The organism is Marinitoga sp. 1138, assembly GCF_013363265.1.
Classification (GTDB): domain Bacteria; phylum Thermotogota; class Thermotogae; order Petrotogales; family Petrotogaceae; genus Marinitoga; species Marinitoga piezophila.
The window spans coordinates 1-57,671 of sequence record NZ_LBFA01000026.1 but is presented as its reverse complement, the minus strand read 5'-3'; the positions used below and the strand labels follow the sequence as shown (position 1 = coordinate 57,671).

Genomic DNA, 57,671 nt, shown 5'->3' with positions numbered 1-57,671 from the left:
TACTCCAAAATCTCGCCATGGCTGTTATTGTTATTGACAGAAAAGGTAAAATATTAGAATGGAATAAAAAGGCAGAAGTTTTTTTTGATAAGCCTCGCGAGCATGTAATAGGAGAGACAACTGATATTTTATATGAAAAACTTGGAGCAGATGTTGTTAATTCAATTGAAAGCATTTTTTTCACCCGTGAAGAAATGAAAATGCCAAAATATATAATCTCCACAGGCGATGAAGAAAAAGTTTTCGATATTCAACTTTCACCTTTATGGAACAGAGATTTAGATGTAATCGAAGGAGTTATTGTTACTTTTGATGATGTTACTGAAAATTATAAAATGGAAAAGGAAATTGCAAGAAGAGAAAAATTAGCGGCAATTGGTGAAATGACAGCAAGAGTGGCTCATGAAATAAAAAATCCTTTGACTATTATAGGCGGTTTTGTAAATAGGATGATGAAAAAACTGGATAACCCTGAAAAAATAAAACAGTATTCAAATATTATAAAAGATGAGTTAGAGCGTCTTGAAAGCATTGTTTCTGAAATTTTAGAATTTAGTAGAGGTAGTAGAATACCGACATTTGAAATTGTTGATATGAATGAAATGATAGATGAAATAATAATAATGTACCATGATTTTTTAAGTCAAAAAAATTTAGATTTGAAATTTGAGAAAATGTTTGATAAAATAGAGGTAAAATGTGATAGAAGCAGAGTAAAACAGGTACTTATTAATTTAATAAAAAATGCCATAGAGGCCACTAATGATGGTGATTATATTAAAATAAAAACAGGATATGAAAACAATTACGCATTTTTTGAAATTGAAAATAATGGTGATCCAATACCAGAAGATGTACAACAAAAGATATTCTCTCCGTTTTTTACCACAAAAGTTCAGGGAACAGGTTTAGGATTGCCTATATGTAAAAAGATAATAGAAGAAGAACATAAAGGTAAACTTTATTTAGTAAAATCAGATGAACAATCTACTGTATTTAGATTTGAAATTCCTTTAAATTAAAAGGGAGGGGTTAAAATGGCAAGAATTTTAATCGTTGACGACGAAGATAATATAAGATTATTATTAAAGGAAGAATTGGAAGATTCCGGTTTTGAAGTTGTAGAGGCAAATGGCGCAAAAAAAGCTCTTGAAATTCTTTCAAATGATCAGAATTTCGATGTTATATCTCTTGATATTGAAATGCCAGAAATGAATGGCCTTGAACTTGCAAGCGAAATTAGAAAAAAATACCCGGATAAAAAGATCGTTTTAATGACAGCTTATAGTCATTACAAAAGCGATATGGCTTCATGGGCTGCAGATGCATATGTTGTAAAATCACTTGATCTTACTGAATTTAAAGAAACAATAAATAGACTTTTAAATATGTGATGGAGGTGTGTTAAATTGGATTATAAGGATACTTTGAACTTACCAAAAACGCCTTTTAGTATGAAGGCAAACTTAAAAAAGAAAGAACCAGAAACATTAAAAAAATGGGAAGAAATGGATCTCGAACATTATGTAAGAAAAGAAAGAGAAAAGGCTCCTGTGTATATTTTGCACGATGGACCTCCATATGCAAATGGTCATATTCATATTGGACACGTATTAAATAAGATTTTAAAGGATATAATTATTAAATATAAAACTATGCAGGGGTTTAAAGCTCCTTATGTCCCTGGTTGGGATACTCATGGATTACCAATAGAACATAAAGTTACAACAGAACTTGGCGACAAAGCAAAACAAATGTCAAAATTAGAAATAAGAAAATTATGTGAAAAATACGCTCTTGATTTCGTAAAAATTCAAAAAGAAGAATTTAAAAGATTGGGAGTTAGAGGAGATTGGGAACACCCTTATGTAACTCTTGAACCTGCTTATGAAGCAAAAGTACTTGGAATAGTAAAAAAACTTACTGAAGACGGAAATATTTTTAGAAGCAAAAAACCTATATATTGGTGTCCAAGTTGTGAAACAGCATTAGCCGAAGCAGAAATAGAATATCATGACCATACATCCCCATCAATATATGTAAAGTTTGAAATGGAAGATGAACCAGGTACATATATTGTAATCTGGACAACAACACCATGGACATTACCTGCTAATGTTGCAATTGCCCTTCACCCTGAATATGATTATGTAAAAATCTCTGTTGGTGAAGAAAAATGGATTCTTGCAGAAGCATTAGTGGAAAATTTAATGAAGGTTGCAGGTATTGAAAAATATGAAGTACTTGAAAAATTCAAGGGAAAAGATCTCGAATACAAAAAGGCTAAACATCCATTTATGGATAGAGAATCATTAATTGTATTGGCTGATTATGTAACTCTTGAAGATGGTACAGGGTGTGTTCATACAGCTCCTGGACATGGTGCTGATGACTATCAAACTGGTTTAAGATACAAACTTCCTGTATTGTCTCCAGTAAACCATGAAGGCGTATTTACAAATGAAGCTGGCAAATATGCTGGCTTACATATATGGAAAGCAAATAAGATTATTATTGAAGATTTAAAAGAATCTGGTCATTTAATTGCAAGAGCAGATATTACTCACTCTTATCCACATTGTTGGAGATGTAAAAACCCTGTTATCTTCAGAGCTACAGAACAATGGTTCATCTCTGTAGACTCTAATAATCTCAGACAAAAAGCTCTCGATGAAATTAAAAATGTAGAATGGATTCCAGAATGGGGAGAAAATAGAATCACCGCCATGGTTCAGGACAGACCTGATTGGTGTATTTCAAGACAGAGAGCATGGGGTATTCCAATACCTGCATTATACTGTGAAGATTGTGGTGAAACATTCCTCGATCCAGAAGTATTGGATAAAGTAATAGAAATAGTTGAAAAAGAAGGTACAAATGCATGGTATGAAAGACCTGTAGAGGATTTCTTACCAGAAGGCTATAAATGTCCAAAATGCGGAGGAACACATTTCAAAAAAGAAGAAGATATTCTTGATGTATGGATCGACTCAGGTTCATCATGGGATGCTGTAGTAAATGTAAGGGAAGACCTTGGTAAATATCCTGTTGATCTTTATCTTGAAGGTACAGACCAGCATAGAGGTTGGTTCCAGAGTTCATTATTCCTTTCAGTTGCAAAAAATGGCAAAGCACCATTTAAAGCTGTATTAACTCATGGTTTTATAAAGGATAAAGATGGAAGAAAGATGTCAAAATCCCTCGGTAATGTTATAAGCCCATTTGATGTTATAGATAAATATGGTGCAGACATTTTAAGACTCTGGGTTGCTTCAAGTGACTATAGAGGTGATATAAAGGTTTCATTTGAAATTTTAAAACAACAAACAGAAGTATATAGAAAATATAGAAATACAATAAGATTCTTATTGGGTAATACCTCTGACTTTGATCCCGAAGTAGATGCTGTTCCATACGAAGAAATGGAAGAATTGGATAAATGGGCAATGATGAAGATTCATCAGTTAATTAAAAAGGTAACCGAAGCCTATGAAAATTATGAATTCTTCAGGGTTCATCATTTAATCAATAATTTTTGTACAGTAGAAATGAGTTCTATGTACCTTGATATAATTAAAGACAGAATTTATACAGAATTACCAAAATCAAGATTAAGAAGATCTGCACAAACTGTAATGTATGAAGCTCTTGTAGCTTTAACAAAATTAATGGTTCCATTACTTGCATTTACAACAGAAGAAATATATTCTTATTTACCAACTAAAAAATATGAAACAGTTCAACTTGAAGAATGGCCAGAAGTAAATGAAAAATACTTTGATAAAGAACTTGAAGAAAAATGGAATAAAATATTCCAGTTGAGAGAAGACGTAACAAAAGCACTTGAAGAAAAGAGAAGAGAAAAATTCATTGGACATCCACTTGATGCCAAAATCATTGTTGAACCAAAATCAGAAGAATTAAAAGAAATTTTGGCTTCTTACGATCCATACTTCGTTGCTGATTTATTTATTACTTCACAATTTGAATTGGGAAGTGTTGATGAAGGTTATGAAGGTGAATTTGCAAAAGTTAAAGTTGTAAAAGCAGAAGGAAAGAAATGTGAAAGATGTTGGAAAATACATCCAGAAGTTGGAAATAACGAAAAGTACCCTGACGCTTGTCCAAGATGTATTGCTGTTTTAGAAGAATTAAATAAATAATAAAATAAAAAATGCTGGTCTTTTGACCAGCATTTTTATTTTATAATGGAAACTTTGCCAATCCACCATCAACTAATAATGTTTGACCATTTATATAAGATGCTTTTTCTGAGGAAAGGAAGATTACTGCATTTGCAATTTCTTCAGGTTCTGCCATTCTTTTTAAAGGTATGTTATTTGCTATTTGAATTTCCTTTTCCTTGTTTACCAATTCCTTTACCCTTTCTGTTTTTGTCCAACCTGGTGCAACAGCATTAAAGGTTATATTATACTTTCCGTATTCTAATGATAATGTCTTCATTAAACCTGTTATTCCCAATCTAATACTATTTGAAACATACAGATTTTCTATAGGTGTTTTTACAGATAACGAAGTTAAAAAAACAACTCTTCCCCAATTTTTTTCTTTCATTTTAGGCAAAAAATAATTCAATATTCTCACAGTACTCATAAAATTTTGTTCAAATGCATAATACCATTCCTTTTCTGAAGTTTCCTCAAAATATCCGGATTTTGGACCTCCGGCATTTAAAAATATTACATCAGGAACACCATATTTTTCTTCAAATTCCTTCATCATAAAATCTATTTCTTCTTTTTTGGATAAATCACATTTTATATAAGGTAATCCTGTATTTTTTAATTTTTCTTCATTTCTTGATACTACAACCGGTTTAGCCTTTTCCAATTCAAATCCTTTTGCTACTGCTTTTCCTATGCCAGAACTCCCTGCTGTAACCAACACTATTTTATCTTTTAATCCTAAATCCATATTGTTCCCCCCTTATTTTGATAAAAAAGAGCGAGATTATAAAAGTTCTCGCTCTTTTTTTAATAATTCATCTGTATTTACTCTTGTCCCAAATTTTATAATTCTCGTATTGTTATTACATTTTGGACATGGAATAGAACTGCTTATATCTATCTTTTCTAAATATTCACCACTTTCACACTTTGGACATACAGGATTATACTTTTCCACAGAACCTGTCCAATAACTTGACTTTACCTTAAAAGAAAATATTTCTCTACATCTTTTGCATTTATAATGCGAAAACTCTTCCTCTGCATGTTGCTCTTCCTGTTCCAGTGTAAATTCATATCCACAAAGATCGCATTTATATGTAAAGAAGACGCTCACTTATTTACATCCCCCTTTCTTTTTGCGAAAACTACTTTAATTGTAATAGAAAGGGGTTAACAAAAGTTTAAAATCTTATGAAATAATTATTAAATCCTGATCTCCTTCTATGCTATCTCCTTTTTTAACAAGTATGCTTTCAACAACTCCATCATAATCACTTAATATTTCGTTTTCCATTTTCATTGCTTCAATAACCAATAACTTTTGCCCTTTTGTAACCCTTGCACCTTCTGCAACATTTATATCAACAACAACTCCTGGTAATGGAGCTTTAACTACATTTTTACCAGCTGGTGCTGTTGAAGCAGGTTTTGATGGTGCTGGCTGTGGAGCTGGTTGTGGTTTAGGTGCTGGAGCAGGTGCTGTTGCTGGTTTTGGTGCTGGAGCTACTGGTTGTGAAACTGTCTGTGATGAGCTTTCTACTCCTAATTCTTCAACTTCAACCTCGTATGATTTTCCATTTACCTTTACATTGAATTTTCTAATCATCTCTATTCTACCTCCCGATCTTTTTTACTCGCCAAACTGTAGCGGCTGGTAATTTTCCCCACATGCTTACGGTTCTTGATTTTAAATTATTTTTATTTACTTTAATATTATTTATTTTAAATCTATTATGCCCTAACATGGCTGTAATAGCTCCCATAATAGCTGCAACTACTTCTTCATCTTCATCAAATTCTTCAGACTTTATTGCTGCTGGAGCTGTTACAGGTTTTGGATTTGTATGTGGTATATTAATTTCACGTTTTACTTCTCTATTGTTCCCTTTAGAAAAATATTTAAATAGAATAAAGAAACCACTCAGGATTGCAAGAACTAAAAATACTATAATAATGCCCACTATTGTTATTCCCAATACATCACTCATAATATCACCAACTTATAATGGAATATTTCCATGTTTTTTATTCGGTCTTGCTTCTGCCTTGGTTTCTGCAACAAACAATGATTGAATTAATATTTTTCTTGTATCTTTTGGATCTATTACATCTTCAATATAACCTCTTGATGCTGCTACATATGGATTTGCAAATTCTTTTTTATATTCTTCAATCTTTTCTTTTCTTACCTGTTCAGGATTTTCTGCATTCTGTATATCTTTCCTGAAGATAATATTTGCAGCACCTTCAGATCCCATAACGGCTATTTCTGCTGTTGGCCATGCATAGACAAAGTCTGAACCTATATGCTGTGAAGCCATTGCAATATATGCTCCACCATATGCTTTTCTTAAGATAACTGTTAATTTTGGCACTGTTGCTTCACTATATGCATATAATAATTTAGCTCCATGTCTGATTATTCCACCGTGTTCCTGACTTACCCCTGGCAAGAATCCCGGAGTATCAACAAATGTTACAATTGGAATATTAAATGCGTCACAGAATCTAATAAATCTTGCAGCTTTATCTGATGAGTTTATATCCAATGAACCTGCAAGAACCTTAGGCTGATTTGCTATAATTCCTACACTTTTTCCACCTAATCTTGCAAACCCAACTACAATATTCGGTGCAAAGTATTTGTGTACTTCAAAAAATGTTCCTTCATCCATTACTAAATTTATTATATCCCTTACATCATATCCTTTTTTAGGATTAGGAGAAACAATATCATATATTTTTTCAGGTAGTTCCACGCTGTCAAAATCTGTTTCCTCTGGTGTTTCAAGATTATTTGAAGGTATATATGATAGTAGTTTTTTTATTATTTCTGTTGCTTCCTGATCTGAAGAAGCTACAAAGTGTGCTACACCACTTTTTGCATTGTGAGTCATAGCCCCACCCAATGCTTCTTTATCAACACTTTCTCCTGTTACCGCTTTTATTACCTGAGGACCTGTAATAAACATCTGCGATGTGTTTTCAACCATAATTATGAAATCTGTTATTGCTGGTGAATATACTGCACCACCTGCACATGGACCGGCAATAACAGTAATCTGTGGTATTACACCAGATGCAAGTGTATTTCTATAAAATATTCCACCATAACCATATAAAGAATCTACACCTTCCTGAATTCTTGCTCCTCCGGAATCATTAATACCTATTATAGGCATTCCATATTTCATTGCCATATCCTGGAGTTTCATTATTTTCTTGGCATGCATTTCACCAAGAGAACCACCCTGAACTGTAAAATCCTGTGAATAAATAGCAACTTTTTTACCATTTATTGTTCCAATTCCTGTTACAACACCATCATATGGAAATGACTTTTTATCCAATCCAAAATTTGTACTTCTATGTTTTACAAATAAATCTGTTTCTACAAATGAACCTTCATCTACTAATAACTCGATTCTCTCTCTGGCGGTTAATTTACCCAATTTATGTTGTTTCTCGATTCTTTCTTTTCCGCCACCTTCGTAGAGCTTTTCTCTTCTTTTCAGGAATTCTTCGTAAATTTCCTGGAATTTTTCGTCCATCAAACAACACTCCTTTCGAGGTAATTATCTATGTTCAACTAATTCTGTAAGCACTCCATTGGTTGTTTTTGGATGTAAAAATGCAACCTTTGTATTGTGTGCTCCATCTTTTGGCTCATCGCTAAGCGGTTTTATTCCCAACTCTTTTGATTTATTTATCATTTCCTGAACATTTTCAACTTCATAAGCTATATGATGAATACCTTCTCCTCTCTTTGCGAGAAATCCGGAAATTTCAGAGTTTTCATTTAATGGTTCTAATAATTCAATCCTCGTTTCACCAACCTGAACAAAAACAACCCTAAGGCCTCTATCTTCCAAAACTTCTTCACCTGTAACTTCTAATCCAAGAAGATTTTTATAAAGGTTTAATGCATTATCAATTGATTTTACAGCTATACCAATATGATCAATCTTTTTCATTTTCATCCACCTCACAGATAGATTTTAGTATTTCTTTTTTTAATTCTACCATATTTTCAAAATTAAAACTATAGTTTTCTATCATATTGTCAATATTTCTTATTATTGAACTCCTTACTCTTCTTTTCATTCTTCTTTTTTTTCTATATTCGTATTCTCCAGAGAGTTTTAACTCTTCAAAGTGTTTATTTATCCAGCTAATGCTCTCCTTTATTCCTTCATTTCTGATAGAACTTACAGGAAGTATTGTTCTTGATTTCGACTCATTTTCAAGAGCAAGTGTATTTTTTAATTGTATCATAAATTTATTTGATTCTGGCAAATCCATTTTATTTATTACATATGCATCTGCTATTTCCATTATTCCTGCTTTAAACATCTGTATTTCATCGCCAGTATTTGGAGATAATACCAGCATTATGGTATCTGCAACGAATATTATCTCTATTTCTGACTGCCCTGCACCAACTGTTTCTATGATTATTTTGTCAAAACCAAATGATTTCATTACATCAACTATATCATAAACTGAATCACAAAGTCCTCCAACACTGCCTCTTGAAGCAACACTTCGAATATAAACATTTTCCTTGCTTGAAATATTTCTCATTCTTATTCTGTCGCCAAGAAAGGCTCCACCTGTAAAAGGACTCGAAGGATCTATTGCCAGAACTCCTACCTTTAATCCTTCTTTTGCCCATTCATTAACAAGTTTGGAAACATATGTGCTTTTTCCTGCACCTGGACTTCCTGTTATTCCAATAATTTGAGTATCCTTTGAAGGTTCTGGTAATTGTTCTATTATTTCCCACGCGTAATTTATATTATTTTCAACAAGTGAAATTATCTTTGCAAGCGCATATTTCTCACCATTTTTAAAGTTTTCAATCAGGTTTTCAAGCTTTTTTTGAATTTGCAATTTCCCTCACCTTGCTAATAATTACTTCTAATGATGTACCTGGACCAAACACTTCTTTTATTCCCATTTCTTTTAATGCCGGTATATCGTCTTCAGGAATAATTCCTCCAAGAAATACCGGTATATCTGCATTTTTTTCTTTTAATAAGTTTAAGACCTTTTCACATAATTTCATGTGCGCTCCAGATAAAATAGAAAGACCTATAATATCAACATCTTCTTCCATTGCTGTATTTACTATATCTTCAGGTGTTTGTCTTATACCTGTATATATTACTTCCATACCTGCATCTCTTAAAGCTCTTGCAACTACTTTTGCACCTCTATCATGACCATCTAATCCTGGTTTTCCTACCAAAACCCTGATTTTTTCCATTTTTATGTCCTCCTCTTATTATTTATATAAATTATAATATTACAGCTTCATGATATTCGCCATATACTTCTCTTAAAACATCTGTAATTTCCCCAAGTGTAGCATATGATTTTACTGCTTCTAAAATATATGGCATAACATTTTCTTTGCTTTCTGCTGCATTTCTGAGCTTTTCAAGATTCTTTTTAACTGCTTCATTATCTCTTTCTTTTCTTAATTTCTTTAATTTTTCTTTTTGTCTTTCTTCAACTTCTGGATCAACTTTTAATATTGCTTCGTTTTTACCTGTTTCTTCAACAGTAAATTTATTTACACCAACTATTACCTGATCACCATTTTCTACAGCTAATTGTGATTCATATGCTGAATTTAATATTTCTTTCTGTATATATCCTTCTTCTACTGCTCTTACCATACCGCCCATTTTTTCAATTCTATCTATATATTCCATTGCTCTCTTTTCTATATCGCTTGTAAGAGCTTCTATCACATAAGAACCTGCAAACGGATCTATTGTTTCTGTAACTCCAGATTCATACGCAATAATCTGTTGAGTTCTTAATGCAATTGTTGCTGATAATTCTGTAGGTAATCCCAACGCTTCATCATATGAATTTGTATGTAATGACTGAGTACCGCCAAGCACAGCTGATAGCGCCTGTAATGTAACCCTAATTATGTTGTTTAATGGTTGCTGTGCTGTTAATGTTGAACCAGCAGTTTGAGTGTGGAATTTAAGCCTTAATGCTGCAGGGTTGGTTACTCCAAATTTATTTTTCATCAATTTTGCCCATAATCTTCTTGCTGCTCTAAACTTAGCAATTTCTTCTATGAAATTATTGTGAGCATTGAAGAAGAATGAGAGGTTTTTACCAAATACATTTGGATCAAGCCCTGCTTTTATAGCCGCTTCAACATATGCAAGACCATCTGCAAGTGTAAATGCAACTTCCTGCACAGCATTTGCACCTGCTTCTCTTATATGATAACCACTTATACTGATTAAATTAAACTTTGGAAGATTTTTTGAACCGTATTCAAATATATCTACAATAATCTTCATTGAAGGTTCTGGTGGAAATACATATGTTCCCCTTGCAATATATTCTTTTAAAATATCGTTTTGAATTGTACCTCTGAGTTTTTCTTGAGGAACACCCTGTTTTTCTGCAACAGCTATTAACATTGATAATAATATTGAAGCTGTTGAATTAATTGTCATTGAAACACTAACTTTATCAAGCGGAATTCCATCAAAGAGAATTTCCATATCTTTTAATGAATCTATTGCAACACCAACTTTACCAACTTCTCCTTCTGACATAGAATGATCAGAATCATATCCTATTTGTGTTGGCAAATCAAAAGCTACTGATAATCCTGTCTGTCCCTGTTCCAATAAATATTTATATCTCTTATTTGATTCTTCAGCAGTAGCAAATCCTGCATACTGTCTCATTGTCCAGAATCTTCCTCTGTACATTGTTGGTTGAACACCACGTGTAAAAGGATATTCTCCTGGAAATCCTATATCTTCAAGGTAATCTATATCCTTAATGTCTTCAGGAGTATAAAGGCGTTTTAATTCTTCACCATAAGTTGTTTTAAATTGTTCCTTCCTTTCTGGAAATTTTTCAAGCGTCTTTTTTAACGTTGTTTCTTCCCAGTCTGTTTTTTTCTCGTTAATTTTCTTCAAATATTCCTCTGAGTACATAATGCACCTCCAATGGATTAATGAATTTATTTTTCAGAAACCATAATATATTTTACAATATTTTTCACTATTTTTCTAATAAAAAAATCAGCAATAAAAGCTAAATTCAGGCAATAATTAAGGATTATCAATCTTATATTAAGAATAATAAATTGGAATTAGCTTCATTTATATGTTATTATAGTATATAGAGATTAATTATTTTTTACGGGAGGTTTTTATATGACGTCAAATAAAGAGTTTGTCTATCCTAAGTTTATCGATGGAGACATCATTTTTTTCATGGAATCAAACGTTACTCAAAAGCAACTTCTAGAAGAACTTTCTGTTAACTTGGATAAATTAAGCAATTTTTTCTCAGAAGGTGACGGTTTTTATGTATTAATTAAAAATCCAGAAATGTATTCTATTGTTCCTAAAATAGGTAAAATCGCAAAAGAAAAAAAGCTACAATTATTAGGTGCATATTTTGAAGACCTTCCCGAGGTAAAAAAGAAGAAGAAAGAATTTAGATTAAGTGCTACAAATATTTATAAAAAACATGTACGTTCAGGACAGATTTTAGATAATCCCGGTGATATAATAATATTTGGCAATGTAAATCAGGGGGCAGAAATTAGAGCCGGGGGAAGCGTTATTGTATTCGGAAAGGTAAAAGGCACTGTTAGAGTGGGTATGACTCAAAAAAAGAATACCTTTATTGTAGCAGCAGAAATGGATTCTCCACTTGTTGAAATATCAGGAATAGTTTTAAATAATTATGCCTGGCCTCAGGGTCCGGTTTCTATACATTACGATGATGATCAAATTAGTGTGGAACCTATTGAATTATAATGGAGGGATAAAATGAAAACAGGAGAGATTTTAAAGGATTTGAGCAACGCTTTCGGGGTATCCATGTATGAGAATCCTGTTAAGGAAAAAATTATAGAATATGCAAAAAAAATCTCTACAGATGTAGAGATTTTTGATGCAGGAAAGGGTTCTCTTGGTTTAAAGCTTGGTAATGGAGAAAAAAGATTTGCATTATTTGCACACATGGACGAAATTGGTATCGTTATTACCAAAATTGTCGATGAGCAATTTGCAATGGTTCACACTATTGGAGGTGTGGATCCAAGAACATTAATTTCAAAACGCGTAAAATTCAAAACAGAAAATGGAGAAAAAATTGGTGTCGTTGGAATGTTAGCTCCGCATCTTCAAAAACCTCAACATCGTTCTTCTTCGCCAGATTTTGATAATATCTATATAGATTTTTCGATTTCTGGTGGAACCAAAGACATTGAGGTTGGAGATATTGGAACTGTAGATATTGAAGCTATAGAATTAAACGGAAAAATTTCCGGTAAAGCTTTAGATAACAGAGTTGGATGTGTTGTATTATTAAAAACACTTGAAGAATTAAAGAAATTTAATCTTGAAGGAAAAAGCATATATTTCCTCTTTAATCAGGGTGAAGAAATTGGTTTGAAAGGAGCAAAAAGAACTGCTGAGGATATTGCTCCTGAAATTGGAATAGTTATAGACGTTACCTTTGGTAGCGATATACCTCCATATTATGAAAAGGTTGAAATGGGCAAAGGTCCAGCTATCGCGCTTGGCCCAAGTATGCATAATGAAGAGACTCAAAAAATGATTGATACAGCAAAGAAATATGGAATTAATCATCAACTTGAACCTGCTCCAATGAGAAGTGGAACAGAATCTGATATTGTACAGATAGTAAAAGAAGGAGTTAAAACTATTCTTATTTCAATACCAATATTAAATATGCATTCTTCCGCAGAGGTTGTAGATCCTTCTGATATAGATACGTCAGCTATATTAATAGCAAATTATATTGCTAATTATTTAGAAGAAGGTGAAAATAATGAATGAACTTCTAAAATATCTTCCAGAAATAACTGAATTACCAGGAATTTCCGGAAAAGAAGATAAAGTAAGAGAATATATAATCGAAAAAATTAAAGATAAAGTTGATGAATATCATATAGATGTTATGGGAAATCTTATAGCTAAGGTTTCCGGCAAGGATTCTTCAAAAAAGATTATGGTTCTTGCTCATATGGATGAAGTTGGTTTTATGGTTACAAAGGTTAATGATGATGGAACTTTTCATATTTCTCCGGTAGGTGGAGTTGACCCAAGAGTTGTATTTTCACAAAGATTGTTGGTTAATGGCGAAATACCTGGAGTAATACAGGTAAAACCCATACATCTTCAGAAGCCTGAAGAAAGAAAAGCAAAACCTGACTATTCACAATTTAAGGTTTATACTGGTTTAAGCAAAGAAGAAGCAAAGAAAAAAATAAAGGTTGGAGATATGGTAACTTTTGATACAAAATTTTATATAGAAGGAGACAGAGCTGTTTCAAAGGCTTTTGATGACAGAGCAGGTTGTGCGTTAATGTTAAACCTTATTGATAAGATTGAAAAAGAAGGAAAACCTCAATATGATACATATTTCGCTTTTGTTGTTCAGGAAGAGGTTGGACTCAGGGGAAGCGGTGTTGCAGCTTATCAGATAAAACCTGATGTTGCTCTTGTTCTTGAAGGTACAACAGCAGGAGATTTCCCATTGCTCGATGAAGATAAGTGGGCTACTCATCTCGGGAATGGACCTGCTACATTCTTTATGCATTCTGGTGTTGTTTTATCAAAAGAAATTTTTGAAAAGATTGTTTCTCTGGCAAAAGAAAATAATATAAAGTTACAATTTAAAATGAGAACTGCGGGAGGAACAGACGCAAGAAGACTTGCCACTACACTGGACGGCATTCCTTCAGGAATACTGGCTGTTCCTTCAAGATATATTCACTCGCCAAATACAATCATAGATGTAAATGATTATATAAATGCTTATAAACTTGTTGAACTTTTAATCTTTGAAGGGAGGATTATTTAATGAAAGAATTAATAAAAAAATTAACTGAAATAACTTCACCAAGTGGAAGAGAAGATAAAATAAGAGAAGCTATTATTGAAGAAATAAAGGATTATGTAGATGAAATAAATATTGACAAACTTGGAAATTTAATTGCTATAAAAAAGGGAACAGGAGATAAAACAATTTTATTTGATGCACATATGGATGAAATAGGACTTGTTGTTACTCATATTACAGATGATGGTTTCTTAAGGATAGAACCTGTTGGCGGGGTAAATCCAAGGGTATTAATTGGAGCAATGGTTCAGTTTAACGGTTATGTGGGTGTTGTTGGATTTGAAGGAGAAACTGTTGAAGAATATTCAAAAAATCAAACAAATCTCACTTTTGATGTATTATATGTTGATCTTGGCTTTAAATCAAGAGAAGAGGCTGAAGAAAAAACACCAATTGGAACATTTGGAACATATTATGCACATTTTAATGATCTTGGAGATAAGGTAGTTTCAAAATCTCTTGATGATAGAATTGGTTGTGTAGCATTAATTGAAACTATTAAAAAGCTTGATAAACCAGAAAATAATGTAATATTTGTATTTTCAGTTCAGGAAGAAGTGGGATTAATTGGAGCTTCTGTTGCTGGATTTAATTATGATGTGGATATGGCAATTGCTGTTGATGTTACAGCATCTTCTGATACACCAAAGTACTTTAAAAGAATTTCTATGAAGCTGGACGAAGGTCCAACAATAAAGGTTAAAGATTCTGCTACAGTAAGTGACAGAGTGGTAGTTGAACACCTTAAGAAAATAGCTAAAAAGGAAAATATTAAACATCAGATGGAAGTTTTAATTTTTGGGGGAACAAATGCTGCCGGTTATCAATTAACAAAATCAGGAATTCCATCAGGTACAATTTCAATTCCTACAAGATATATACATACACCTCATGAAATGGTTTCAATGTTTGATGTTGAAGAAACAGTAAAATTCCTTGTTGCATTGGCTAATAATAGTTTGTAAAAATACTCTTAAATCTGGTGATTAAATGGAAGATTCAAAACTTTTTAAAAACTTTTTTATAGTAAGTTTAATATTTTTTGCAGCAACATATTTAATAATATTATATTCAAATATTCAGTTTATAAATAGAACGGTTGAAAACATCGTCAACCGTTCTTCTGTTATTGGTATAAATTTTATAAAAGAATATAAAAACAGATATATAAATTTCATAAATACATTTAAAAATGATATAAAAATAAGTAGTTACGCAAAAATACTCTCAAATATGAAATCAAATGAAATTATTATCGATTATGAAAACTACTCAAGATTATACAAAAATCTTGATCTATATATTAAAGAGAAAAAAAGTATAATAAATTTTACAGGTAATATCTATATTACAGATTTTAATAAAAACTTTATTTTCCAGGAAACAAAAAGTATTTCAAACTATACCGCTTTTAATAATTCGCTTGAAAAACTTGAAAAAACCTCTTCTGATTTTGTTTTTTCAAATCTATTTGAGAAAAACGGAAAATTAAAATTTTATATCTCCTCTATATTATATGATACATCTCAAACACCCATTGGATATATTATTTTTGAATTTAATTTTGATTTTTCTTTGTTAAATACATTAATCGAAAATACAGAAGAAATGGATATGATAATTGTTGATTCAGAAACAAATCTTATGTATCCTTCAAAAAAACTTCCATATTTTATATACTCTAAGATTTTTCTGGGAAAAAATTTAGAAAATATAGTCTTAAATTACAATGGTATTGCCTATTTTATTAAAAATGTAGATTTTTCAAATTCAACATATTTAATCACTGTATATAACAAATCCAGATTTTTTACATTCTCAATTATATATGTTATGGCTATTACTATATTTTTTGTTGCTATTTTAAATGTATGGCTTAAATCATATTTTAGATATAGTCAATATATTTCAAAAGAATTATTAAATCTTACAGAGATTTTAGAGTTAAATTCTTATAATGAATTAATGCCGACTCTTAATAATATTAAAAAATTAGAAGGTTTATTATTTAAAGAAATATATTATCCAAAGGATATATCAGATATAATTTATAAAATTTCTGACATATATGGCGATATTATCTTTATTTCATTATTTAAAAAATCTGCATTTAATATAAATTATCTTTCATGGATTTTATTTAATTCGCCAAATTATACTATAAGCAATGAATCAATCTCTCTAATCATGGAATCAAAAAATACTTATATATATGAATTTAATCGAAAATTCGTTGATACCGATGGATTTATAATCATAAAAGAAAATCCCATGAGTCAATTGGAATATAATCTCTTTAAAGACGGTATCATTTTTATGTTAAATTCACTTGAGAAAAAAATAGGAAAGATTTATGATTTTGAAAGTTTCTATGATTATTATCTTTCATATGAATTTTCTTCTATTTTAATTGCAAAATTCCAGAATGAATATATTTACCTAAAAGATCCTCTATTTTTCAGGAGTTATATATTTAAATACAAAAATAATCTAATTTTCTTAAATACTTTTGATTTTAATTATAACAAAGAATTAATAGATTATCTAACAATAATCGGAGAATTCAATGAAAACTTTCCAAAATTCATGTATTCAAAACTTTCAAAATATCCAAGCAGAAAAAAGAAACTTTTTTCTGAGATTGAACTTATTTTAAATACTGAATGGGAAGATTTTAAAGATATGTACTAAATAAAAAAGGCAGCCTTAACAGGCTGCCTTGATTTTTAATAAATTACTTTTTTATTGAATAAAATGATTTTAATCCTCTGTATTCTGCAACTTCTCCTAATTCTTCTTCAATTCTTAATAATTGATTGTATTTTGCAATTCTTTCACTTCTTGATAATGAACCTGTTTTTATAAATCCAGCATTCATTGCAACTGCTAAATCAGCAATAAATGTATCTTCACTTTCACCTGATCTGTGTGATACAACATTTGTCATATTGTTTTTCATTGCTAATTCCATAGCATCTAATGTTTCTGTTACTGATCCAATTTGATTTAATTTGATCAAAATTGAGTTTGATGCTTTCATATCAATACCTTTTTGTAATCTCTTTACGTTTGTAACATAAAGGTCGTCTCCAACAATCTGTACTTTCTTTCCAACCTTTTCTGTAAACTTCTGATAAGCTTCCCAATCTTCCTGATCAAATGGATCTTCTATTGAAACAATTGGATATTTATCAACTAACATTTCATAGTATTCCATAGCTTCATCAGCAGTTAATTCTTTTCCATCAATATTATATACTTTCTTTTCTTCATCGTAGTATTCAGAAGCTGCACAATCTAATGCAATAAATACATGTTCTCCTGCTTTGTATCCAGCATCTTCAATAGCTTTAATAATAAACTGAATTGCTTCTTCGTTTGAATTGAGATTTGGTGCAAATCCACCTTCATCACCAACTGCTGTTACATGTCCTTCTTTCTTTAACAATGATTTTAATGAATGAAACACTTCTGCACCAGCTCTTAATGCATCAGAGAATTTTTCAAAACCTGCTGGAACAATCATGAATTCCTGAATATCAAGATTGTTATCAGCGTGTTCTCCTCCATTGATTATATTCATTAAAGGTACAGGTAATACCTTTGCATTTGGTCCTCCAAGATATTTATAAAGTGGAAGTCCCAATGAATCTGCTGCTGCTCTTGCTACAGCCATTGAAACAGCAAGAATAGCATTTGCACCAAGACCAGATTTATTTTCTGTTCCATCTAATTCAAGCATTACTTTGTCAATTAATGGCTGGTCAAATGCATTTAAACCCACTAATTCTTTTGAGATTTTTTCATTTATATTTTTAACAGCAGTTAAAACACCTTTTCCTTTAAATCTTGATTTGTCTCCATCTCTTAATTCTAATGCTTCAAATTTTCCTGTTGAAGCACCTGATGGAACAATAGCTTTTCCTTCTGCACCACTTGCTAATTCTACTACTGCTTCTACTGTTGGGTTACCCCTTGAATCCAATACTTCTCTTGCGTAAACGGAAACGATTTCATCATACCACATGTTTCTCTCCCTCCTTCAATTATAAAAAATGCATTTATTTATCAGGGTTTGACAAATGTGCCAACTCTATTGTTTGATAATGCTTCAAGTAAATTACCTTCTTTAAAGAAATTTAATACTATTATAGGCATATGATATCTTTTACATATGGAAAACGCCTCTGTATCCATTATTTTAAGCCCAAGATTTATTGCATCATCATAAGTAATCCTACTATATTTTTTCGCATCTTTAAACTTTTTAGGATCTCTATCATAAATACCATCAACCTTTGTAGCCTTTATCAAAACATCTGCTTTCATTTCAACTGCTCTTAATGCAGCTGCGGTATCTGTTGTAAAGAATGGATTTGATGTTCCACCTGCAAAAATTACCACATATCCAGCATTAAAGTATAATTCTATATCGTCATAATGTATAATTCTTACAGATGGAAGATTAACAATTTGAGATACAACTACAGTTTTAATTCCTTTTTTCTCAAAGTAATCTTTTAAATAAAGGGCATTTATTACTGTCCCTAACATTCCAATATGGTCACCTATACTATTAGTTACATCCTGCAACTCTCTTCCTCTAAATAAATTCCCTGCTCCAATTACCATTCCAAGCTTAATTCCATGTTGAACAACCTTTTTTATTTCATTAGAAAGATACTCAAGCGCCTTTTCATCAAAACCTTTTTTATCCTCACCGGATAACACTTCACCACTGAGCTTTAATAATATTCGCTTATACATACTCCTTCCCCCTTTTTCTCAAAAAAAAGGGTGGACAAAGACCACCCTATATATTATTCACCTATTTCGTATCTTACAAATCTTGATACTTTTATGTTTTCTCCTATTTTTGCAATTGCATTTGTAATGAGGTCTTTAATCTTTGTACCTTTTTCATCTGCAAATACAAATTCTTGTTCCAATAAACAATTTGTTTCGAAGAATTTATTTAATTTGTTTTCAACGATTTTTTCAATTACATGTTCTGGTTTTCCTGAATTTTTCATTTCTTCTGCATAAATTTCCTTTTCTTTTGCAATTATTTCTTCAGGAACATCTTCTTTCTTTAACCATTTTGGATTCATTGAAGCAATCTGTAATGAAATCTGTTTTGCTAATTCATGGAATTCATCAGTTCTTGCAACAAAATCTGTTTCACAGTTCAATTCTAATAATACACCAATTCTTTCATTGTGGTGAATGTATGAATAAATAATTCCTTCACCTGTTGATCTTCCTGCTTTTTTAGCAGCTTTTGCAGCACCCTTTTTTCTTAAGATTTCAACTGCTTTGTCAAAATCTCCATTAGCTTCTTCTAAAGCTTTTTTACAATCCATCATACCTGCGCCTGTAGCATCTCTTAATTTTTTTACTTCTGCAGCACTTATAGCCATTTATATTCCCTCCCAGTATTATCTTATTTTCCTGAACTATTTTAACACAATTATTTTTCTTTTTTTAAACATTGTTATTACTAATTTTTTTAAATATTGCTTCTTCAACATTTTTAGGTACCCACTGAGAGATATTTCCATTAAATCTCGCAACCTCTTTTACAATTGTTGAAGATACAAATGAGTATTCTGTATCTGTCATTAAAAAAAGGATTTCTATATCTTTATTCAAAGAACGGTTTGAATTTGCCAATTGCAATTCAAATTCAAAATCCGAAACTGCTCTTAATCCTCTTATAATAACATTTATATTTTTCTGTTTTGCATAATCTACTAATAGTCCTTCATAACATTCAACCTTTATATTTTTATAATCTTTTAATGATTCTCGTGTTAATTGCATTCTCTCTTCACAATCAAAAAAATATTTTTTATTTATATTATGCATAACCACAACATATAATTCATCAAATATTTTCGCTGCTCTTTGTATTATATTTATATGACCATATGTAATGGGATCAAAACTTCCAGGATATATAGCTTTCAACATTTCATACCTCCAGATATTGTTCTATTTTACCTGCCCCTAAAATCACTCCTTCATTATCATAAACAACGGCAAATTGGCCAGGAGTTACAGCAAAAATAGGTTCTTTAAATATAACTTCCACTTTATTTTCGCCTATTTTTCTTATATATGCATCTTTTTCCTCATTTCTTTTTCTTATTCTACATCTTGCTTCAATTTCGTTAAAATCAACCAAAAATTCAAAATCCGTACTAATAAGCCCTTTAAAGTAAACCTTTTCTGTTGGAGCTACTATTATTTGATTTTTTTCTGGAATTATTTTATACACATGCATTTTTATATTTGGATTTTTGAAATATTTTATTCCTGTTCTTTGACCTATAGTATAATTTGTATAACCAGTATGTTCTCCTATTATATTCCCTTCCAAATCAAGCACTTCACCTGTTGATACATTTATTCCATTTTCTCTTAAAAATCTTCTATAATCGTTATCTGGAATAAAGCACAATTCCTGACTATCAACTTTTTTAGCTATATTTATATCTAATTTTTCTGCTATCTTTCTTATCTCATCTTTTGTATAAGTTCCATTCGGAAAAATAATATGTGGTATTGCTTCTTTTTTCATATATGCAAGAAAATAAGATTGATCCTTGGACACATCGATCCCCTTTTTTATTACCTCTGTATTGTATTTTTCAGAAAATTCTCTAATTGCATAATGCCCTGAAGCAATATAATCTGCATCATATTCTTTTAATATATCAATTGCCAATCCAAACTTAAAATATTTATTACATAGCATACATGGATTAGGAGTTCTTCCTGCTTTATATTCTTTTATAAAATAATCTATTATTTTTTCCTTAAATTCCTCATATATTTTTATTACCTTTAATTCAAACCCCAATTTATCAGCAATTCTCATTGCATCATAGGTATCAGATGGACTACAACATATTTTCTTTTTTTCAGGAATCTTTATAAATACTTCATCTGGTATTGTTTTAAAATGAATTCCTATTACTTCATAACCCATCTCTTTCGCAAAATATGCAGCAACAGAACTATCAACCCCGCCGCTCATCAGCATTATTAATTTTTTCTTCAACTGTATTTCCTCCCATTAATTCCAGTTTTTCTCCTATTTTTAATAAATCTGCAAGTGTAATCTTTGAAAGTTCGCTCATAAGAATTGTATTTATTTTTTTCCAGACATATCCCACTGCGCATTCAGAACCAAGTGTTTCACATTTTCCGGTAACAACGCACTCATATGATTGAAATGGTCTATCTAAAATATAAATTACTTCACTTAATTTTAAATCTTCTGGTTTTCTACTTAAAGCATATCCTCCGTATCTTCCGCGCACCGAATCAACAATTTTATATTCCCTTAATTCACTGAATATTTTTTCCAGAAAATCCTTCGGTATTTTTTGCTTTGCCGATAATTCATTTATAGAAACTCTTTTCACTCCATTTTTATGAAATAAAGCAAGTTCATACAACGCTCTTAATGCATAACTGCTTTTTACTGTTAGTCCCATTTTATTACCTCCTGGCCTTTTTCCCTACTACATAAACACTAACTTCCTGTGTATTTTGCGCAAGTCTTACATCATTAATATATATATCCAATCTATTTCCAACAATTTTCGAACCAATATCTTCCACTTCAAAAAATCCCATATTAGGGGTATTTCTAAATTCTGGAATATATACCACAGTTCCAAGAGGTAAATACTTCGGATCAGCAGCTACTGTTACCCATGGTCTTGGAACATTTCCAGACTTTGTTAATCTAAATGCTGGATAATATATAATTTTATCATCCCATTCTGTGTAAAAAGTTGCTCTGAAATTCCCTGCAAATTTAAAGAATAATTTCATAGGATCTCGCGGCTCACCATTTTTCCAGATTTCAAAATTAAACAACTTATCCTTTTTCACCTTTCCCATTAACGTTTCTGTATCCACCCATTTTCCTTCTTTAATAGAAGGATCAATATTATAAATATTGGAATAAACTGTCATTACCCCATTCCCATGATCTATCTTTACATATTTACTCTCATTAACAGCCTTTCCTATTTCAACAACTCTTCCAGGCAATGTAGGCCTTACATATTCATCTTTTAATGGTAATATTCCCAATCCAACTGATACACCCGTTGAAATTCTATCTCCAAACCTTACAACTATTCTATCGTAATCAGAAGGTTTTGTATATGTAAGAGGCCATGTTAAAAACTCTTCTATATTGTTAACAGGAATTATTATTTTTTGTCCTACTCTTATACTCCTTGGATCATCAATGTTATTCGCAACTTTTATTAAATCTACTCCATTATACCCCAATCCAAAAGCCAATGCTATTTGGCTTAAAGTATCACCTGGTTTTACCTGATAAATTATTTGGTCTGTTGAACCAAAAAGATCTTTTATTTCAGCTTTTGAAAAACTTATTAATGCATTTGTTAATTTTCTTTCCAGTTCATCCAGCTGTGTTTTGTATTTTTCATCAAATGTACTAATAGGTCGTGATGTTATCATTTCAAATGAATTTTCAAGATTTTTTATATTCTTCTCAAGCTGCGCCATCTGATTTTCAAGACCTTTTATTTTTAATAGTTCATCACTTTTGGTTTTATAAAACAACTTTGCAACTTCTCTCTGTGTTTCTGCAGAAACGGATTCATATACGTATTTTTTCAAATTTTCCTCATCTATAATTGCTCCAACTTTTCCTTTAAATGAGTTATAATCATTTTTTAAATTATCAAAATCCTTTTCTAATGTTTCAAAATTAATCTGCCACACCTTATCTAAAGAATTAACAGTTTTCAACAATTCGTCTATATTATTTTTAACAGCAACATCTATGTTGTTTTTTATTTCAGTTGAAGATAATGTTATACCCGCAAGGGTTTTTTCTATGTTATTTATTTTTCCTTCCAATATTAATCCTTTATTTTGCATATTTTTTAGAGATACTTCTATATTTGTAATAGAAGAAGAAGTTGTATGTATCTCTCTTTTTAAATCATCTATTCTTTTTTCTTCATTTGTTATTTTGATATTTAATGCTTCAAACTTTTGCTGTAATTCTGTTGAGTCTCTGGTTATAAATTCATTCTTTAGTGTATTTAAATCGGAAATCCTTACAGCTTCATTATTTAATATTTTTATGTTATTTTCAATATTTGTGATCCTTTGATTAATATCAGACAATAAACTTGAATATACACCTTCATTATCAATATTCTGAATATCTCCAATCTTTTTTTGAAGATTATTTAATGTATTTTGATATAAAATAAGCTCACTTTTATATTTATTTAACTCATTTGCAATTTCTGCATTAGAAGCAGATAATGTATCTTCTATTTTTTTTATTTTCGCTCCTAAATTTGTTATATTTCTATTCAAATCTTCTATTCTACTATTGTATGTTTCTACAGTTTCCTTATAATAATTTAATTCAGATTCATAATTTGTCAATTTTAATTTCAATGTTGAAACTTCTGTTTCTAAATCATTCAATCTTTCGTTGTCTGATGCAACTCCCTGTAATAACGAACAGGATGAAAAAAACTGTACTAAAATTATTAATAGAACTATGTAACTCAATCTTTTCATCACAGATCCCCTTTCAACTTTTCTGCCTGTTTTACATATGGATTCTTTGAATTTTTATATCTTCCAACCAATTTATTAAAAAATTCTTTGGCTTCTTTTTTCTTTCCTATCCTATAATTTGTATATCCTTTAAAGAAGTAATACATTATTAAATCCTCATCAGAATTTAAATCCTTAAAATTCTTTTCAAGGATTTCAACTGCAGAAACCAGCATCTTTAATTCTGCCATTTCTTTTCCTTCTTCTCTGAATATCCATGCTAAACGTATAAACGTTCTCGCTATTCTTCCAGGATTATTTACTATTTTATACACAATTCCAGCAAGTGCATACTGTTTTTTCAAAAAATCTATACTTTTATTCTTACTATTATCTATTTTCCCCATTTTATCTCTAACTCTTTTTAAATATTCTTTTAAATCTTTTTTTGTATCCTTACCTATTCTCTTAAACAGGTCATCATCACCATTAAAGTAAGTAAATCCACATTTAGGACATGTTAAAATTGAAAAATGAAGAGGATTAGGACCTCTATACGTCGGCTTTAAATCATCATCATACTTTTCAATTCTAATACTATCAATTTTTATTTTTGTATATGGAAACGCTTTGCCGCACAACGGACAGGATGTGGTATCTTCCCAGAAGTCACCCATAGTATTATCTCCTTCTTATTTTTTTTAATACTCTCATAATCATATTTTACCATAATAGTCATAAAATTCAAACTATAATGTTTGCAAAATTATTATCTTAATGGTAAAATATATCCGAAGTTAACAAATTAGATGTAGGAGGATAAAGCATGGGATTCTTTAATAAAATTGCAGAAGGACTTAAAAAAACAAGAGATAAATTTTTTGGAAATATTAAAACACTCTTTGCTGGAAGAAAACTTGACGATGAAGTCTTAGAAGAATTGGAAGAAATTATGATTCTTTCAGACATGGGAGTCGAAGCAACAGAAGATATTCTTAAAGAATTAAAAGAACGATATAAAAAAGAAAACTCAGACGATCCTTTATTACTATTAAGAGATATTATGGTTGAACATTTAAAAGATGAACCTTTGTCATTTAATCCAGATAAAAAACCGTTTGTAATACTTGTTGTCGGTGTAAACGGAACAGGAAAAACCACTACCATTGCAAAACTTGGAAAATTATACAAAGACAAAGGACATGATGTGGTATTTGCTGCAGGTGATACATTTAGGGCAGCTGCTATTGAACAATTAAAGGAATGGGGTAATAGATTAGGTATTGATGTAATAGCCCATACACATGGTGCTGACGCTGCTGCTGTAGCTTTCGATGCATTAAATCATGCTGTCGCTAAAGGAAGAGATATAGTAATAATAGATACTGCCGGAAGATTGCATACAAAACAGAATCTTATGGAAGAGTTAAAGAAAATAAAAAGGGTTATTCAAAAGGTTATTCCAGATGCTCCACATGAAACCTTACTTGTACTCGATGGAACTACCGGCCAAAACGGTATTATTCAGGCAAAGGTGTTTAAAGAAACAACTGATTTAACCGGAATTGTGGTTACAAAATTAGACGGAACAGCAAAAGGCGGTATTGCTTTTGCTATTAATCAGGAATTGGATATTCCTATTAAATTAATAGGCGTCGGAGAAAAAGCCGATGACCTTCAAATTTTTGATCCAAAAACATATTGTAATGCTCTCTTAGGAATTGAAGAAAAATAATAATAGAAAAAAATAAAAGCTCCAGAATTTATTTCTGGAGCTTTTTTCTTAATATATCCATTTCTTCTAGATCAAGATCGACTTTTACTATTACATTTGGATTAGCCATCTCTATTTTTCCTTCTTCCTGGCCCTTTCTCATTTTAATCATTTCCGGCATTTTTATTTTTATTGGATCACCAACTGGTTTTATAATTTCAACTTCTTCGCCTACTGCAATCTTACTTCTAATTTCAAGTATTGATTTACCATCTCGGCTTTTACCAAGGACCTTTGCAACAATTTCATGTGTTTTATTATATGATGAAGAATCATAATTTTGACCTTCTGCTCCAGGATTGCCAAAGAAGAATCCTTTTGTATATTTTCTGTTACTTACAGAATTTAAATACTCCATCCATTTAGGATCATATTTAAAATTACCTTCATAATATTTATCTATTGCTTCTCTATATACTTTTGTTACTATTGCACCGTAGTATATTCCCTTCATTCTTCCTTCTATCTTTAAACTATCAATACCAGTATCCAAAATCTGATCAATAAACTCTATTGTACAAAGATCCCTGGAATTCATTATAAATGTTCCTCTTTCATCTTCATAAATAGGATAGTATTCACCTGGTCTGTTCTCTTCAACAAGATGATACTTCCATCTGCAAGGTTGAGCACATGCTCCTCTATTGGCATCTCTTCCTGTTAAATAATTACTCAACAAACATCTTCCTGAAATAGACATACACATTGCACCATGTATAAAAACTTCCAGCTCAACATCAGGTACTTTTTCCCTTATTTCGCGAATTTCTTTTAATGATAATTCACGAGCTAAAATAATTCTTTTTGCTCCCATTTCATGCCACACTTTTACGCTCATCCAGTTGGTATTACTTGCCTGAGTACTTACATTTATTTCAAGATCTGTATTGTCCCTAACTATTTTAAAAACACCTAAATCTGCAACTATAACAGCATCTACACCAGCAGATTCGAGAAATTTAGCATAATCTGCAACCTTTTCAATTTCATTATTATGAGCTATTATATTTAAAGTAACATATATCTTTTTCCCAAGAGAATGAGCATATTTTACAGCTTCTACTATCTCTTCATTTGAGAAGTTTCCAGCCAGAGCTCTTAAATTGAAAAATTTTCCGCCAAGGTAAGCTGCATCAGCACCATAGCGGAAAACCATTTTTAATTTTTCCATATTTCCGGCTGGAGAAAGAAGTTCAACCTTTTTCATACTTTCTCCTCCAGTGATTTTAATTATTTTTAGTTAATTTCTACAATTTCAATTTCAAAGGTTAAATCCTTACCTGCAAGAGGATGATTTGTATCCATTTTTACCATTTCATCTGTAACTTCAAGGATTTTAGCAAGGAATACATTTCCTGATTGATCTGCAAGTTGTACTGTTTGGCCAACTGCTTCATCTATATTAGGTGGAAAACTCTGTCTTGGTAATTCAAATACTTTTTCTTCAGAATATTCTCCATATGCCTCTTCAGCAGGAATAGTGAATGTCTTTTTTTCTCCAACTTCCATATCCATAACAGCTTTATCAAATCCTGGAATTACCTGTCCTGCACCTGCTGTAAATTCTAATGGTTCTCTTCCTTCTGATGAATCAAAAACAGTTCCGTCATTTAATGTCCCTTTGTAGTGTAACTTTACAGTATTTCCTTTCTGTACTTTCATAATTATTCCGCCTTTCTGCTTTTTTCTTTTGCTTTCGCAATTATTGGTTTTCTTCCTCTTCTTTTCTTTTTAAAAGATTCAAGTATAATCTCTGCATCTTCAAAAGACACAGTAATAAAAGAAAATTTATCGAGTATCCTTACATCTCTTAATCTAACATTATCAAGTTTTGTATAATCTTTTATTAATTTTAATATCTTTTCCTTTGTAATTCCGTCATCTTTACCAAGGGCCACAAATAATCTTGTTTTACCTTTCTTATCAACAAATGATTTTCCTTTAACTTCTCTAATTTCATTATAATTTCTTTCATCAAGTTCATCCTGAAAAGCATATTTTAATACTGCTGCAAGTACTTCATTTGCATTTCTGTTCTCGAGCATTTCATTTGCTAATTCAAGATAGTTTTCATATGTTTCGCTTTCAAGGATATTATTTATTTCTGTTTTTATTCTATTTTTCTTTGATTCTATAACATCCTTTATTTTAGGAATTCTCTTTTTCTTTATATCGCTTTTTGAAATTCTTTTTATAAACAATAACTTTCTATATTCTTCTGGTGTAACAAAAGTAATAGCTGTTCCTTCTTTTCCTGCCCTTCCTGTTCTTCCAATTCTATGAACATACGATTCAGGATTTTGAGGCAATGAATAATTTATTACATGTGTCAAATCTGAAATATCAATACCTCTTGCTGCAACATCTGTTGCTACAAGAATATTTGCTCTCTTTGTTTTGAATTTCCTTAAAATTCTTTCTCTTTGATATTGGGATAAATCTCCATGTAATGCCTCTGCACTATATCCCCTATCAATAAGTCTGTTTGAAACAGTATCAACATCTACCTTTGTTCTACAGAATACAAGACCGTAAAACTCTGGTTCTATATCTATAATTCTACATAACGCCTCAAATTTATCTGATTCATTAACCTCAAAATATATCTGCTCTGTTAATTCCGTTGTTAATTGTTCTGGTTTTACAGAAATTATCTTGTAATTGCTCATATATTTTTTTGCAAGCTTTAAAATTCTTGATGGCATTGTAGCTGAGAATAAAAGTATTTGCTTTTTTTCTGGTGTATTTGAAAGTATTTCCTCTACATCATCTATAAATCCCATATCAAGCATCTCATCTGCTTCATCAAGAATTACATAAGAAACATGTTTTAAATCCAATGTTTTTCTTCTAATATGATCCAATATTCTTCCCGGTGTTCCAACTACGATATCAACACCTTTTTTAAGTCTTGAAATTTGGTTTTCTATTGATTGTCCACCATAAATAGGAAGAATATTTAACTTTTTTCTTCCTTTTAAAGAATTAATCTCCTCTGCAACCTGAATAGCCAATTCCCTTGTAGGAGTTAAAATTAAAGCCTTTACCTTTTTTGAAGGTTCTAATTTTTCAATTAACGGTAATCCAAATGCTGCTGTTTTACCTGTTCCAGTCTGCGCCTGACCAATTACATCAATACCTTCCTGTAAAAGAATTGGTATAACCTTTTCCTGAATTGGTGTTGGTTCCTCAAACCCCTTTTTCTTTAACGCCTTTAATGTACTTTCTGATAATCCTAAATCCTCAAACTTTACTAGCTTTTCCATTTTCTACCTCTTTCCTATGATTTTTTTCAGGTATTCCAATGCCAGGATATACCCATCGAGTCCTAACCCTGTAATCTGTCCATCGCATACAGGGGCTATTACACTTTTCTTTCTAAATTCTTCTCTTTTATATATATTAGAAATATGCAATTCGATTTTAGGAACATCAATTATTTCCAGAGCATCCTTAATTGCATAACTATAGTGTGTATAAGCACCTGCATTAATTATAAGCCCATCAAAATCCATTTTCTGAAGTCTGTTAATAATTTCTCCTTCAAAATTTGACTGAAAAACTTCTGTTTTTATTTTGTTCTTTTCAGACCAATCTTCGATCAATTTCAAAAGATCCTGATATGAAAAATTACCATATATTTCTTTTGGGCGTTTGCCTAACATATTAAGGTTAGGACCATTAACTATTAATATCATACCATAATTCCTCCATAAAAAAATTTTATATTTCCATTCTTAACTCAACCTTTCCAATATTGTTACTGCAACTCTTTAAAAACTCATAACATAGTATTATATCATAATAATCTTTCAATTAAAGACAAATCCTTCCAAATCCAGAACACCCGTTAAACTTATTAATATAACATTAATAATAAATAATGGATATTTAATATTAATATATTTTTTTTGAAATTTTTTATCATATATTTTATGATATAATTTCCTTGCAAAAATTCGAATTTTTAACAATCGGAGGTGTAATTGTGAATTCTATTAGAAGAAAAATACTTATAGTATTCTCAACAATTATAATTTCTGCTGGAGCTTTTGTTGGATTTTTTCTGTATTTTTATTTATCAGCATCACTTGAAAGTCTAATTGAAGAAAATTCATTTTCCATTTTAGAACAACAGACATCACAGGTAGAAATGTTCTTTAATTCGTTAATTCATGAAATGACACTTATCTCAAACAAAAAAATCTTTAAAAATATGAACATGACTGATTCAATTGCAATCTTAAAAAAAGATAATGAAATTTTAGATGATTACAGCATGTTATTTATAGCAGATAAAGATGGAAATGCCTACACAACAACAAATGTAAAAACCAATATTGCTGATAGAGATTACTTTAAAAAAATAATGAACGGAAACGATATTGCTATAAGCGACGTTTTAATATCAAAAGCCGACGGAACATCTATAATAGTTATTGCACATTCGATTAGAGATGAAAATAATAAAACCATAGGTTTAGTTGGTGGTACAATTTCTCTTGAAAAATTTCTGAATTTTGTTAGCACTTCAGCAGAAGGTAATTATAGTTTTATCTTAGATTCACACGGAACAATGATTGCACATACAATAAAGAAATTTATAGGAAGCAGTGTTTTTAATTTAAATTATAAAGGTTTAAGTGAAATTGCGCAAAAGATGATCAATGGTGAAAAAGGTTATGGTGAAATTACTGTTGAAAACAATCAAAAAAGAATATTAATCTATGCACCTATAAAATCAATGAATTGGTCTGTTGCAGTTTCAATTCCAAAAAGCGCTTTACTTGCAAAACTAAGAGGTATTGTTAATTTCTTTGTATTAATTGTAATTTTAGCTGCTTCAGTTGCAGTTATTGTTTCAATACTACTTGGAAATTCTATTGCTAAACCTCTTGAAAAACTCTCAAATGATGTTAAAAAATTTGGCGAAGGTGATTTAACCATTAAATTTAGCGCAAGAGGTAAAGATGAAATTGCAAGAATTGCAGAATCATTAAATTACATGGCAAATAATCTCAGAAATTATTTAATTAGTGTAAGAAAATCTGCTTCTGATCTGGAAGAATCAGCCGTAGAACTTGAAGAAAATGCAAGAATTCAGTCAACACAAATGGCAAAAATTACAGAAAAGACTGAAGATATGGATAAAAGCTCAAATTTAGTTTCTTCTTCCATTGAAGAAATGAATTCCGGAGTAGAAGAAATTTCCGCTTCAGCACAAAATATATCAGAAAATTCACAGAACTTATATGAAGAAGCAAAAGATGTTTCTCAAACTGCTACTGAAGGTAGCGAATCAATTTCAAAAATAATTACAACAATAACAAATGCTGTTAAACAGTCTGATATTACAATAAATACCGTTCAAAATCTCGCAAACAAAGCACAAAATATTGAACAGATAGTAGAAACAATAGAAAATATCACAGAACAAACTAATCTCCTTGCTTTAAACGCTGCAATAGAGGCTGCAAGGGCTGGAGAAGCCGGGAAAGGATTTGCTGTTGTTGCTGATGAAATAAGAAAATTAGCAGAAGAAAGTAAGAGGGCTACAGAACAAATTGCTGAAATATTAGGAGAAATAAAAGACGGTGCAGACGATGCAAGCGATGCTACATCAAAAACAGGTGAAATCATAAAAGATGTAGAAGCTGAGGCTAATATTGTTGCAGAGAAATTCTCAAATATTACTCAAAAAATCCAGAATATCACCGTAAATATAGAAAATCTCAGTGCAAGTGCTGAACAACAGGGTTCATCTACAGAAGAAATTGCAATGGGAATGGATAGGATTACACGGGAAATTATAAATATCTCAGATGAAATCACAGAAATTGCCGATTCAATTGAAAATCAAAATATAAGCTTGCAAAAATTAGAAGATATTACTGAAAGACTTTCTGAAAAAGCTCAAATCCTTGTAGATGGTTTAAAGAAATTTAAGATTTAACCCTTTTAATCAAGTCTCAAAAATGAATCTCCCTGATTTTCAGGGAGATTTTTTATTTATTATGATATAATATTAATATAACAGTAAAAATAGACGAATTATATAAAGGAGGTGATTCTGATGAGAATAAACGGAGAAAATTTTAATTATTTTAAGTACACTGAAATAACAAAATTAGAAAACACAAAGGAATTTGAAGAAAAAAATAAATCAAAAAACAATGAAAACAATAAATCTGCAAATAAATCCCCTAAAGGCGATGTTTATGTAAAGACAGAAATAGAGTATATGAAAGCTACTTATTCCAGCGTAGTTGGAAAAAAGATTGAAATTGATCCTTCAAAATGGAAGGATATGAAGGAAGAATCTCAACAGATGTATGATAAGTTTAAAGCATGGGTTGAAGATAAAATAAAAAAGCAATTAGGTATTACAGAAGATGAAAGAGCAGAGATGAAAAAAGAACTTGAAGGTGATGGGTATTGGAGTCCTGAGTCTGTTTCAGATAGGCTTATTGAATTTGCAAAATCCATATCTGGTGGTGATAAATCAAAAATCGATTTATTGAGAAATGCCGTAAAAGAGGGATTTCAGAGCGTTAGAGATATGTTAGGAGGAAAACTTCCAGAAGTTAGCGAAAAGACTTATGATCTGGTTATGAAAAAATTTGAATTGTGGGAAAAAGGTGAAGACGAGAATATGGAAATAACAACAGAAAGCGGAGGAGTCGAATACATAAAGGTTAATCAGGAAGTTATAATTGAAAACAACAATGAAAATAAGGATAATAATTTACCAGAAAATAAATAAAGAAAAGCTGCCTACGCAGCTTTTCTTTTATAGTTAATGAATTTTTTTGAAATATAAAACACCAAAATAATTGATAAAATACCAAGATAACTTGCAAAAGAATCATATAATGAAAATTGCCTGTATGGAGAAAGCGCTTGAATATACTCACTTGCAACTGGAAGCGTTAATATTAATCCTATTGAAGGTATAATATACCATTTTTTGTTAATCAATCCTTTTAAAAATAAAAACATCCCTCCAGCATATGCAAGAAAATGCCATATTTTATCTTCTCCATAAAATCTCGAATAATTAAACGGTGGTTTTGGAGTTACTGAAAAATATATTAATACTAACAGATATAATACAAATAATATATTCCATATAATCTTTTTCATAACCAAAACCTCCAGAATATTTTTTATATATTATAACATGTTAATATTTCAAATAATTAAAAAATATAATAAATAAAAAAAGCTCCCGAAGGAGCTTTTAAATTCTATCAATAATAAACGCTTATTTCTCCTGTAGCCTCACCATAAATATTGATTAGTACAGGACTTCCAAATAGCTGATCATCATCAGAGTACTTTTCATCTCCATCTTTATCCTGATAAACAAAAACAGTTACGCTATCATCTGCAGGAACACTTACTTCAAAAGAATATTCTGATTCTTGTGGAGTTATTATGGTTATATTTACTACACCTTCTTTTGGAATAGTTTTATAACTATATGTTCCATTTGCATATGCAAGATAATAAGTACTATTATCTGTGTAATTTTCATTGTCAGACCAATTAATTTTTATTGTTGCGTTTACCTTTTTTGGTCCCAAACAACTTGTTAAACTCAAAGCAAGAATTAAAATACCTAAAAATACCAATGTTTTTTTCATAAAAACCACTCCTTATAAATTTAAAGTAGATATGTATTAATATTACTCTAAAATTATTAAGGAGTGATGTCTTTTTGGTTAATTTTAAAGATAGTTAATCTTTTTTTAAAAAATTAATAAATAAAATATTTGATTACATTTATTGCTAACTTAGCATCATCGCCCCATTGCCAGCCATTATGCAATAAATCACCAGAAGCTCCTGTTCCATCGTCAAAAGGTGAGCTATCTCCTATTGCAACAACCTTACCTTTGCCATAATTAGTCACTATCATATATGGTTTATTTTCAGAATTAGCAATTAATACTTTAATATTATCATTTAATAGTTTAATTGATGAACCATTCCATACTCCTATTTTTCTAATTCCTTCTGTAATTGGATGATTGTAAATATGTGCAAGTGGTGCTTCTTCAAGGTCATCGCCTGTAAATTTAAATCCAAAATTTTCTACAAATGTATTAAATATCTTAGGTGAATCCCAACCATTGCCATTTCTATCAGAACCACCATGATCAGATATAATAAATAATGATCCGCCATTTTTTACAAAATTCAAAATTGCTTTAATTTCTGTTTCCTTAAATGGTTTATTTGGTTCTGGAATTACAAGCACATTATACATATTTAATATTTCTTCTGTTATATCCTCTTTTATTTCATTAACCTTTAATCCCATATTTCTTATTACATCTGCAAAATCCGAATATCCCCCATCAATAACCCAGTCGGCATTTCCAGCAGTTTGGCCATGATTATTATCAAATAACACTCTATTTTTATATGAATCCTTTTTAAGATCTAATTTTATAATTTTCATACTCATTTTATTATTGTTTTTATCAGCTATTGATCTCAATACAAGTTTTGTAGCTTTATTTATGTCTTCCACTTCTAATTTCAATATTTTTTGTGTTTTGTCCAATTTATAATCTTTTATATTGGTTTTTAATATTCTAATGGTTTTATTCAATACAACTGATTTTTCACTTATTGGTTCATTGAATTCAACATAGATATAATTTCCTTTTATTGCATAATCCTTTACTTCAGGCGGGAAAACATCATCAACAACTATATCGTTTATATCCCTTGGCCACAATTCATATGCTGACATATATTGTCCAAGCACCCCTACAACTTCCATTGTAATTCCAACTTTATAGTAAGCAGGATTAATTCCTGTGTTTTCTCTTATAAACACCATTCCTTTACCGCTTCCATCGTCAATGTATATCTTCCTCATATCAAATTTGTCAATTTCTACAATTTTTCCTTTTGTTTTAAGATATAATCCTTCATACTTTTCATTATTGATATCTGCAGTTTTTATAATCAATGGTTCTGGCAATGGATTATTATGAGATATTATTTTATAATAATGTGAAGGATTATCGCTCTCAAGAATTAATTCTTTATTATTTTTATGAGTCCAGAGATATCCTTTTGCTTCAACTAAATCCCCTCTTTTTACATCTTTAAATTGGCCGCCTCTATAATATAGATTAATTCCTCCTGTTTTATCCTGCAAGAAAATTATATTAACATCAAAAGGTCCTGGTTCAACTGTTACAACACCTCTAACAACAACTGTTTTTAAATCTTTTAAATCGCGAGCATCAGAAATACTGGTAATAGCAGAAAATGCAAAAATACCTATAAATAAAAACACAACTAACATTACTATACTTCTTTTCATTCTTAATCCTCCCTTTTTAAATTTTTAAATTTAACATAACATTATATCATAAAAATAGCTGAATAATAATGTATAATAGATAAGAAATATTTTGATTGGAGGGATATTATTGAAGGATTTTATTTTAGGGATTTTAATGGGAATTGCAAATTTATTACCTGGTATAAGTGGTGGAACTATTGCTGCTATTTCTGGAAGATATGAAATAATTTTAAAAGCTGCTTCTGATATAATTTCTTTTAAATGGAATAAAGAAGCATTTAAGATTTTGACCTCATTAATTGTAGGTATGGGCGTTTCAATAATATTCCTTTCAAAAATTTTATCTTTTTTGTTTGAAAAATATCCTGAATATTCATATGGAATATTTATAGGACTAATTATTGGAGGCCTTTTTTACCTTATTTCACAGATAGAAATTAAACAAAAATCTAATATATCAATAATAACTATATCTTTTGTTTTAACATACTTTTTATTAAGATTTGCCGAGAATCTGGAAACATCAAACGGAAATGTTAGTATGTGGTATTTATTTATAGGAGGCATAATAGGCGCTGCAACAATGGTACTTCCTGGAATAAGTGGCTCTTCAATGTTGTTGATTATGGGAATATACAAACCTATTATTGATGCTATATCTAATATGAACTTTTCTATTTTAATTCCTTTTGCATTTGGTGTTGGTGGAGGATTGATTTTTGTTATACTTGTTCTTGAAAAATTGCTTGAAAGGTTCAGGGATCAGGTTTTATCTTTTTTAATTGGTCTAACAATAGCGGGAATGGTGATTATCTTCCCAATAACCTCAAAATTATTGACTTATGTATTTTTAATTGTGGGTATTTTTCTTTCAAAATATCTTGAGAGGATTCTTAATGAGTAGAAAAGTTGCAATTGAAAAAATAAAAGTTCTTTAAAAATATCGTTATAGAAAACTTCATAAAAAGATTCATTCAAGCAGGTGAAATTTCTTATAATTGTGAAAAATAAAAACTAAGAATTTCCCGCAGCGGGGATTAAAGATAGTTGGAAAAAATAAAAGCGAGTGAAGGCTCGCAGAGTGCCTGAGAAAATTGCGAGTGGAAGGGGTCAAAATCACACGGATGTGATTTTGAGTGAAGACGAACATGGATGTGAGTCTGCAACGACCCCTGAGAACGAGCAATTTTCGAAGATTAGCACTCAAGTCGCCTGAAAGAGCTTTTATTTTTTCCAACACAAAAATTTTTCAAGGATTAGAAATTCTTGCCGTCTGAGCGAATATTATTTTTCTACTTTCAAAAAAAATTTTCGAGGATTAGCAACCAGCTTGTTTGAGGGAGTTTTTATTTTTCTCAATTATCAACAAAAATAACAATTATATAAAAAGAGAGGTGGAGGATGTGCAGGAAATTATTTTGGGTATAATTCAGGGATTAACGGAGTTTTTGCCAGTTTCAAGTTCAGGACATCTTGCTTTATTTTCAAAACTCATTAACTTTAATCCCGACGTTTCTTTTTTCGCTTTTTTACATTTAATGACATTTTTCGCAGTTTTATTGTTTGTTTATAAAGAAGTGTGGTTTATTTTAAAAGGTATGTTTACAATGGATAAAAGTGCCTGGAATCTTGCTTTGAAAATCATTGTTTCTTCGGTGCCAGCTGCAATAATTGGTATTTTATTTGAAGATCAGATTTCTGAGGCATTTTCTTCGCTTAGACTGGTTGGATTATTCTTTTTATTTACATCTGTTGCAATGATTCTATCCGATAGATTTGATGGGAAAAAGGAATTAATGGATATTTCATATATAGATGCTATTATAATTGGTTTATTTCAAGCAGCTGCTATTTTTCCTGGTATTTCAAGAAGTGGATTTACCTTATTCGGTGCTTTGCTTTTAAATACAAAAAAAGAAGCAGCTTTAAAATATTCCTTTTTAATGAGCCTTCCTGTAACCTTTGGTGCTGGATTACTTGAAATAAATGACGTTACATTTACAGCACCTGTAATCTATTCAGGAATATTTACCTTTATTTTTGGCGTTATAGGATTGTTTATTTTAAAGAAAACCGTTATAAATGGAAAGCTTAAATATTTTGGTTATTATACTGCTCTCGCAGCAATAGTAAGTTTTATTGTTGGATAATTTTTAATTATTAATAAAAAAAAGGGGGGCTGGTTTTGAAGGTATTGCTAACTGGAAAAATGGGGGTTGGAAAAAGTACTATATTAAATAATGCAATAAAAAAATATAATATAGAACATGGGATTTTCACCAGAAAAATAGACGATTATGTTTATGCCTGGTTTTTGAATAATGAAAATCAAAGATTTATTATAGGCGAAAAAAGTATATATGGAATGAAATCCGTTGATAAAGGTTTTGAATCTTTAATAAAGCAAATGAAGAATATCAATAAACCAGATTTTTTTGTAATTGATGAAATTGGTTATATTGAATTATCTCAACAAAAATATCTTGAAGAGCTAAAAAGAATTATCGATGAAAGCCAGAATTTTATAGGCGTTATAAGATTATTCTTTATTGAACGATATGAGTTTTTAAAGGATTTAGAGATTATTGAAATTACAGAAGAAAATCGAAATAATATTATTATATAAAAATAGAGAAGGAATTTTCCTTCTCTATTTATTTTGATTAAAATATTTTATTCCTGGCGATATAGTATATAATTTTTGGTCTTTTGTTGCAGGATAGGCTAAAAATCCATATTCTTCACATAAGGAAATAAAGTCTTTTACTTTCTCTATATCTGATTCTTTTTCATTATAAATATAATCTATCACTATAATTGTTTTATTATGCTCTTTAAACTTCATTATATAATTTAATCTATAATCTATTTGTTTTTCTTTCCGTTTTTTCCCTTTTATATAAAACAAACTCTCAATTCCCAATCCATCTATAGATTCCATATATTTTCCGTTATAATCATAATCAATTATGGATTCCGCATTTTGAACAAATATTTTAAAATTTTTCCTTTTACTCTTTGCATATTCTGATAAATCTGCTATAAGGTTTATCATCTCTTCTGCTGTTGCATATATATCATAACCACGGTCAGCCCAATATAAATATGAATCAACAAGATCTATATAAACTCCATCAAATCCCTGATCTATTATTTTATCTATATATTGGTGCATAATTTCCTTCCATTCCCAATGCCAGTATTTTACCTTATAATTACCAGGCCACTTTGAATTCTCTTCACCTATAAAATCTGGAGGATTATTATTCCACCATTTTTCCCAATAAAACCTGTAGTCTTCTGCTTCTCCTACGCTGAGATAAGACAAAACTGTACTTCCATTTGTTTGTAACTTTCGTATTTCATATCTGGAAAATTTGTTTTTTTCACTACCATCATGTGAATAATCAATTATTATATATTCTGGTTTGTAATATAATGTAATTTCATTTATATCAACATTACCAAGCTGATAGATAACAGGAACTTCCTGTTTTTCAATAAATAGCGGCATTAAAAAAGGAATCGTGAGTACCGAAATTAAAAGTACTATAAATATTCTATCCATTGAAATAAAATTCCGGCCTCCTGTCTTCGAAGATATTATTCAATTTATTTAATTGCTTGTTATTAGCTTCTTCAGGATTAATTTCAATAGCTTTCACCATATCTCCTTTTTCCGGAAATCTAATTATTACTTCTCCTTTTGGATTGGTTATCTGACTCATACCAGTAAAATTATTTGTATTTAATGCATTTATCTCTTCGCCCCATCTGTTTGAGGTTACTATAAACACATGATTTTCAAGAGAGCGGAATTTATTTGCTTCCTGACAATATGGCATAACAAGATTGGCACTATGCGCTATAACCTGTGCACCTTTTAATGCAAGCGTTCTAAATGATTCTGGATAAAACCAATCAAAACATATTGCAAGTCCTACTTTTACTCCATTAACTTCCTCTACCCAAAACCCTGTATCCCCTTTTTCAAAAAACACCTTCTCTTCATAGAATAAATGTGTTTTTCTATAAATTCTTGTTTCTCCTGTACTTTTTATTAAAACAGAAGAATTATACAATTTACCCTCGTCTTTTTCAACAAATCCAAAAACTATATTGGTATTTTTTTCCTTAGCTATTTTCTTAAATGTTGTGATAGAATAACCATTTTTATCTTCAGCAACCCATTCAACTTCTGTATGTGTATTAAATGTATAACCTGTAAATGTCAGTTCCGGAAATACAAACAAGTCTGCTTCTTTATTTTCTATTAACTTTATCGCTCTTTCTATATTATCTTTTACCTGAAATAATTCCGGTTTAAATTGCACAAGCCCTATTTTCATATCTTTATCCTCCTAAAATTCGTTTTTCAGTTATCACAAGATTCATCTGTATATCATGGTCATCAACAGGCAATTTTTCTAATATCTGGAAGTCAAATCCAACTCCTATTAACTGAGTTTTTTTGTGTACTGAAAAATATCTGTCAAAAAATCCTCCACCATATCCTAATCTATATAAATCAAGGTCAAATGCCACTCCTGGAACAATATAAATATCTATATCTTCAGTATATTCCGTCCCTTCTGGTTCCATTATTCCAAACTTTCCTTTTTTCAGTTCATTAATATCATTAACAGGAATAAAAATCATTTTTTCATCGCTTATTACTTTGGGAAAAAGGAATATCTTATCTTTGAATAATTCCATTAAATTTAATACGTTTACCTCTTTCCTGTATGGATAATAAATCGCTATTGTTTTGAAATTTTTGGATTTTAAATAATTATATATTTTTTCAACGATTATTTTATTATTTGATTCATATTCTAATTTAGAAAGATTTTTCCTTTTAGCGATTATTTCCTTTCTTATTCTGCCCTTCATAATAACTATCATCTCCACTGAATTTTATATTCATAATGTTATCATCCATTTCAATAACATATAATTTTGATTCTGGATAATAGTCAATTATTTTTCCGTTTATAATATCATCAATACCACTCTGGGATTTTACATAAAAATACTTTGGAAATATGGAAGAATCAGGAATTACAACTGTTAAATTATTTCCATTCCATTTATATTTTACATTTTGTGTTAAATAATCAAAATATATTTGATATGCTTCTGAAGCTGTATGATTTCTTAACCATGGGAATTTTTTCTTAATAGTTAAATAGAATGTCCTTAAACTGCTGTACATCTCCATCCATGTTTTATTTTCCGGATTTCGACCTTTATCAAATAAATCATCAGGATGAATAAAATGCTGAAATGCACCAAAATTTGCAAGTGTATTTATTGTAGCTATATATATTCTTTTTAAAGGATAATATCCATATGTAGACCTCGGAATTACAAGTGTAAAATTATTTATAATCTTATACTCAGAAAATTCATCTTTTGCTTCATATGATGTACCTATTGTTTTTATTTCCGGAATTGCTTTTAAAAGCTGATTTGCCCCAAACTCATCTATTATGTTATTAGGAGCAACATAACTTGATAATTCTATTGGATGTCCCAATATTTTTTCTATAAATGTTTTTGCTGCTCTTAAACTGAGTAATATATTGTTTGGATTTGGCCATCTGTCTTTTGTTAATGAATTATGATTATAACCATGTAATCCTAATTCAAACTCTGATTTATCTATTTCTCTAAGTGCTTTTAACGGAGAATTGGTATTACTCATTAAAAATTCCGAAAATTCAAATGGTGGATTGCTTGAACCATTATAACTTAGAGGTGTAACAAAGGTATATTTAATATTGAATTCTTTGGAAAATTTCTTTATAGACGGCCACCAGATTGTATAGTAATATTCATCATCTGTGATGTCTTTCCCATTAATCTTTGCACGAACAACATTGTATGATGGCAATGGAAAATCATCTATATAGAACATAAATGAATTCAAAAATCCACTTATGCTATTTTTTTGCATTGACATTATTGACTGAAAAATCAATCCTCTTATATTCTTTAAATATACATCTGGATTTATATAACTTCTATATCCCTTTCCTTCTTTTTGATACCATATCACCGGAACACTTTTTCCATCTCCACAGAAAAATGCCAGAGGTTTTATATTTCCCGGTAAGTCTATATGATAATTTAATTCAAAATACATATTTATATATGATTCTGTTGCTGTATTAGTTAAAGGGAATAAGTCTTTTGTAAATGAAATTTTGTTTATATTGATATTATCTTCTTTTACATAGCTGCTCCATGGCGTATTAAATAATTGTGTGGAATATATAAATGTTCCCCCACTATTTATAAATTTCTTTATTGTTCTTGTTTCAACATATTTTGCATCTGTATTCCATATTATATATTTATATGGAATAAGGTCAAAGAAAGAGAGTTTATAAAATTGTTCTACGCTTATCACATCAAAATTTTGTTTTGCATATAATAATATCTTTTTTATTTCATATTGAGAATCCAGGTATTTTTGATTGTCGTATTTTGTATTGACTATCAAAAATTTATTCAATGTTCCAACTTCATGATTTATAAATCTATGTATAAGTTTATTAATATTGATTATGAGATTTCCATTTTTATCAACAAAACTATTGAATATTGCGGCACCACCATTATCTGTCAGAAATATCATTGGATACTCTTCATTGTCAATTTTATAGGTTAATATATTTTCCATATGATTGTCAAAGGTAATATACTTTTCAACAGGAACTTTATATTCACTATCCGGTTTTTTTAAAAAATAGTCTGAAATACATTCAATTGTATAATCTTCTAATTCTCTATATCCATATTTATACTGAACACCAATTTTATTTAATAAATTATTCATTTCCGAAATATCTGCACTTGCACCTATATTGTTAAAAAAGAAGTATATTCCTCCATTTTCAACAAATGTTGCCAGTTGCCTTAAATATAATTCGGGCTTAGCCATCTCAGAAGAATAATACCATGTAATTACTCCAAAATACTTTTCATTTGTTATCTTATAATAATTCATCTCTTCAACATTCTTTAATTCGTATCTAATATTATTTTTTTCCAGAATAGGAATAATATGATATTTAAACATCATTTCACCATAGTTTTCTGATTGTTTATATAGCAATAAAAGTTCCTTTTGAGAAAAGGATAAAACCGCAATAATAATTAATATTAATAATAAAATTTTCTTTTTCATATTATTCCTCCATTAAATGTTTTATATCTTTAAAATGCATATAAAAACCATCTTCAACTCCTATTTCCTGTCTAAAATATTCTATTCTTATTATATCATCAACTTTTTTTATTAATATTTTATATCCTATAAAAGTTCCAAGAGTAAAAGCTATAGAATATCCTGCTCCAAGAGAATAATATCCAATTTTATCAACAAATATAAAACTTAATATTATATTTGAAAATAGAGTAAATAGATTTAATTTCAGGGCATCATCTCTAAAATCAAAATATAATAATAATAGCATTATCATTAAATAAAAAGAATTCATCATTGCACCTATGAATCCAAGCCTTAAAATAGGTTTGGATATTTCACTTACAAATGGTAATAAGTTTAATTCATTAAACATTAATAGAATGGATGTAATTACAACCTGAACTTTTATTGTAAGGGATATGTTCAATTTTAATTCCTTAAACATTTCTTTTTTTCTTAATTCTATTTCTGAATAATTATAACCATTTATCAACGAATCATAGAATAATTTGTATTTTTTATAAAATCTTGTCTCTAAAATTAAAATAAACATAGTAGCAGTTGGAATTATCGTTAAATATGCAAGAAACATAGGATAATCATATATATATGAAAAATGAAATCCTTTTAATGGTTCTTCACCATAAATAGGAGATGTCCATGTAATAAAATCATCTGCCCATAATGCCAGATAATATGTAACTCCAATAAATATATTCTGCCAGTATTTTCTTAAATCATGTATCCATTCAACAGAAATTTCTATATTTGTTCCAAAATGAAATATAATAATTAAATAATGAATAAAACTACCTATATTAACACCAAACGCAAATCCCATTAAATACCCTATTTGATTATTTTCATCTCCAAGAATTTTAGATAATATAATAGATGAAAATCCCATAACTATATATGCAAGAATATACCAGTTTACAGCATCTGTTGAAATAGAAGCTATGGAAATTATCCATAATATTAATAAAGAAATAGTTAAATAAGAGAAAGAAAAAATAAACCACCATTCATGAGGATTAATAAGAAAAAATATAGCCAATAATATTATCGTAAAAAGAGATGCATAAAGGATAATTCCAAATACTTCAGGCAATATTTTTTTATATTCTTTTAAATATATTAAATCCGATAATCTTCGTGATTCAAACATAACAACAAGACCGGATATTATTATGGAAAACACAAAAGAATATACTATTCCTATATTAAAGTACATGCTGTTAATATTCATTATATTGAGTATTATCCATAAAGATGTTGTTGTGATTATCCATGGTCCGGAAGATACCACAACGGAATAGGCTATTGCAAGTAAATCTGTTGATACTCCTCCTTTATGAAACATCTTTGTAAGTCTAAAACCTACACCAGCCATTATTTCACCGCCGATATGTATAATTTTTTATAGTTCTTTATCATTTGATCAAGTCTATATCGTCTTTTAACCCGTTCTCTTGCAATTTTTGAAGCATTTAATCTAAACTCATCATCTTCATATAGTTTAATAATTCCTTCAGCTAATCCTACAAAATCCTTAGGTTTTACAACAACTCCTGCATCACCTATTATATCTTCTTTAGATCCATATATCATTTCTGAACATGCACCAACATCTGTTGTAACAACTGGAATTCCAGCTGCAAATGCCTCTAAAATTACAAGCGGCTGTCCTTCACTAACGCTTGATAATAATAATACATTTAATTTAGGATAATAATCAAGAACATTTACTTTACCTGTAAACTCTATAGTATCTTCCAATTTAAACAATCTAATCATCTGTTTACATTCTTCATAGTATTCTTTCTCTTCATCTGTTGGACCTATTATATACAATTTAAAATTTTTTATTTTTTCCTTGACCATTTTGGCTGCTTTTATCGCCGTTTTTATATCTTTTATTTCAACTACTCTCCCAACAAGTCCTACAATAAACGGATCTTTTTCTTCTCTATATTTTAATTTTGAAAATCTATCGTAATCTATGCCATTTGGGATTACCTGCATTTTGGATTCATCTTCACATAATTCCTTTTCAAACATTTGATTTTTGCTAAATAATGTTGTTATCTGTTTTGATCCTTTATATACCAGAGAACTAATAGTATTAAATAATTTTATCCATGCTGTTCTATATTCATCCTTTATCCAATTTGCCTTTAATACTTCTAATTGCCTTTCCCTGTGATATATACCATGTTCTGTCAAAATCACAGGAATATTGTATTTCAAACCATTCATAATTGCACTAATTCCAGCATAACCAGTAGTAATTGTATGATAAACATCGCATTTTGGAAGATCTACTGTCATGGAGTTTAAAAAAGGAAGCAACATTGATTGCAATGTCCAGTAATAATTTGTAAAGTTTTCATATGGAATATATGATTTATAGAAGTTTAGCATTGTTTCCCAATAATATTTTGTCTTTAAGATAGAAGTAAAATCATAATCGGAATAATCCTTAAACAAATTATACAATTTCTGAGCCATAACCCTTTCGTCAAAGGGATAAATAATAATCTTTCCCAATTTATTTAAAAAATCATCAGGAATTTTTTTCTTTTTGGAAAAATCATATTTGGCAAATAAAAAGTATTCAAAATAGTCTACAACATTTTCTGGAAATTTATATTTTGGATATCGTAATTTAGGAACATCCCCAATTTGTATTACACAAAAATCAACGTCTTTCATTGATTTCATTAAAGTATTTCCCCAGCTGGATACCCCACCTGTAACATATGGATATGTTCCTTCAAATATTATTCCTACTTTCATATTTTCCCCTCAATTCAATGTTCTGTTAATACTTCGAGAATTTTAGAAAATTTTATTTTTTCAAATTCATTTGATTTTTCTATTATGTAATTCATTAACCTTTCATCCTTTGTTAAAAGATACAGAGAAACCTTTTCATTAAAGGATAAATCATCTATATACTCATAATTTTTTGAATCTTCCAATAATTGTTTTATATGGCTCAAAAGATATTTTATTTTTAGATCATGTGCATATTCAAGAGTTTTATTATCCTCAAGGTTTTTTGATATCAATATAAGCTGATTAATATAAGTTAATACATTTTCATCATTTAAAGATATATGTTTTAATTTTGATAATAATTCAAGTTGTTTTATATACACACTTCTTTTATTCCACGGAAAATCATTTATTTGCCTGGAACTTAAAGATGTATTGGCATTTTTATTTATTATTATTACAAGAAATATCAATCCCAGAACTACTGCAAATAAAAGATTATATGCGCTAAATATCTTTTTAAGATTTTCTTTCATTTTAATTTATCCTCCCAATAAGAATTTTAATGCTTCACTTTCAGGTTTAAAACCCAATAATATATAATCAGACACCAATCTTTGAACATTCTTTGGCTTTTTTCGTTTTATATAATAAAATATAGCATATTCCATTATTTTTTGTGCTTTGAAGTTTTTTATTTTATCTTCAAGTACCTCTTCCAGTTCATTATATTCCTCTAATAATTCCAGCGTTTTTAAAAGATATAATATTAGTTCCGGACTTTCTGGAAACACATGAACTGCTGTTCTGAGTATTAAAGCACTTTGCCATAAGATTTCCTGTTTATGTTCTCCTGCTAAAAATCCAGATTTTGCATAGTAATATGAAAATTTACCAAAATTTATATAATCCTCCAGCGTATTTAAATTTTCATAATAATATGATATCTTCTCAATAAGAAAATTCTCAAGATTTGTAATTGCATCAGATGCATATAACACTACATCAGGATGTTCATCTATTTTTATTGCTTCATTTAATAAATGAATCCCTGTAGAAAAATCTATAGCTTCATTTTTTATTGCATCATACACCAATCTTACAACAAATTTTCTTTGTTCAGGATCACCGTATTTTAAAACTATCATAAACGGTGCAAGATCCACCGAAGAAAAATTTACCCTTTCGCTTTCCTCTTCTTTTTTTTCTGATATTTCAACTGGTTTATATCTGGATTCTATTTTAATATTCTGCAAATATTGAATAAAAGGAAAAAACGGAAAGAAAAGAACAAAAAAAGGAAGTTTTTTAAAAATATCAGAATATCTTTTTTTATATGAATACGAAATAATTATTGCTAAAAGAAAATATATGGCTATAAATAAATAGCCATATTTGTTATTTTTTATTATAAAAATTAACCCTAAAGTTCCAGATAATATAGAAAGGATAAGTATTATAATTTCTTTTCGCATTTTCATTCTTTTGAATAAGCCTCCAAAACCTTTATGCTTTTTATTTTTTCAATATTTTCGAGAACTCTTTTTAATCCTGTTTTACCACATGATGTTAAAATAATAGCGCCTTTTTTATCTTCTGGATCATAAAAAACAAAGTCTGTATCTCTAATTATCTTTCTATATTTTTCTATTTCAACATTTTGAGTAACTGTAAAATAAATTATAGAATAAGGAATTTCAAAACGTTTTCTCCTCTCTTCTATGTATTTAAGGGTAATTTCAAACTCCTCATATGGTTTTATAAACATTTCCTCATCTGATTCTGCCAATTCTTTAGATGCCATTAACAACGTGCTAAGCCAGTCTGATAATATCTTTAAATATGTTTCTGTATTTTTATTAACCTTTTCTGGATCAATAAGTTCAATAATAACAAAACCGAGAATATTCTTTCCAGCTGAAATAGATACAGCCATTGCCGGTTCAAACTCAAAGTTATACTCCATTTCTGTAAGATAAAGAACATTTACATTTGCAGCACCAAATTCTTTTGCCATTGAGATAACGACAGATTTTTCAATATCAAATGAATTTGGAAGATACTGTGGCCCTTTTCTAACTCTCATTCTTAAAAAATTATTTTTACTTAACGTGTAAATTGAAACTGTCGTAGCTTCAATAAAATCAAAGATAAGGTCTATGGATTCGTTAAATATATCTTCTGCACTTTCATAATCTATTTCCTTTAATCTTTCAACTAATAGTGAAACTCCCTTTCTTTCAAGAACAAGCTTTTTCTCAAGATCTACAGTAACGTTTTTATATTTTCTAATTTCATTTTCAAGATCTTTTACCTTTTCATTTAAAACCTTTATTCTTTCATCTCTATTTTCAATTTCCTGTATATACATATCTCTAAAAAAACCTATTATAAAACTCAATGAAAATGTAAAAAGCGGTATTTTTAAAATTTGCCAGCTAACTATAAGCCCCGTAAAATTTTCCTTTGCCTGAATATATAATGAAAAAAAGAGATATGCTGTACTTAAAAAACCTGAAACCAGCGCAAGGTTAATACCATATCTTATAGCTATAAACAAAGAAAAAATAAAATACGGATTTGGATCAATAAACGCATATCCAAAATATTTTCCATATATGTCAACGATTAATATTAATGTATATATAATAAATAATTCTATATAACCATAATAACCTTTCTTCTTCGCCATTATTATTCCCCCACAGCACCATGTCTTGCTTTTATCGAATATAAATTAGCAAATCTTACTATTTTCTTCTCCAGTTTATAATTAACATTTAAAAATTTCATTCCATATATATTTTCTTTATATAAATTCTGCCCTAAACTTCTAACAACCATCGTTTCAATATCCTCTAGTATTAAATCATCTGTTATTGTCAGGTTTTTTAATATATATCTTTTATCTTTTTCCAGCGTACTTTTTGTTATAATTTGCATTCCACCAGCACTAAAATCCCTTGTCTCAAATCTAATTTTTTTATTATTTTCTTCATCAAGTAATATCCCCTCTCTTATTATGGAAACTCTAAAAAACATTCTTTTTTGAATTCTATACGCAATACGTGGAAGATAGATAATAATACCTTCCATACTATTTTTTAAAATATGAGATTTAAATAAAACACTCGCTGAAAAATCATAAAATCTAATTATTATTTTTTCCCTGCTATATGTTTCTATCTTTCGATTTTTATGATAAGGTGGAAGTATTACTGCGATCCTTTTCTGAAAACTCATATCAAGTATTCTGCTATTTGCTACAATATGTTGTTCGGGAAATTCAACATCTATTAAATCCCCAGGATACAGTAATTTTCTTAGATTAACTTTTTCGATAAATACATTTTCGTTGTAAGTCATTCTATCCCGCCTTTTTGTAATTATATCATTTTAATGTTAATCATAGTTCTCCAATTATACATACTAATATATTTTTCTATTTAAATCATACTCTATCCTTTTATTAATCGTAGATTTTAATCTATATATTTAATAAAAAAATGCCCCAAAAGGGGCATTATTATTTTTGTTATATTGCTCTTTTTACTTTACCAGCCTTTAAACAACTTGTACATACATTCATTCTCTTAATTGTTCCATCTTCTAAAACAACTTTAACCTTTTGAATATTTGGTTTCCACCATCTTCTTGTGGTTACCTTTGAATGAGCAACATAGTTTCCAGCTGTTGGTCTTTTTCCACACACTTCACATACTCTTGCCATTTTCATCAGCCTCCTGTTTATGTTATTTTATTTTATTATTTTTTGAAAATTATACCGTATATATTATATACAAAAAGATGAAATTAATATTTAAATAAAGTTAATTTTATTCGTCGGATTCCATTAATTTTTCTTCATCTTCAAATTTCATTGGTCTAACAATTGGATACGGGATAACATCCCTGATTGTTTCAGCACCTGTTAAGAACATAATAAATCTGTCTATACCTATTCCCAATCCACCTGTTGGAGGTAATCCATATTCAAGTGCTCTAATGAAATCAAGATCCATCATTTGTGCTTCTTCATCACCTTTTTCCTTCATTTCAACCTGTTTTTTAAATCTCTGAAGCTGATCAACTGGATCATTTAATTCACTAAATGCATTTGCAAGTTCTCTTCCATATATTATTAATTCAAATCTTTCTGTAACCCTTGGATCTTCCCTATGTCTTTTTGCAAGAGGTGAAATTTCAACAGGATGTTCTAAAACAAATGTTGGTTGTACAATTTTATCCTCTACCAATGACCATAATTCATCTATATAATGTGCTTTATCTTCAAATTCCACTTCCACACCATGATCCTTTAATACCTGAGACAACTTTTCATCTGGATCTTCTAATATATCAACACCAAGATGTTCTTTTATAAAATCTCTCATTTTTACTCTTTTAAACGGAGGTTTAAAATCAATCTCTACACCATCATATACAATCTTTGTTGTTCCGTGGATTTTTTCAACAACATATGATAATACTTCTTCTGTTATTCTCATCATATCTGTATAATCAGCATAAGCCTGATACAATTCCATCATTGTAAACTCAGGATTATGCTTATATGAAACACCTTCATTTCTAAAATTCTTACCAATTTCAAAAATCTTTTCCATTCCACCAACTACTAATCTCTTTAAATATAATTCTGGTGCAATTCTTAAATACATATCAACATCATAAACATTTAAATGTGTTACAAATGGTCTTGCATTTGCACCACCAAGTATTGGATGTAATGTAGGTGTTTCAACTTCTGTAAACCCTTTCGAATATAAGAATTCCCTGATATACCTAATTGCTTTAAATCTTGTAACAAAAGTTTTTAAACTTTCATCATTTGCTATCATATCTACATATCTCTGTCTATATCTAACTTCTCTATCCTTTAAACCATGCCATTTTTCCGGTAATGGTCTTAATGCTTTTGATAAAATTTCAAAATCAAGAACAAGTATTGTTAACTCACCTGTATGAGTTTTAAATGGGAATCCTTCTACTCCAACCCAATCTCCAATATCCATATATTTCTTAAATTCATTGAATTTTTCTTCTCCAACTTTATCTTTTCTAATATACGCCTGAATTCTTCCTGTATCGTCTTTTAAAACCAAAAATGCTGATTTACCGTGTTTTCTAATTGACATTACTCTTCCGGCAAATTTAAAAACTTCCTCTTCTTTTAATTCACCAGATTCAATATTTCCATACTTTTCTTTAATTTCTTCAACTTTCATTTCTTTATCGAATCTGTAAGGGTAAGGATTCTTCCCTTCTTTTCTAATTTCTTCAATTAATTCTAATCTCTGTTTTCTTACGTCGCTCAAATCAAGCACCTCCATATTTCAATATAGCAATAATTTCAAGTTCCTTTATCTTATTAGATGGAGTTTTGAACTTTACCTTATCTCCTATCCTCTTTTTCAACAATGCCTTACCTAATGGTGAATCTGAACTGATCTTTTTTGGTTCTGAAAAAATGTCTGCTTCCTGAGAATTAACTATTTTATATGTTTCTTCTATATTCTTTGATAAATCTCTAACTATAACAGTATTCCCAAGATTTATCTCTTCAGTGTTACTTTCTGACTCATCAATTATTTCAGCATTTTCAAGTATATAATCAATTTCTTTAATTCTTGAATCTATTTTACCCTGTTCATTCTTTGCTTCTTCATATTCACTATTTTCTGAAAGGTCTCCCAATTCCCTTGCTTCTTTAATTCTTTCTGCAATTTCTGTCATCAATTTATTTTTCAACTCTTCTTTTTCTTTAACAAGACTTTCATAACCTTCTCTGGTTAATTGTATTTTTTCTCCTGGAACCATATTTGAACCTCCTTAATTAATTATTTTCTTCTTTTTTTCTTAAATCATTGATTATTTTAACGAAATGATCTAAATCTCCAAATTCCTTATATACCGATGCAAATCTTACATATGCAACATGATCCAATTCTTTTAACCTTTTCATCACAAGATCTCCTATTTTAGCGCTTTCTATCTCAGAAGTTCCCATCTTTCTAATTTCTTCTTCTATCTGACCTGCAACATTTTCCAATTGTTCATAACTTATTGAACGTTTATGACATGCTTTGATTAATCCATCTAAAATTTTCTGTCTATCAAACAATTCTCTTTCTCCATTTTTCTTTATAACAAAAACCTTATGCATTTCATATCGTTCATATGTGGTAAATCTACTATTACATTTTAAACATTCTCTACGCCTTCTTGTAACAGTTCCATCTGCAATTGTTCTGGAATCAAGCACTCTTGTTTCATCATGTCCACAGTAAGGGCATTTCATTCTATTTCACCCCTTTTTATTTTCGAAGCAATTTTTGATATTTTCTTCATTTTATAATAAAGCGTAGATTTTGAAATGTTCAAACTTTCTGCCATTTCACTTAAACTTTCGCTTTCATTATCCAATCTATAAAGAGCTATTTCTCTTAAATCATCAGGAAGATTTTCCAGCCCCATCTTTTCAGCTATTATTTCTATATCTTCAATCTGTTTAGAAGCGCTTTCTGCTGTTTTTGTCGCATTTGCTGAAATAAAGTTAAAGGTTCGCGAGACATTGCTTTTTAATTCGCGAACTTTTATTGTATTTGATATCTTTTCCACTGATTTGTGGGCTCCAAGTAATTCAAGTGTATTCAATATATCCTTAGACGATTTCACGTATATCTTTATTTTATTATTTTTTGTTATATAATTGGCTTTGATTCCAATAAGATTTTGTAAATTTTCTATTATAATTTGCGCAAACTCCTCAGAAAAATCTGAATAAAACTCAAGATGATAATTTTTTGTAATGGAAACCGAACCACAACTTAAAAATAATCCCTTTAAAAATATACCAAAAATATATGGATCATCTGATATATATTCAGGCACTTTATCTGAAAATAAATCTATCCCCTTTTCTTCAAAAATCATTTTAGCATGCATCAAATTAAAAATCAATTCCCCCATTCGTCCAATATGTAAGCGTTTTTCATTCTTTATATAAGTTGTTATCCATTCACCAAATATTTCTTTGGAAATTTTATATAATCTTTTTAAAGTATTCATTGAAGAAATTGATATTTTTAAATATCTGTTATTTTCCTCAATAACAAAACTTCCTTTTCCTTTTATAAATCCATATAATTCAACTTCAGGATATTCTATTTTCGACATTATCAATTCCATTTTTACCTCTTCAGAAAAAACAGACATTTTTATCACCTATTAATATCTCTATGTTCAATAGAAGCTTTTACACCTTTTTTAATTAATGCTGAGTATAATCTTTCTGCAATATATACAGAACGATGTTTTCCACCTGTACATGCTATTCCAACATTAATTGAAACACGTCCAGTTGAAGAATACCATTCCTGAACCTTTGAAATAAAATCAAATATTTTTTCAAAAGTTTCATTGGTTTCTGGGAAATGTTCCAGAAACTCCTGTATTTCCTTATCCTTCCCGGTTAAAACATACAATTCTTTTATATAATACGGATTCGATAAAAATCTAACATCAAATAAATAATCCAGATCATTTGGAACTCCATATTTAAAACCAAAACTTATTATCTTTACAGCTGTGGAATATTTCTGTTTCTTTTGCTCTATTAATTCAAGAACCTTTTCTCTAAAATCTTTGGGTTCAAGATTGGTAGTATCTATAATAATATCAGAAATTTCCTTTATTGGTGTCATTAATTCAATTTCTTTTTCTATTGCTTTTTCAAGTGATGGTTGTAAATCCTGCAAAGGATGCTTCCTTCTTGATTTTTTAAATCTTATTTTTATTGTTTCAGGTGATGAATCAAGAAAAATTACCCTGAAATCTATATTTTTATTTTTTTTCTTTTGAAGCTTTAATACTGCTTTTTTCAATTCATCAGGTGCATTCCAGCGAATATCACTAACAAAAGCTATATTTTCTATATCGGTACTTCCCAAAATCATATTCATAAATTCTTCAATTAGATGTGGTGGAACATTATCAACTGTATAGAATTTTATATCTTCAAGTATCTTTAAAATAGTTGTTTTGCCTGCCCCGGACAAACCGGTAATCAACAATACATTTCTCTGTTTCATATTTCCACCCCCATCTCCCCAAAAACTTTATGAATATATGAAATTTTATAATTATTCTTCCCTAAAATTCTTTCAACATTGTATTTAAATTTATTAATATATCCCGAAACATAAAAAGTAATTTGCGGTATATCATTAAAATACGGAATATCATTTCTTACATAATCAACTATATAATCAGCTGGGTCAATTATTTCTCCTATTACTGCTTTTTTTATGTGTTTTTCCAATATTGGATAATGGGTACATCCTAACAAAATTTTACTAAATTTTTTTTGATTTTTCAAATAAAAATTTACTATAGACTCTGCTATGGGTCCATGCCAGATCCCTTCTTCTATTAATGGTACAAATAAAGGACATGGAATCTCTTTAAGCTTTTTTACATCTTTTGACAATATTAATTCTCTATATGTTCCCGTATTAATAGTATTTTCAGTTGCCAGCAATAAAACTTCATCATTTTTTTTAATTGACCTTACTGCATTTTTTAATATGCTAATATACTTAAAATTATATTTATTCATATTCATATATCCACGAGTGATTAAAGAATCCGATGTATTACATGCAGCAATAACAATATCCAGGTTGTTTGAATCGTAGAATTCAAACAACTCCTCTAATACAGATATTATTTTATTTACAGGTTTTGAACCATAAGGAACATTTAATGTATCTCCAAAATAAAAATACTGGTGGCCTCCAAAATTCCCGACCACCTTTTTTAATACGGTTAATCCGCCTATTCCAGAATCAAAAAAACCTATTTTCATTGTTTACACCCCATTATTCCTTTTTGCGGGAGACATCAGAGGCTTTGGAAATTAATTTTTTTAATCCTTTCTTTAATTCTATCTTTTCAAGATGCTCATTTAATAGCAGGTAAAGCAATATGTGCACAGGCTCCATATTGCTTGCTTGACTGTATATATTTTCAACATCTTTTTTTATATTATCAAGAATTTCATTTACAATTTCTTCCGGTTCATCAGTAAGAAATTCATATGTTTGTCCAAGGAAATCAAAATGTATTTTTTTCAGCCTCTTATCTCCCACAAATGTCACCGCCTAAAATTTTACCATTTCTGTTCTTCATATCCCTGATTTTCGTGAGATTCTGCAGAAGGATTTTCAACAGTTTCTTCAACAACCTCATTTACAACCTCTTCCACTTCATCACCAATAATTTCCTTTAACTTATAATTAATTTCCTGAATATACTTTTCTGTTTCTTCTTCTTTTCTTTTTAATTCTTCAAGTTGTGATTTCAATTCATCTCTTTCTCTTGATAATTTTTCATATTCAGCATATAATTCATCATTTTCCTTTTTTAAGGCTTCTTTTTCTTCTTTTACCTTTTTATATTTTTCTGCGAGATTTTCAATAACCTTTTCTAATTCTTTTAAAAGTTCCATAATAATCAACCCCCTTAATTTTTTCGTCATTAAATTTTTCTATATTTTTTTAAGAAATCCTGGTAGAATTATACCACAAAAATTTTCAGAAATCATAATTCTGTGTTATAATATTGTAGAAAAAATATATCGGAGGTGAAGTTTTCATGAATTTTAATAGCATAAAAGAAATTTTATTATTTGGTCCACCAGAAGCAGCTGCGGCTCCACAAACCGCAACAACAGCGCAAACAGGAAGTATTTGGGGGTTACTATTCCCATTATTACTTATGTTTGGTTTAATGTATTTCTTAATTATAATGCCACAGAAAAAACAGGAAAAGAAACACAAAGAAATGATCTCAAAGTTAAAAAAGGATGATAAAATCCTTACACAATCAGGTATCATTGGTAAAATTGTAAACATAAACAACGATTTCATAAGAATTAGAACTGCAGATAGAACAGAACTTGATATTACAAAAAATTCTGTAGTAGCAGTTTTATCAAAATCCAACAAAGAAGATAATAAAGAAAACAGCAAAAAATAGTCAAGGGGGTAGATTTTCTTGAAAGCACACAAAGTTAGAGTAACCGTTTCAGTACTTGTTTTTGTAGCAGCTTTATTGATGTTTTTCTGGCCAACAGGCACTAACAACAACGAAGAAGGTATTTTAAAGTATTTTTCAAATATCAAGCTCGGGCTTGATATTAAAGGCGGAAGTATGCTTGAATATGATATGAAGCTGGATGAAGGAACAGATCCTAACGAAATTATTGACAACGTTATCCTCGTATTAAGAAAAAGATTGGATGCAGCTGGATATACAGAAGCAGTTGTTTCAAAAGTTGTTAGTGGAAACAAAATAAGGGTTAGGGTGGAAATCCCCGGTATTACAGACATAGAAACAGCAGAAAAATTAATTGGTAGTAGAGGTAAATTATATTTTGCCGAAGTTATTGATGTTCAAACCTCAGATGCAAAACCTGAAATTAGAAGAAATAGATATGTAACCATAAATGGAAAAGATGAACCTTTATATGATTATGTAAGAGATATGTATGATGAAACAACATGGTATAAAGTACAGAAGATATTTACATTTGGTAAAGAACCATTTGAATTTACAGGAACAGATGTTGTTGATGCAAATGCAGATATCAACACAAGAGAAAAAGGTTTTCTTGTTAACTTAAAATTCAGTTCACAGGGAAGCAAAAAATTCGAATTAATTACAGGTAATCTCGTAGGAAAAAGATTGGCTATTATTCTTGATAACAGAGTTATAATTGCTCCAGTTGTTAACCAGAAAATAACAAGCAGTTCTGCTGTTATTGAAGGAATTCAGACTATTGACGAAGCAAGAAATGTTGCTGCTTTAATTAAAGCTGGAAATCTTCCTGTAGATCTTGTTAAATTCCAGGAAAGAACAACTGGACCAACATTGGGTAAAGATGTTGTTGAAACAATAGTAAAAGCAGGTTTATTAGGACTTGCAGTTGTTATGGTTTATATGATTGTATTCTATGGTTGGATGGGTGTAGTTGCAGATATTGCTTTAATATTCAACTCTGTATTATTACTCGGTGTTTTAGCCGGAACACACGCAATTCTTACATTACCTGGTCTTGCTGGTATTATCTTAACTTTTGGTACAACAGTTGATGGTAATGTTATTATTTATGAAAGAATTAAAGAAGAATTAAGACACGGAAGACCTCCTCTAACAGCCGTTAGATTTGGTTTTGATAAGGCTTTCTGGACATTATTTGATGCTAACTTAACCACAGTATTAGCCGGTGTTGTATTATACTACTTTGCAACTGGTACAGTAAGAGGATTTGCTATTACTTTAATTATTGGTGTTCTTGGTAGTATGTTTACAAACCTCGTTGTATCAAGGTCTATTCTTGAAACAACAAGTCATCTAATCAACGTGAAGAAGTACCAGAAAACGGCTGTAAAGGAGGGAAACTAATGATTGATTTCGTTGGAAAAAGAAAACTATTTATAACGCTCTCTCTATTATTAATATTGGCAAGTTTAATTTTTGTATTTACAAAAGGTTTTAATCTCGGTGTTGATTTTGCCGGTGGAACAGAATTTGTTATTTCAGCTGACAAAGAATTAAAAATAGATGAAATAAGAAATGTATTAACAGATATAAATTCTAACTATGCAACAGCAAAGATAGTAAAACTCAAAAACCTAAATGTTGAAAATGCAAGTTTATTTCAATATTCAATTGTTTTAAAAGAATCATTATCAGGTTCCACAGCATTAAAGGAAAACTTAATAAAAACAATGAAAAATTCATTTAAAGAAAAAGGCATAACAATAGATTTTCTTGAATTCAACGATGTTTCAGGTTATGCTGCAGAAGAAATTAAGTCATATGCATGGTATGCTGTTATTATTTCTTTAGTATTATTATTGGCTTACATCACATTAAGATTTAAATTCTCATTTGGTGTAGGTGCTATTATTGCTCTTGCACATGATATAATAATTACTCTTGGTTTTTATTCATTATTCGGCATTGAAATTAATGTAGCAGCCATTGCAGCATTCCTAACACTTGCAGGTTATTCATTAAACGATACTATTGTTGTATATGATAAAATCAGAGAAAATATGAAGAAATTAAGAGGTAAAAAAGATATAGAAGAAATAGTTAATATTAGTATAAACGAAGTTATTGTTAGATCATTAAATACATCTATTACAACATTCCTTGTTGTATTGCCAATTCTTCTCTGGGGCGGAAAGGCAATTGCTCCATTTGCATTTGGTCTTGCAATAGGTGTTATAGTTGGTACATATTCATCACTTTACATTGCAAGTCCTATTGTTATTAACTGGATCAAAAAATCAAAGGTATATTGATATTTATTACAAAAACCCTCCTATTGGAGGGTTTTTGTATTTTTATTATATAAAGAAAAAGGGCGAATCCCTTCGCCCTTTTATTACGCCTGGATTGAATTATTAAATTAAATATTATTATCTCAATAATTGTAAAGCCTGTTGTGGTAATTGATTTGCCTGTGATAACATTGCTGTTCCACTCTGCAACAAGATCTGCTGCCTTGTGTACTCTGCCATTACCTTTGCAACATCTGCGTCTCTGATACGTGATTCTGCTGCTGTTAAGTTTTCTGATGCTACTCCTAAGTTCTTAATTGTATGTTCAAGTCTGTTTTGAACTGCACCAAGTTTTGCCCTGAATGCCGATACTTTATATACTGCAGCATCTATAGCACTTATTGCAAATTCTGCATCTTTTTGTGAATCAATCTTTATTTGAGTTGTAATTCCTATATCATCTGCTTTCATACTTTCAAATCCAATTGTTATTGTTTGACCT

The 57,671-nt window shown here is 29.8% G+C and carries 61 protein-coding genes (1 of these 61 running past the window's edge); 17 read left to right on the top strand and 44 right to left on the bottom strand.

Annotated elements, in window-relative coordinates; genetic code table 11:
- The 3 genes in view from XO11_RS09180 to ileS are tightly spaced (at most 15 nt apart) and all read left to right on the top strand, a layout consistent with a single transcriptional unit that may run on beyond the window.
- Positions 1-1,022, top strand: the end of a protein-coding gene (locus XO11_RS09180) for an ATP-binding protein (protein WP_014297319.1). The gene continues 1,732 nt to the left of window position 1, outside the view; the window shows 1,022 of its 2,754 coding nt (coding positions 1,733-2,754); its start codon lies beyond the left edge, outside the window; it ends in the stop codon at positions 1,020-1,022.
- A gap of 15 nt (positions 1,023-1,037) precedes the next feature.
- A complete protein-coding gene (locus tag XO11_RS09175) occupies positions 1,038-1,394 on the top strand; it encodes a response regulator (protein ID WP_014297318.1) in 357 nt (118 codons plus the stop codon).
- 15 nt (positions 1,395-1,409) lie between these two features.
- A complete protein-coding gene (gene ileS, locus XO11_RS09170) occupies positions 1,410-4,163 on the top strand; it encodes an isoleucine--tRNA ligase (protein WP_014297317.1) in 2,754 nt (917 codons plus the stop codon).
- A gap of 40 nt (positions 4,164-4,203) precedes the next feature.
- Here ileS and XO11_RS09165 read toward each other — a convergent pair whose 3' ends face one another.
- The 9 genes from XO11_RS09165 to XO11_RS09125 form a co-directional block, all read right to left on the bottom strand.
- The gene (locus tag XO11_RS09165) at positions 4,204-4,935 is read right to left on the bottom strand and encodes an SDR family oxidoreductase (RefSeq protein ID WP_175418524.1); all 732 of its coding nucleotides are present in this window, start codon (positions 4,933-4,935) and stop codon (positions 4,204-4,206) included.
- A 36-nt stretch (positions 4,936-4,971) separates the two neighbouring features.
- Positions 4,972-5,304 (bottom strand): hypothetical protein, encoded by a 333-nt coding sequence (locus tag XO11_RS09160; protein WP_014297315.1) that lies wholly within the window; start codon positions 5,302-5,304, stop codon positions 4,972-4,974.
- 75 nt (positions 5,305-5,379) lie between these two features.
- Positions 5,380-5,796, bottom strand: a complete 417-nt coding sequence (locus XO11_RS09155) for a biotin/lipoyl-containing protein (protein ID WP_014297314.1) — start codon at positions 5,794-5,796, stop codon at positions 5,380-5,382.
- Between the two features lie 7 nt (positions 5,797-5,803).
- Positions 5,804-6,178: an OadG family transporter subunit gene (locus tag XO11_RS09150; protein WP_050899166.1), complete on the bottom strand. Its 375-nt coding sequence runs from the start codon at positions 6,176-6,178 to the stop codon at positions 5,804-5,806.
- Positions 6,179-6,190: 12 nt separating this feature from the next.
- Complete coding sequence (locus tag XO11_RS09145) at positions 6,191-7,741, bottom strand: acyl-CoA carboxylase subunit beta (protein WP_014297312.1); 1,551 nt, start codon at positions 7,739-7,741, stop codon at positions 6,191-6,193.
- 24 nt (positions 7,742-7,765) lie between these two features.
- Entirely contained in the window at positions 7,766-8,170 is a 405-nt protein-coding gene (gene mce, locus XO11_RS09140) for a methylmalonyl-CoA epimerase (protein ID WP_175418523.1), read from the bottom strand.
- A complete protein-coding gene (meaB, locus tag XO11_RS09135; protein WP_014297310.1) occupies positions 8,151-9,083 on the bottom strand; it encodes a methylmalonyl Co-A mutase-associated GTPase MeaB in 933 nt (310 codons plus the stop codon). The genes mce and meaB overlap by 20 nt, the downstream gene beginning before the upstream one ends.
- Positions 9,061-9,459: a cobalamin B12-binding domain-containing protein gene (locus XO11_RS09130; protein ID WP_014297309.1), complete on the bottom strand. Its 399-nt coding sequence runs from the start codon at positions 9,457-9,459 to the stop codon at positions 9,061-9,063. The genes meaB and XO11_RS09130 overlap by 23 nt, the downstream gene beginning before the upstream one ends.
- A 31-nt stretch (positions 9,460-9,490) precedes the next feature.
- Positions 9,491-11,173, bottom strand: a complete 1,683-nt coding sequence (locus XO11_RS09125; RefSeq protein WP_014297308.1) for a methylmalonyl-CoA mutase — start codon at positions 11,171-11,173, stop codon at positions 9,491-9,493.
- Positions 11,174-11,395: 222 nt separating this feature from the next.
- Here XO11_RS09125 and XO11_RS09120 point away from each other — a divergent pair, with 222 nt between their 5' ends.
- The 5 genes from XO11_RS09120 to XO11_RS09100 are packed head-to-tail and all read left to right on the top strand — an operon-like array spanning position 11,396 to position 16,811.
- Entirely contained in the window at positions 11,396-12,007 is a 612-nt protein-coding gene (locus tag XO11_RS09120) for a septum site-determining protein MinC (RefSeq protein ID WP_014297307.1), read from the top strand.
- A gap of 12 nt (positions 12,008-12,019) precedes the next feature.
- Positions 12,020-13,054 (top strand): M20/M25/M40 family metallo-hydrolase, encoded by a 1,035-nt coding sequence (locus tag XO11_RS09115; protein WP_014297306.1) that lies wholly within the window; start codon positions 12,020-12,022, stop codon positions 13,052-13,054.
- Positions 13,047-14,081 (top strand): M42 family metallopeptidase, encoded by a 1,035-nt coding sequence (locus XO11_RS09110; protein ID WP_014297305.1) that lies wholly within the window; start codon positions 13,047-13,049, stop codon positions 14,079-14,081. Before XO11_RS09115 ends, XO11_RS09110 begins: the two co-directional genes overlap by 8 nt.
- Positions 14,081-15,085, top strand: a complete 1,005-nt coding sequence (locus XO11_RS09105; protein WP_175418522.1) for a M42 family metallopeptidase — start codon at positions 14,081-14,083, stop codon at positions 15,083-15,085. Before XO11_RS09110 ends, XO11_RS09105 begins: the two co-directional genes overlap by 1 nt.
- Before the next feature lie 25 nt (positions 15,086-15,110).
- Positions 15,111-16,811 (top strand): cache domain-containing protein, encoded by a 1,701-nt coding sequence (locus XO11_RS09100; RefSeq protein WP_014297303.1) that lies wholly within the window; start codon positions 15,111-15,113, stop codon positions 16,809-16,811.
- 43 nt (positions 16,812-16,854) lie between these two features.
- Here XO11_RS09100 and eno read toward each other — a convergent pair whose 3' ends face one another.
- The 8 genes from eno to XO11_RS09060 all read right to left on the bottom strand — a co-directional run bounded on the left by eno (position 16,855) and on the right by XO11_RS09060 (position 24,373).
- Positions 16,855-18,147, bottom strand: a complete 1,293-nt coding sequence (gene eno / locus XO11_RS09095) for a phosphopyruvate hydratase (protein ID WP_014297302.1) — start codon at positions 18,145-18,147, stop codon at positions 16,855-16,857.
- A gap of 41 nt (positions 18,148-18,188) precedes the next feature.
- Positions 18,189-18,887 carry a UMP kinase gene (pyrH, locus tag XO11_RS09090; RefSeq protein WP_014297301.1) on the bottom strand — a complete coding sequence of 233 codons (699 nt, stop codon included), beginning with the start codon at positions 18,885-18,887 and terminating at the stop codon, positions 18,189-18,191.
- Between the two features lie 53 nt (positions 18,888-18,940).
- Positions 18,941-19,540 (bottom strand): translation elongation factor Ts, encoded by a 600-nt coding sequence (gene tsf, locus XO11_RS09085; protein ID WP_014297300.1) that lies wholly within the window; start codon positions 19,538-19,540, stop codon positions 18,941-18,943.
- 64 nt (positions 19,541-19,604) lie between these two features.
- A complete protein-coding gene (gene coaD / locus XO11_RS09080; RefSeq protein ID WP_014297299.1) occupies positions 19,605-20,093 on the bottom strand; it encodes a pantetheine-phosphate adenylyltransferase in 489 nt (162 codons plus the stop codon).
- 1 nt (position 20,094) lies between these two features.
- Positions 20,095-21,186, bottom strand: coding sequence for a tRNA 2-thiouridine(34) synthase MnmA (gene mnmA, locus XO11_RS09075; protein WP_175418521.1), 1,092 nt, complete (start codon positions 21,184-21,186; stop codon positions 20,095-20,097).
- A complete protein-coding gene (locus XO11_RS09070) occupies positions 21,146-21,625 on the bottom strand; it encodes an Rrf2 family transcriptional regulator (protein WP_014297297.1) in 480 nt (159 codons plus the stop codon). Before XO11_RS09070 ends, mnmA begins: the two co-directional genes overlap by 41 nt.
- Positions 21,626-21,629: 4 nt before the next feature.
- Entirely contained in the window at positions 21,630-23,717 is a 2,088-nt protein-coding gene (locus XO11_RS09065; RefSeq protein WP_175418520.1) for a LysM peptidoglycan-binding domain-containing protein, read from the bottom strand.
- Complete coding sequence (locus tag XO11_RS09060; RefSeq protein ID WP_014297295.1) at positions 23,717-24,373, bottom strand: DUF2225 domain-containing protein; 657 nt, start codon at positions 24,371-24,373, stop codon at positions 23,717-23,719. The genes XO11_RS09065 and XO11_RS09060 overlap by 1 nt, the downstream gene beginning before the upstream one ends.
- A gap of 149 nt (positions 24,374-24,522) precedes the next feature.
- Between XO11_RS09060 and ftsY the strand changes: the two genes are divergently transcribed.
- Positions 24,523-25,431: a signal recognition particle-docking protein FtsY gene (gene ftsY / locus XO11_RS09055; RefSeq protein ID WP_014297294.1), complete on the top strand. Its 909-nt coding sequence runs from the start codon at positions 24,523-24,525 to the stop codon at positions 25,429-25,431.
- 28 nt (positions 25,432-25,459) lie between these two features.
- Here ftsY and XO11_RS09050 read toward each other — a convergent pair whose 3' ends face one another.
- Genes XO11_RS09050 through aroQ form a run of 4 tightly spaced genes read right to left on the bottom strand, consistent with a single transcriptional unit; the run spans position 25,460 to position 29,168 of the window.
- Positions 25,460-26,677, bottom strand: coding sequence for a U32 family peptidase (locus tag XO11_RS09050; RefSeq protein ID WP_175418519.1), 1,218 nt, complete (start codon positions 26,675-26,677; stop codon positions 25,460-25,462).
- Between the two features lie 29 nt (positions 26,678-26,706).
- On the bottom strand, positions 26,707-27,132 hold the full coding sequence (locus tag XO11_RS09045; protein WP_014297292.1) for a peptidylprolyl isomerase: 426 nt from the start codon (positions 27,130-27,132) through the stop codon (positions 26,707-26,709).
- Between the two features lie 2 nt (positions 27,133-27,134).
- Entirely contained in the window at positions 27,135-28,736 is a 1,602-nt protein-coding gene (locus XO11_RS09040; protein ID WP_175418518.1) for a DEAD/DEAH box helicase, read from the bottom strand.
- 3 nt (positions 28,737-28,739) lie between these two features.
- Positions 28,740-29,168, bottom strand: a complete 429-nt coding sequence (gene aroQ / locus XO11_RS09035) for a type II 3-dehydroquinate dehydratase (RefSeq protein ID WP_014297290.1) — start codon at positions 29,166-29,168, stop codon at positions 28,740-28,742.
- Positions 29,169-29,458: 290 nt separating this feature from the next.
- Here aroQ and XO11_RS09030 point away from each other — a divergent pair, with 290 nt between their 5' ends.
- A complete protein-coding gene (locus XO11_RS09030) occupies positions 29,459-31,423 on the top strand; it encodes a methyl-accepting chemotaxis protein (RefSeq protein ID WP_175418517.1) in 1,965 nt (654 codons plus the stop codon).
- Between the two features lie 120 nt (positions 31,424-31,543).
- Positions 31,544-32,233 carry a hypothetical protein gene (locus tag XO11_RS09025; protein ID WP_014297288.1) on the top strand — a complete coding sequence of 230 codons (690 nt, stop codon included), beginning with the start codon at positions 31,544-31,546 and terminating at the stop codon, positions 32,231-32,233.
- An 11-nt stretch (positions 32,234-32,244) separates the two neighbouring features.
- Here XO11_RS09025 and XO11_RS09020 read toward each other — a convergent pair whose 3' ends face one another.
- The 3 genes from XO11_RS09020 to XO11_RS09010 all read right to left on the bottom strand — a co-directional run bounded on the left by XO11_RS09020 (position 32,245) and on the right by XO11_RS09010 (position 34,816).
- Entirely contained in the window at positions 32,245-32,613 is a 369-nt protein-coding gene (locus tag XO11_RS09020; protein WP_014297287.1) for a hypothetical protein, read from the bottom strand.
- 107 nt (positions 32,614-32,720) lie between these two features.
- The gene (locus XO11_RS09015; protein ID WP_175418516.1) at positions 32,721-33,116 is read right to left on the bottom strand and encodes a hypothetical protein; all 396 of its coding nucleotides are present in this window, start codon (positions 33,114-33,116) and stop codon (positions 32,721-32,723) included.
- Positions 33,117-33,229: 113 nt separating this feature from the next.
- The gene (locus tag XO11_RS09010) at positions 33,230-34,816 is read right to left on the bottom strand and encodes a DUF4350 domain-containing protein (RefSeq protein WP_175418515.1); all 1,587 of its coding nucleotides are present in this window, start codon (positions 34,814-34,816) and stop codon (positions 33,230-33,232) included.
- Between the two features lie 109 nt (positions 34,817-34,925).
- On the opposite strand from XO11_RS09010, the gene XO11_RS09005 reads away from it, so the two are divergent.
- From XO11_RS09005 to XO11_RS08995, 3 genes are all read left to right on the top strand, one after another.
- Positions 34,926-35,702, top strand: coding sequence for a DUF368 domain-containing protein (locus XO11_RS09005; protein WP_083635690.1), 777 nt, complete (start codon positions 34,926-34,928; stop codon positions 35,700-35,702).
- Positions 35,703-36,201: 499 nt separating this feature from the next.
- Positions 36,202-36,948, top strand: a complete 747-nt coding sequence (locus tag XO11_RS09000) for an undecaprenyl-diphosphate phosphatase (RefSeq protein ID WP_014297283.1) — start codon at positions 36,202-36,204, stop codon at positions 36,946-36,948.
- Positions 36,949-36,983: 35 nt separating this feature from the next.
- Entirely contained in the window at positions 36,984-37,424 is a 441-nt protein-coding gene (locus XO11_RS08995; RefSeq protein WP_075780740.1) for a nucleoside-triphosphatase, read from the top strand.
- A gap of 24 nt (positions 37,425-37,448) precedes the next feature.
- Here XO11_RS08995 and XO11_RS08990 read toward each other — a convergent pair whose 3' ends face one another.
- From XO11_RS08990 to XO11_RS08900, 19 genes are all read right to left on the bottom strand, one after another.
- A complete protein-coding gene (locus XO11_RS08990) occupies positions 37,449-38,366 on the bottom strand; it encodes an MJ1477/TM1410 family putative glycoside hydrolase (protein ID WP_175418514.1) in 918 nt (305 codons plus the stop codon).
- Positions 38,359-39,147, bottom strand: coding sequence for a nitrilase-related carbon-nitrogen hydrolase (locus tag XO11_RS08985; protein ID WP_014297280.1), 789 nt, complete (start codon positions 39,145-39,147; stop codon positions 38,359-38,361). Before XO11_RS08985 ends, XO11_RS08990 begins: the two co-directional genes overlap by 8 nt.
- 4 nt (positions 39,148-39,151) lie before the next feature.
- Positions 39,152-39,691, bottom strand: coding sequence for a 5-formyltetrahydrofolate cyclo-ligase (locus XO11_RS08980; protein WP_175418513.1), 540 nt, complete (start codon positions 39,689-39,691; stop codon positions 39,152-39,154).
- Positions 39,657-41,993: a DUF2194 domain-containing protein gene (locus XO11_RS08975; RefSeq protein ID WP_175418512.1), complete on the bottom strand. Its 2,337-nt coding sequence runs from the start codon at positions 41,991-41,993 to the stop codon at positions 39,657-39,659. The genes XO11_RS08980 and XO11_RS08975 overlap by 35 nt, the downstream gene beginning before the upstream one ends.
- Position 41,994: 1 nt before the next feature.
- Entirely contained in the window at positions 41,995-43,407 is a 1,413-nt protein-coding gene (gene pelG / locus XO11_RS08970; protein WP_014297277.1) for an exopolysaccharide Pel transporter PelG, read from the bottom strand.
- The gene (pelF, locus tag XO11_RS08965) at positions 43,407-44,813 is read right to left on the bottom strand and encodes a GT4 family glycosyltransferase PelF (protein ID WP_175418511.1); all 1,407 of its coding nucleotides are present in this window, start codon (positions 44,811-44,813) and stop codon (positions 43,407-43,409) included. The genes pelG and pelF overlap by 1 nt, the downstream gene beginning before the upstream one ends.
- Positions 44,814-44,827: 14 nt before the next feature.
- Positions 44,828-45,331: a hypothetical protein gene (locus tag XO11_RS08960; protein WP_014297275.1), complete on the bottom strand. Its 504-nt coding sequence runs from the start codon at positions 45,329-45,331 to the stop codon at positions 44,828-44,830.
- Between the two features lie 6 nt (positions 45,332-45,337).
- Positions 45,338-46,276 (bottom strand): hypothetical protein, encoded by a 939-nt coding sequence (locus XO11_RS08955; protein WP_075780735.1) that lies wholly within the window; start codon positions 46,274-46,276, stop codon positions 45,338-45,340.
- Positions 46,273-47,487 (bottom strand): hypothetical protein, encoded by a 1,215-nt coding sequence (locus XO11_RS08950; RefSeq protein WP_014297273.1) that lies wholly within the window; start codon positions 47,485-47,487, stop codon positions 46,273-46,275. Before XO11_RS08950 ends, XO11_RS08955 begins: the two co-directional genes overlap by 4 nt.
- A 2-nt stretch (positions 47,488-47,489) precedes the next feature.
- Positions 47,490-48,161: a flagellar brake protein gene (locus XO11_RS08945; RefSeq protein WP_075780734.1), complete on the bottom strand. Its 672-nt coding sequence runs from the start codon at positions 48,159-48,161 to the stop codon at positions 47,490-47,492.
- A 169-nt stretch (positions 48,162-48,330) separates the two neighbouring features.
- Positions 48,331-48,525 (bottom strand): 50S ribosomal protein L28, encoded by a 195-nt coding sequence (gene rpmB, locus XO11_RS08940; RefSeq protein ID WP_014297271.1) that lies wholly within the window; start codon positions 48,523-48,525, stop codon positions 48,331-48,333.
- Positions 48,526-48,631: 106 nt separating this feature from the next.
- Positions 48,632-50,131, bottom strand: coding sequence for a lysine--tRNA ligase (lysS, locus tag XO11_RS08935; RefSeq protein ID WP_014297270.1), 1,500 nt, complete (start codon positions 50,129-50,131; stop codon positions 48,632-48,634).
- A gap of 1 nt (position 50,132) precedes the next feature.
- Positions 50,133-50,633 (bottom strand): transcription elongation factor GreA, encoded by a 501-nt coding sequence (greA, locus tag XO11_RS08930; RefSeq protein ID WP_014297269.1) that lies wholly within the window; start codon positions 50,631-50,633, stop codon positions 50,133-50,135.
- Between the two features lie 16 nt (positions 50,634-50,649).
- Positions 50,650-51,114 (bottom strand): transcriptional regulator NrdR, encoded by a 465-nt coding sequence (nrdR, locus tag XO11_RS08925; RefSeq protein WP_014297268.1) that lies wholly within the window; start codon positions 51,112-51,114, stop codon positions 50,650-50,652.
- Positions 51,111-52,004, bottom strand: coding sequence for a DNA-binding protein WhiA (gene whiA / locus XO11_RS08920; protein ID WP_014297267.1), 894 nt, complete (start codon positions 52,002-52,004; stop codon positions 51,111-51,113). Before whiA ends, nrdR begins: the two co-directional genes overlap by 4 nt.
- Positions 52,005-52,036: 32 nt before the next feature.
- Entirely contained in the window at positions 52,037-52,906 is an 870-nt protein-coding gene (gene rapZ / locus XO11_RS08915; protein WP_014297266.1) for an RNase adapter RapZ, read from the bottom strand.
- Entirely contained in the window at positions 52,903-53,682 is a 780-nt protein-coding gene (gene murI, locus XO11_RS08910) for a glutamate racemase (protein ID WP_075780732.1), read from the bottom strand. The genes rapZ and murI overlap by 4 nt, the downstream gene beginning before the upstream one ends.
- A 13-nt stretch (positions 53,683-53,695) precedes the next feature.
- Positions 53,696-53,965 carry a hypothetical protein gene (locus XO11_RS08905; protein ID WP_014297264.1) on the bottom strand — a complete coding sequence of 90 codons (270 nt, stop codon included), beginning with the start codon at positions 53,963-53,965 and terminating at the stop codon, positions 53,696-53,698.
- Positions 53,966-53,985: 20 nt separating this feature from the next.
- A complete protein-coding gene (locus tag XO11_RS08900) occupies positions 53,986-54,324 on the bottom strand; it encodes a hypothetical protein (RefSeq protein WP_014297263.1) in 339 nt (112 codons plus the stop codon).
- 146 nt (positions 54,325-54,470) lie between these two features.
- Between XO11_RS08900 and yajC the strand changes: the two genes are divergently transcribed.
- Genes yajC through secF form a run of 3 tightly spaced genes read left to right on the top strand, consistent with a single transcriptional unit; the run spans position 54,471 to position 57,190 of the window.
- Positions 54,471-54,854, top strand: a complete 384-nt coding sequence (gene yajC, locus XO11_RS08895; protein ID WP_014297262.1) for a preprotein translocase subunit YajC — start codon at positions 54,471-54,473, stop codon at positions 54,852-54,854.
- Between the two features lie 18 nt (positions 54,855-54,872).
- A complete protein-coding gene (secD, locus tag XO11_RS08890) occupies positions 54,873-56,282 on the top strand; it encodes a protein translocase subunit SecD (RefSeq protein ID WP_075780731.1) in 1,410 nt (469 codons plus the stop codon).
- Positions 56,282-57,190, top strand: a complete 909-nt coding sequence (gene secF / locus XO11_RS08885) for a protein translocase subunit SecF (RefSeq protein WP_014297260.1) — start codon at positions 56,282-56,284, stop codon at positions 57,188-57,190. The genes secD and secF overlap by 1 nt, the downstream gene beginning before the upstream one ends.
- 117 nt (positions 57,191-57,307) lie before the next feature.
- Here the strand turns inward: secF and XO11_RS08880 are convergent.
- The coding region (locus XO11_RS08880; RefSeq protein ID WP_254873323.1) for a flagellin at positions 57,308-57,671 on the bottom strand (364 nt) is incomplete at its 5' end.

Excerpts from the sequence above, each read along its gene's own strand:
- pelG (WP_014297277.1), bottom strand. The coding sequence starts at position 43,407 with ATGGCTGGTGTAGGTTTTAGACTTACAAAGATGTTTCATAAAGGAGGA.
- whiA (WP_014297267.1), bottom strand. The coding sequence starts at position 52,004 with ATGGAATTGATAATGTCGAAAATAGAATATCCTGAAGTTGAATTATAT.
- XO11_RS09150 (WP_050899166.1), bottom strand. The coding sequence starts at position 6,178 with ATGAGTGATGTATTGGGAATAACAATAGTGGGCATTATTATAGTATTT.
- tsf (WP_014297300.1), bottom strand. The coding sequence starts at position 19,540 with ATGGCTATAAGTGCTGCAGAAGTAAAAAAATTAAGAGATGCTACAGGC.
- murI (WP_075780732.1), bottom strand. The coding sequence starts at position 53,682 with ATGAAAATAGGTTTTTTTGATTCTGGAATAGGCGGATTAACCGTATTA.
- XO11_RS08955 (WP_075780735.1), bottom strand. The coding sequence starts at position 46,276 with ATGAAAATGCGAAAAGAAATTATAATACTTATCCTTTCTATATTATCT.
- XO11_RS08900 (WP_014297263.1), bottom strand. The coding sequence starts at position 54,324 with ATGGAACTTTTAAAAGAATTAGAAAAGGTTATTGAAAATCTCGCAGAA.
- XO11_RS09130 (WP_014297309.1), bottom strand. The coding sequence starts at position 9,459 with ATGGAAAAAATCAGGGTTTTGGTAGGAAAACCAGGATTAGATGGTCAT.
- greA (WP_014297269.1), bottom strand. The coding sequence starts at position 50,633 with ATGGTTCCAGGAGAAAAAATACAATTAACCAGAGAAGGTTATGAAAGT.
- XO11_RS09125 (WP_014297308.1), bottom strand. The coding sequence starts at position 11,173 with ATGTACTCAGAGGAATATTTGAAGAAAATTAACGAGAAAAAAACAGAC.
- XO11_RS08975 (WP_175418512.1), bottom strand. The coding sequence starts at position 41,993 with ATGAAAAAGAAAATTTTATTATTAATATTAATTATTATTGCGGTTTTA.
- XO11_RS09120 (WP_014297307.1), top strand. The coding sequence starts at position 11,396 with ATGACGTCAAATAAAGAGTTTGTCTATCCTAAGTTTATCGATGGAGAC.
- XO11_RS08960 (WP_014297275.1), bottom strand. The coding sequence starts at position 45,331 with ATGAAAGAAAATCTTAAAAAGATATTTAGCGCATATAATCTTTTATTT.
- XO11_RS09020 (WP_014297287.1), bottom strand. The coding sequence starts at position 32,613 with ATGAAAAAGATTATATGGAATATATTATTTGTATTATATCTGTTAGTA.
- aroQ (WP_014297290.1), bottom strand. The coding sequence starts at position 29,168 with ATGATATTAATAGTTAATGGTCCTAACCTTAATATGTTAGGCAAACGC.
- pyrH (WP_014297301.1), bottom strand. The coding sequence starts at position 18,887 with ATGTATAAGCGAATATTATTAAAGCTCAGTGGTGAAGTGTTATCCGGT.
- XO11_RS09115 (WP_014297306.1), top strand. The coding sequence starts at position 12,020 with ATGAAAACAGGAGAGATTTTAAAGGATTTGAGCAACGCTTTCGGGGTA.
- pelF (WP_175418511.1), bottom strand. The coding sequence starts at position 44,813 with ATGAAAGTAGGAATAATATTTGAAGGAACATATCCATATGTTACAGGT.
- XO11_RS09050 (WP_175418519.1), bottom strand. The coding sequence starts at position 26,677 with ATGAAAAAGGTTGAACTTCTTTCTCCAGCCGGAAATATGGAAAAATTA.
- XO11_RS09070 (WP_014297297.1), bottom strand. The coding sequence starts at position 21,625 with ATGGGACTAACAGTAAAAAGCAGTTATGCATTAAGAGCGTTGTATGAA.
- XO11_RS08980 (WP_175418513.1), bottom strand. The coding sequence starts at position 39,691 with ATGAAGGGCAGAATAAGAAAGGAAATAATCGCTAAAAGGAAAAATCTT.
- XO11_RS08945 (WP_075780734.1), bottom strand. The coding sequence starts at position 48,161 with ATGACTTACAACGAAAATGTATTTATCGAAAAAGTTAATCTAAGAAAA.
- XO11_RS09175 (WP_014297318.1), top strand. The coding sequence starts at position 1,038 with ATGGCAAGAATTTTAATCGTTGACGACGAAGATAATATAAGATTATTA.
- XO11_RS09045 (WP_014297292.1), bottom strand. The coding sequence starts at position 27,132 with ATGAAAGTACAGAAAGGAAATACTGTAAAGTTACACTACAAAGGGACA.
- XO11_RS09145 (WP_014297312.1), bottom strand. The coding sequence starts at position 7,741 with ATGGACGAAAAATTCCAGGAAATTTACGAAGAATTCCTGAAAAGAAGA.
- XO11_RS09060 (WP_014297295.1), bottom strand. The coding sequence starts at position 24,373 with ATGGGTGACTTCTGGGAAGATACCACATCCTGTCCGTTGTGCGGCAAA.
- XO11_RS08985 (WP_014297280.1), bottom strand. The coding sequence starts at position 39,147 with ATGAAAATAGGGCTTGTGCAATTTAAACCGGAATTATTTCAGGTAAAA.
- coaD (WP_014297299.1), bottom strand. The coding sequence starts at position 20,093 with ATGTTGAAAGCTATATATCCTGGAAGTTTTGATCCCATTACATATGGT.
- nrdR (WP_014297268.1), bottom strand. The coding sequence starts at position 51,114 with ATGAAATGCCCTTACTGTGGACATGATGAAACAAGAGTGCTTGATTCC.
- XO11_RS09105 (WP_175418522.1), top strand. The coding sequence starts at position 14,081 with ATGAAAGAATTAATAAAAAAATTAACTGAAATAACTTCACCAAGTGGA.
- yajC (WP_014297262.1), top strand. The coding sequence starts at position 54,471 with ATGAATTTTAATAGCATAAAAGAAATTTTATTATTTGGTCCACCAGAA.
- mce (WP_175418523.1), bottom strand. The coding sequence starts at position 8,170 with ATGAAAATGAAAAAGATTGATCATATTGGTATAGCTGTAAAATCAATT.
- XO11_RS09015 (WP_175418516.1), bottom strand. The coding sequence starts at position 33,116 with ATGAAAAAAACATTGGTATTTTTAGGTATTTTAATTCTTGCTTTGAGT.
- XO11_RS09040 (WP_175418518.1), bottom strand. The coding sequence starts at position 28,736 with ATGGAAAAGCTAGTAAAGTTTGAGGATTTAGGATTATCAGAAAGTACA.
- XO11_RS08950 (WP_014297273.1), bottom strand. The coding sequence starts at position 47,487 with ATGGCGAAGAAGAAAGGTTATTATGGTTATATAGAATTATTTATTATA.
- XO11_RS08990 (WP_175418514.1), bottom strand. The coding sequence starts at position 38,366 with ATGGATAGAATATTTATAGTACTTTTAATTTCGGTACTCACGATTCCT.
- XO11_RS09165 (WP_175418524.1), bottom strand. The coding sequence starts at position 4,935 with ATGGATTTAGGATTAAAAGATAAAATAGTGTTGGTTACAGCAGGGAGT.
- XO11_RS09155 (WP_014297314.1), bottom strand. The coding sequence starts at position 5,796 with ATGATTAGAAAATTCAATGTAAAGGTAAATGGAAAATCATACGAGGTT.
- eno (WP_014297302.1), bottom strand. The coding sequence starts at position 18,147 with ATGTGGTATGATGAAATCGTTTCCGTTTACGCAAGAGAAGTATTGGAT.
- XO11_RS09010 (WP_175418515.1), bottom strand. The coding sequence starts at position 34,816 with ATGAAAAGAAGTATAGTAATGTTAGTTGTGTTTTTATTTATAGGTATT.
- XO11_RS09065 (WP_175418520.1), bottom strand. The coding sequence starts at position 23,717 with ATGAAAAGATTGAGTTACATAGTTCTATTAATAATTTTAGTACAGTTT.
- rapZ (WP_014297266.1), bottom strand. The coding sequence starts at position 52,906 with ATGAAACAGAGAAATGTATTGTTGATTACCGGTTTGTCCGGGGCAGGC.
- ftsY (WP_014297294.1), top strand. The coding sequence starts at position 24,523 with ATGGGATTCTTTAATAAAATTGCAGAAGGACTTAAAAAAACAAGAGAT.
- XO11_RS09110 (WP_014297305.1), top strand. The coding sequence starts at position 13,047 with ATGAATGAACTTCTAAAATATCTTCCAGAAATAACTGAATTACCAGGA.
- secF (WP_014297260.1), top strand. The coding sequence starts at position 56,282 with ATGATTGATTTCGTTGGAAAAAGAAAACTATTTATAACGCTCTCTCTA.
- rpmB (WP_014297271.1), bottom strand. The coding sequence starts at position 48,525 with ATGGCAAGAGTATGTGAAGTGTGTGGAAAAAGACCAACAGCTGGAAAC.
- XO11_RS09025 (WP_014297288.1), top strand. The coding sequence starts at position 31,544 with ATGAGAATAAACGGAGAAAATTTTAATTATTTTAAGTACACTGAAATA.
- XO11_RS09100 (WP_014297303.1), top strand. The coding sequence starts at position 15,111 with ATGGAAGATTCAAAACTTTTTAAAAACTTTTTTATAGTAAGTTTAATA.